This window comes from Candidatus Hydrogenedens sp. (genome assembly GCA_035361075.1).
GTDB lineage: Bacteria > Hydrogenedentota > Hydrogenedentia > Hydrogenedentales > Hydrogenedentaceae > Hydrogenedens.
Window position 1 is genome coordinate 1 of sequence record DAOSBX010000021.1, and the last position, 56,253, is coordinate 56,253.

The 56,253-nt window shown below is 37.5% G+C and carries 44 protein-coding genes; 17 read left to right on the plus strand and 27 right to left on the minus strand.

Going from position 1 to position 56,253, the window contains the following annotated elements; all coding sequences use genetic code 11:
• Positions 1–1,215 (minus strand): hypothetical protein (locus PLJ10_07875; protein HOK09566.1); only part of this gene is annotated, 1,215 nt, incomplete at its 3' end.
• Between the two features lie 244 nt (positions 1,216–1,459).
• Positions 1,460–1,738: a 50S ribosomal protein L28 gene (gene rpmB, locus PLJ10_07880; protein ID HOK09567.1), complete on the minus strand. Its 279-nt coding sequence runs from the start codon at positions 1,736–1,738 to the stop codon at positions 1,460–1,462.
• A 182-nt stretch (positions 1,739–1,920) separates the two neighbouring features.
• Between rpmB and PLJ10_07885 the strand changes: the two genes are divergently transcribed.
• Complete coding sequence (locus tag PLJ10_07885; protein ID HOK09568.1) at positions 1,921–2,790, plus strand: hypothetical protein; 870 nt, start codon at positions 1,921–1,923, stop codon at positions 2,788–2,790.
• Between the two features lie 34 nt (positions 2,791–2,824).
• Complete coding sequence (rlmN, locus tag PLJ10_07890) at positions 2,825–3,868, plus strand: 23S rRNA (adenine(2503)-C(2))-methyltransferase RlmN (GenBank protein ID HOK09569.1); 1,044 nt, start codon at positions 2,825–2,827, stop codon at positions 3,866–3,868.
• A 35-nt stretch (positions 3,869–3,903) separates the two neighbouring features.
• Here the strand turns inward: rlmN and PLJ10_07895 are convergent, their stop codons facing one another.
• From PLJ10_07895 to PLJ10_07945, 11 genes are all read right to left on the minus strand, one after another.
• The gene (locus tag PLJ10_07895; GenBank protein ID HOK09570.1) at positions 3,904–4,611 is read right to left on the minus strand and encodes a lysophospholipid acyltransferase family protein; all 708 of its coding nucleotides are present in this window, start codon (positions 4,609–4,611) and stop codon (positions 3,904–3,906) included.
• The gene (locus PLJ10_07900; GenBank protein HOK09571.1) at positions 4,598–5,494 is read right to left on the minus strand and encodes a 2-dehydropantoate 2-reductase; all 897 of its coding nucleotides are present in this window, start codon (positions 5,492–5,494) and stop codon (positions 4,598–4,600) included. The genes PLJ10_07895 and PLJ10_07900 overlap by 14 nt, the downstream gene beginning before the upstream one ends.
• 82 nt (positions 5,495–5,576) lie before the next feature.
• A complete protein-coding gene (locus PLJ10_07905; protein ID HOK09572.1) occupies positions 5,577–6,413 on the minus strand; it encodes an SPOR domain-containing protein in 837 nt (278 codons plus the stop codon).
• The gene (locus PLJ10_07910) at positions 6,406–6,954 is read right to left on the minus strand and encodes a hypothetical protein (GenBank protein HOK09573.1); all 549 of its coding nucleotides are present in this window, start codon (positions 6,952–6,954) and stop codon (positions 6,406–6,408) included. The genes PLJ10_07905 and PLJ10_07910 overlap by 8 nt, the downstream gene beginning before the upstream one ends.
• Positions 6,955–7,010: 56 nt before the next feature.
• Positions 7,011–9,956 (minus strand): AsmA-like C-terminal region-containing protein, encoded by a 2,946-nt coding sequence (locus PLJ10_07915; GenBank protein ID HOK09574.1) that lies wholly within the window; start codon positions 9,954–9,956, stop codon positions 7,011–7,013.
• Positions 9,957–10,125: 169 nt separating this feature from the next.
• Entirely contained in the window at positions 10,126–11,166 is a 1,041-nt protein-coding gene (recA, locus tag PLJ10_07920) for a recombinase RecA (GenBank protein ID HOK09575.1), read from the minus strand.
• A 211-nt stretch (positions 11,167–11,377) separates the two neighbouring features.
• Entirely contained in the window at positions 11,378–12,121 is a 744-nt protein-coding gene (gene aat, locus PLJ10_07925) for a leucyl/phenylalanyl-tRNA--protein transferase (GenBank protein HOK09576.1), read from the minus strand.
• A 2-nt stretch (positions 12,122–12,123) separates the two neighbouring features.
• Entirely contained in the window at positions 12,124–12,786 is a 663-nt protein-coding gene (locus PLJ10_07930) for a class I SAM-dependent methyltransferase (protein ID HOK09577.1), read from the minus strand.
• Between the two features lie 184 nt (positions 12,787–12,970).
• Positions 12,971–14,461, minus strand: coding sequence for a DUF2961 domain-containing protein (locus PLJ10_07935; GenBank protein ID HOK09578.1), 1,491 nt, complete (start codon positions 14,459–14,461; stop codon positions 12,971–12,973).
• Between the two features lie 152 nt (positions 14,462–14,613).
• The gene (locus tag PLJ10_07940) at positions 14,614–16,101 is read right to left on the minus strand and encodes a M20 family peptidase (protein HOK09579.1); all 1,488 of its coding nucleotides are present in this window, start codon (positions 16,099–16,101) and stop codon (positions 14,614–14,616) included.
• Positions 16,102–16,134: 33 nt separating this feature from the next.
• Positions 16,135–18,816, minus strand: coding sequence for a hypothetical protein (locus PLJ10_07945; GenBank protein HOK09580.1), 2,682 nt, complete (start codon positions 18,814–18,816; stop codon positions 16,135–16,137).
• Between the two features lie 162 nt (positions 18,817–18,978).
• Between PLJ10_07945 and PLJ10_07950 the strand changes: the two genes are divergently transcribed.
• Positions 18,979–19,725, plus strand: coding sequence for an adenylate kinase (locus PLJ10_07950; protein ID HOK09581.1), 747 nt, complete (start codon positions 18,979–18,981; stop codon positions 19,723–19,725).
• 71 nt (positions 19,726–19,796) lie between these two features.
• Here PLJ10_07950 and PLJ10_07955 read toward each other — a convergent pair whose 3' ends face one another.
• Entirely contained in the window at positions 19,797–20,741 is a 945-nt protein-coding gene (locus PLJ10_07955; GenBank protein HOK09582.1) for a DNA-processing protein DprA, read from the minus strand.
• 141 nt (positions 20,742–20,882) lie between these two features.
• On the opposite strand from PLJ10_07955, the gene PLJ10_07960 reads away from it, so the two are divergent.
• Positions 20,883–22,043 (plus strand): anhydro-N-acetylmuramic acid kinase, encoded by a 1,161-nt coding sequence (locus PLJ10_07960; protein HOK09583.1) that lies wholly within the window; start codon positions 20,883–20,885, stop codon positions 22,041–22,043.
• Positions 22,044–22,063: 20 nt separating this feature from the next.
• Here PLJ10_07960 and PLJ10_07965 read toward each other — a convergent pair whose 3' ends face one another.
• The 11 genes from PLJ10_07965 to lpxA all read right to left on the minus strand — a co-directional run bounded on the left by PLJ10_07965 (position 22,064) and on the right by lpxA (position 37,544).
• A complete protein-coding gene (locus PLJ10_07965) occupies positions 22,064–23,758 on the minus strand; it encodes a ribulokinase (protein HOK09584.1) in 1,695 nt (564 codons plus the stop codon).
• A gap of 86 nt (positions 23,759–23,844) precedes the next feature.
• Positions 23,845–24,849, minus strand: a complete 1,005-nt coding sequence (gene cydB, locus PLJ10_07970; GenBank protein ID HOK09585.1) for a cytochrome d ubiquinol oxidase subunit II — start codon at positions 24,847–24,849, stop codon at positions 23,845–23,847.
• 24 nt (positions 24,850–24,873) lie between these two features.
• Positions 24,874–26,211 (minus strand): cytochrome ubiquinol oxidase subunit I, encoded by a 1,338-nt coding sequence (locus tag PLJ10_07975; GenBank protein ID HOK09586.1) that lies wholly within the window; start codon positions 26,209–26,211, stop codon positions 24,874–24,876.
• Between the two features lie 132 nt (positions 26,212–26,343).
• On the minus strand, positions 26,344–27,489 hold the full coding sequence (locus PLJ10_07980) for a uroporphyrinogen decarboxylase family protein (GenBank protein ID HOK09587.1): 1,146 nt from the start codon (positions 27,487–27,489) through the stop codon (positions 26,344–26,346).
• 31 nt (positions 27,490–27,520) lie between these two features.
• A complete protein-coding gene (locus PLJ10_07985) occupies positions 27,521–28,807 on the minus strand; it encodes a 4Fe-4S binding protein (GenBank protein ID HOK09588.1) in 1,287 nt (428 codons plus the stop codon).
• Between the two features lie 524 nt (positions 28,808–29,331).
• Entirely contained in the window at positions 29,332–30,168 is an 837-nt protein-coding gene (locus tag PLJ10_07990) for a helix-hairpin-helix domain-containing protein (protein HOK09589.1), read from the minus strand.
• A 65-nt stretch (positions 30,169–30,233) separates the two neighbouring features.
• Complete coding sequence (gene rho / locus PLJ10_07995) at positions 30,234–31,655, minus strand: transcription termination factor Rho (GenBank protein ID HOK09590.1); 1,422 nt, start codon at positions 31,653–31,655, stop codon at positions 30,234–30,236.
• Positions 31,656–31,774: 119 nt separating this feature from the next.
• Entirely contained in the window at positions 31,775–34,495 is a 2,721-nt protein-coding gene (polA, locus tag PLJ10_08000) for a DNA polymerase I (GenBank protein HOK09591.1), read from the minus strand.
• A 20-nt stretch (positions 34,496–34,515) separates the two neighbouring features.
• A complete protein-coding gene (gene lpxB / locus PLJ10_08005) occupies positions 34,516–35,637 on the minus strand; it encodes a lipid-A-disaccharide synthase (GenBank protein ID HOK09592.1) in 1,122 nt (373 codons plus the stop codon).
• Entirely contained in the window at positions 35,634–36,596 is a 963-nt protein-coding gene (locus tag PLJ10_08010; GenBank protein HOK09593.1) for a Gfo/Idh/MocA family oxidoreductase, read from the minus strand. Before PLJ10_08010 ends, lpxB begins: the two co-directional genes overlap by 4 nt.
• An 84-nt stretch (positions 36,597–36,680) precedes the next feature.
• The gene (gene lpxA / locus PLJ10_08015) at positions 36,681–37,544 is read right to left on the minus strand and encodes an acyl-ACP--UDP-N-acetylglucosamine O-acyltransferase (GenBank protein HOK09594.1); all 864 of its coding nucleotides are present in this window, start codon (positions 37,542–37,544) and stop codon (positions 36,681–36,683) included.
• A 381-nt stretch (positions 37,545–37,925) separates the two neighbouring features.
• On the opposite strand from lpxA, the gene ispH reads away from it, so the two are divergent.
• From ispH to PLJ10_08040, 5 genes are all read left to right on the plus strand, one after another.
• Positions 37,926–38,846 carry a 4-hydroxy-3-methylbut-2-enyl diphosphate reductase gene (ispH, locus tag PLJ10_08020; GenBank protein ID HOK09595.1) on the plus strand — a complete coding sequence of 307 codons (921 nt, stop codon included), beginning with the start codon at positions 37,926–37,928 and terminating at the stop codon, positions 38,844–38,846.
• A gap of 30 nt (positions 38,847–38,876) precedes the next feature.
• On the plus strand, positions 38,877–41,717 hold the full coding sequence (locus PLJ10_08025) for an FAD-linked oxidase C-terminal domain-containing protein (GenBank protein HOK09596.1): 2,841 nt from the start codon (positions 38,877–38,879) through the stop codon (positions 41,715–41,717).
• Positions 41,718–41,721: 4 nt separating this feature from the next.
• Positions 41,722–42,657: an endonuclease/exonuclease/phosphatase family protein gene (locus PLJ10_08030; protein ID HOK09597.1), complete on the plus strand. Its 936-nt coding sequence runs from the start codon at positions 41,722–41,724 to the stop codon at positions 42,655–42,657.
• 22 nt (positions 42,658–42,679) lie between these two features.
• Complete coding sequence (locus PLJ10_08035) at positions 42,680–43,438, plus strand: hypothetical protein (GenBank protein ID HOK09598.1); 759 nt, start codon at positions 42,680–42,682, stop codon at positions 43,436–43,438.
• A gap of 220 nt (positions 43,439–43,658) precedes the next feature.
• Positions 43,659–45,191 carry a YifB family Mg chelatase-like AAA ATPase gene (locus tag PLJ10_08040; GenBank protein ID HOK09599.1) on the plus strand — a complete coding sequence of 511 codons (1,533 nt, stop codon included), beginning with the start codon at positions 43,659–43,661 and terminating at the stop codon, positions 45,189–45,191.
• A 28-nt stretch (positions 45,192–45,219) separates the two neighbouring features.
• Here the strand turns inward: PLJ10_08040 and mutY are convergent, their stop codons facing one another.
• Entirely contained in the window at positions 45,220–46,293 is a 1,074-nt protein-coding gene (gene mutY / locus PLJ10_08045) for an A/G-specific adenine glycosylase (GenBank protein ID HOK09600.1), read from the minus strand.
• A 122-nt stretch (positions 46,294–46,415) separates the two neighbouring features.
• Between mutY and PLJ10_08050 the strand changes: the two genes are divergently transcribed.
• Positions 46,416–47,540 carry an LptF/LptG family permease gene (locus tag PLJ10_08050; GenBank protein ID HOK09601.1) on the plus strand — a complete coding sequence of 375 codons (1,125 nt, stop codon included), beginning with the start codon at positions 46,416–46,418 and terminating at the stop codon, positions 47,538–47,540.
• Positions 47,537–48,625, plus strand: a complete 1,089-nt coding sequence (locus tag PLJ10_08055) for an LptF/LptG family permease (protein ID HOK09602.1) — start codon at positions 47,537–47,539, stop codon at positions 48,623–48,625. Before PLJ10_08050 ends, PLJ10_08055 begins: the two co-directional genes overlap by 4 nt.
• A 12-nt stretch (positions 48,626–48,637) precedes the next feature.
• Here PLJ10_08055 and PLJ10_08060 read toward each other — a convergent pair whose 3' ends face one another.
• Positions 48,638–49,708: an SGNH/GDSL hydrolase family protein gene (locus PLJ10_08060; protein HOK09603.1), complete on the minus strand. Its 1,071-nt coding sequence runs from the start codon at positions 49,706–49,708 to the stop codon at positions 48,638–48,640.
• Positions 49,709–49,800: 92 nt separating this feature from the next.
• Here PLJ10_08060 and PLJ10_08065 point away from each other — a divergent pair, with 92 nt between their 5' ends.
• The 6 genes from PLJ10_08065 to PLJ10_08090 form a co-directional block, all read left to right on the plus strand.
• Positions 49,801–50,958, plus strand: a complete 1,158-nt coding sequence (locus PLJ10_08065; GenBank protein HOK09604.1) for a DegT/DnrJ/EryC1/StrS family aminotransferase — start codon at positions 49,801–49,803, stop codon at positions 50,956–50,958.
• A gap of 2 nt (positions 50,959–50,960) precedes the next feature.
• Positions 50,961–52,304: an ATP-grasp domain-containing protein gene (locus PLJ10_08070; protein HOK09605.1), complete on the plus strand. Its 1,344-nt coding sequence runs from the start codon at positions 50,961–50,963 to the stop codon at positions 52,302–52,304.
• Complete coding sequence (locus PLJ10_08075) at positions 52,305–53,111, plus strand: class I SAM-dependent methyltransferase (protein ID HOK09606.1); 807 nt, start codon at positions 52,305–52,307, stop codon at positions 53,109–53,111. It abuts the gene before it with no gap.
• Complete coding sequence (locus PLJ10_08080) at positions 53,104–54,060, plus strand: glycosyltransferase family 2 protein (GenBank protein HOK09607.1); 957 nt, start codon at positions 53,104–53,106, stop codon at positions 54,058–54,060. Before PLJ10_08075 ends, PLJ10_08080 begins: the two co-directional genes overlap by 8 nt.
• Positions 54,061–54,084: 24 nt before the next feature.
• Positions 54,085–55,644, plus strand: coding sequence for a hypothetical protein (locus PLJ10_08085; protein ID HOK09608.1), 1,560 nt, complete (start codon positions 54,085–54,087; stop codon positions 55,642–55,644).
• A partial coding sequence (locus tag PLJ10_08090) for a hypothetical protein (GenBank protein ID HOK09609.1) occupies positions 55,631–56,253 on the plus strand: 623 nt, incomplete at its 3' end. The genes PLJ10_08085 and PLJ10_08090, both read left to right, overlap by 14 nt.

Here is a 56,253-nt window from a genome sequence, read left to right on the forward strand (position 1 = left end):
GACCCAATTTGACCATGGTCCAGTAATAAGTTGTGCAATGAAGTTTTGAATTAAAAGGACAGTCCAAATAATTATTGGGTAGTTTGGGAAAGGGTTTTTGCTAAATATTTGTTTTTTAGTTGATTTCCAAACATAGCAAATAATTAAAATGGTTCCAGATAAAAGGATTGGTAGAAATACTAACCATAAGACGCCATCCCAGTACTCTTCATTGCCGAGGTAGATATTTGCCCAGCCTTTTAGTCCGTTTCGCAGGGAAAGAGTAAGGGCTAAAAATACCATAAGAAATAGGGTAATTCGTTCCAAAATGGCTTTTTTGTTTATTTTCTCATGAATAATTGAATTATTCAATGGCTGGTTGGTTAGGAAATAGGCAATCCCATAGGCGAAGCCGATGCTTATCCCTCCTGACGTTTCCCAGCATCTCCACCAATTAAATTTATAATCTTGCCAAATAAGGTTTGCCCATTTCCAGTTTTGGAGTAATGCCCAGCCAAGTCCATTGAGAATTCCTACGGTCAGAATTAAGGTTATGTTTCTTCGGTCTTTTCGAATAATCTCTCCCGTTAGGATACCGAGATATAATCCCAAATGCATAATAGCGGAACGGTTATCATTTATAAGCCTTCGCAAATTAGGGTTATTTTGCAAGTCCATATATCGTTCTTTAATGGAGCTGTAAAGGGGTAAACATATTTCGGGAAGATATTCGAAAAAGAGTCTGGCTATGATAACACCTCCAATGGCAGAGGCAATTCGTAATAGCCATTCTTTTTTCGTTACTTCTTTTTCGTTATTACACCATGCCAAGAAGCACGCACCTAAAGCACCCCAAGGAACACCCGCAATAAACATCCATATAAAACCGTAATACCGTGGTATTGGGATAAACTCGCCAGCAGAGTAGTTCGTGAGCAGTTTCCCCTCGAAGAATGAGGGCCATTGCATCCAACCACGGGCTCCTGAAATAGCAATACCTAAGGTCATTGCCATTAATCCTACGGCGTTTACATAAGGGCGGATTGAAATTTGGTTTGGGTCGTAGGAAAGGAACCACCATGCAGTAGCTAATGTTATCCCTGCAAATAAACATCCATTAGACCCACCAAAACCTGAACAACCACGAACTGCCCAGGTCATACCTCCTAATCCCATAAATAGAAGTGTTGGAAGAATTAGTTCATGAACATAAAAATGTATTTTTTGTGTGTTCATTTTCTCTTTCCTTTGTATCTATTTATATAAGACCAATAAAAATACAAATTGTTTCGAGAGAAAGAAACACAAAAATGTGCAAATAAAAGACAATATTCCCATTTTCATTGTGTTTTAATTTTGTTTTTAATATGCCTACCTTTTTTTAAGTCTTGTTTGACGGTTTAATTATAAAAAGAAACGGGCAACTCAATCACTGAGTTGCCCTTAAAACTACGCCTAACAGAACAATATTATATGAAACCTAATTGTTGGCTTTACTTACGGCTGTTTTTATTTTTTGAATACCGCGTGGTACTTTTGTAAACTTTCCAGCACGGATATATCGGGCACAAACGCGGATACGACGTACTCTACCGTTTTCATCGATAACACGGATTTTTTGGAGGTTGGGTTTCCAACGACGTTTCGTTATCCCTGTTACATTTTGTCCGATACCGCCTTTTTTCTTTGCTTTACCACGGCGGATTATTGAATTTCCGACTATCGGTTTTTTTCCACTGTATTCACATACAAATGCCATTGGGGAATCCCTTTTTAGTTCAGGTTATATTACGTTCGAAAAAAAGGAAGATGTACTGCTATAATATCTCCATAACACAATATACAAATAAGGGATATAATTATATCAATTTTATAAACTAAAAGCAAGTTCAACCTACCTATCCTTAATTGGAAAACGGAAACAAACGGATTATCAGCCAAATGAATTTTAAGTATTGCCTTTCCTATTTACAAATAGTACTCAATATTAGCATTGTGCTCTTTTTATTAATAGCATGTTCCTGTTCACGATGGGGCACAACTTTGGAACATAGAATTGTTTCCACAATGGAACCACAGTTAGAAGAAATATTAAATGACCTTCACAAAAATGATGAATGTATCAAGTCTCTTAAAGGTCGTGGCACATTTACATTAAAGACACCCCAACTTGATACTATCTATCAACTGCATCAGAGCGATGTTTCTTTTCGTGCTCCTGATTTACTTCATATCATTGGACGAAAATATACTGCGACGGTTTTACGAATGACATGTTATAAAGATGAGTCGCTAATTGAGTTACCAACAGAACGTGAGTTTTATTACCATAAAGGGAGTGAGTATTTTGAGTCATCCGATGTTCATGTAACACCTTTGGATATATTCAAAGAAACATTTTTACCTGAGCGTTGGGGAGAACTTCCTTCAAATCGTGTCGTATTAACGTCTTTTGACAAAGACCATCAACAAGCCATTATAGAAATTTACTACGACAAACAACATCATAGATTACAACGTCGCATTACTGTTGAGGGAGTCCCTTGGGTTCTTGTGCGAAATGAAAGATATTCAAAACAGGGAACACTCATTTCAAAAAGTGAACGGGAGAGCTACCTTGTTACTTCAGAAGGGATTCATTTCCCCGAAATTATTCGCTGTGAATTTCCACAGGAAAATGCGTTTATGGTCATTAAATTAACCCGCTGTGTTTTTAACACGAATGTAGAACCACCGTATAGTTCTATTTCAAAACAGGTTAATATATTACGTCAGTCAGGGTATACGCCTGTAGAGATTGAGAAACGTTAATGGATTTAGAAAATGATACAGGAGCCAAAATTATATGAATAAAACAATTCTTACACGACTTTTTCCCGAGGAGATAGCAGAAGCATTTGGATTGGAATTGTATCGTGGAAGGCAGATATTTCGGTGGCTTCATGATAAGCATATTTTTGATATTCAGGAAATGACTGATTTATCTAAGGAGTTACGCCAGCGATTGACTGAGCAAAGCATCCCCTGTCAATCTGAAGTTGTACATATACAGGAAAGCCATTCGTCAGGGACTCAGAAAGCCCTTATCAAATATTTGGATGGTCAGTCTGTAGAATCGGTAATTATTCCACATCGCAGACGAATTACTTTTTGCCTTTCGACACAGGTAGGTTGTCCTCTACGATGTGCGTTCTGTGCTACGGGCAAAGTCGGATTTAAGAGGAATCTAAATGCAGGTGAGATAGTAGAACAAGTTTTGCATTTATTGTCACGAGTTGAATTAGGAGATAAGACACCTAATATTGTTTATATGGGGATGGGTGAACCTTTCTGGAATTATGATGAGGTTATACGAAGTATAAAACTGATTATGCACCCGTTAGGGATTAATATTGGGGCGAGGAAAATTACCGTGTCTACCGCAGGTGATGTTAAGGGCATTATGCGGTTTGCAGATGAAGACTGGCAGGTGCGACTGAGCATCTCTCTCCACGCTGGGAATGACACACTTCGCTCACGGTTAGTGCCCTTAAATCGCAAATATCCACTTGATAAATTAGCGGATGCCATCCATTATTATCAGAAAAAAACGGAACGCATGATTACTTTTGAATATGTTTTATTGGGCGGTGTTAATGATTCATTAGCCCACGCACAAGAACTTCTTGATTATGCCAAATCGTTCAAGTGTACAATAAATATTATTCCATGGAACCCTGTACCTGGACTTTCATTTGAACCACCCAAAAATGAGGTATGTGAAGTCTTTTTAGAATTTCTAACACAAAATGGACTTAACGCAACTTTACGAAGAGAGCGTGGTCAGGATATTCAAGCAGCGTGTGGTCAACTTCGTCGTACTATGATTGAAGTGGAAGGGCTTATGTAATAATCTGTCAACAAATAAATTTTCCCATTTGTTTGTTACCCTTCAATTTCGATATTTGTTTTGCCTTCAAGGCGACGGATAAGATTATTTAATGCTGTTTCTACTTCTTTCCGTTTTTGTTCTATTTTTTCATTGGATTCATTATCTGGTGGAGCAATAGGTTCTCCAAATTCAACATGGATTTGGGCAAACGGCTTGGGTACGGGAAATGAATCCCACGAATTCAAGTGCCATGCTTTGTTTATTACTGCACCCATAGGCACAATAGGTGTTCTTGTACGTGCTGATAGCACAGCGATTCCTGGTTTCGCAATACGTCGAGGTCCCTTCGGTCCGTCCATTGTCCAGCCAACACAACCAGTATATTCTAAAGCCTTCTGTAAACCATTTAGTGCATCACTTCCACCGCGAGAACTGGAACCGCGAACCGCTTCTATGCCGAAACGGCGTACAATTCTTGAAGCGAGTTCACCATCGTAACTGTAGCTTGTAAGAGTGTGGTAATTGGTGCCCTGGAAAAGATGTGCTCCAAAAGCCATGTGTTCATGCCAAATGGCAATAATGATTCGCTTTTCAGTATTAATAATTCTGTGAACACATTCAATATTTGTTACTTCCCATTTACATGTGCTAAAAAGGCTTTTCAAAGCAATGGCTATTATAGACGGGAGGAATGTTAATGCAATTTTTTGGGAAAAAGAGAAATTATAAGGGCTATCGTATGGGATGTCAGGAAATCTCACGTTGTTCCAAACTCCGAACAAGTTGATATACAGTTCTTGTTCGCGGCGTAGTTAAGAAGGCTGAGGTTCCACGACGCATAATTTCTCCGCTAATGGCTTCTATTTCTGTTTTTCGTCCATTACGGATGTCCTGTAACATTGATGAGATATTGTTTGCAGTGAGCTCACAGGTTTCTTCCGCATATTCTATCATACTCCGCGAGAAACGATACCCCTCTGTTCCTGCAACCTTTGAAGCTTCAGCAACAAGTTCCCGTAAAAGTTCACGGGCTTCACGAATCTTTAGGAGAGCCCCGTTAGGAACATTAAGAATGGCTGTTAGAGGATTGATACCAGCATTGATAACTGTTTTTTCCCATATTACCTGCCCAGGGCTATTTGTTATTTCAATTTTGAATCCAGCTTGTTCAAGTATGTCCAATGCTATTTTGACAGGGGCTGTTGTCCAACTACCTAAAACGGTGACGCCAGAAGCGGTATGTTTCGTTTTGCCTTCTTCTAAAAGTGTGGCAGATTCTGTTGTCGTACCAGCGAGTATCCGTTCTGCATTGGTCTTTTTACATAATATCTCTACATTCCCAAGTCCATTTTGTAATGTCAAGATGATTGTATCCTGAGGAAGAACCAGAGAGGCTGTCGAATATGATTTGACCAAAATAATAATAAGGTCCTGTCCTGCTGGAATATGGGATGTAATATGAACATGGTATGTTTCGATTTTGTCCCCTTCATGAATTTCTATTCCATTCTTTGTTAGACGTGTGATACGGTCTTGTTTATGGTCTATGAGATGAACACGAAAACCTGCTTTTGCTAATTTTCCTGCAAACAAGCAACCTAATGCTCCCGGCCCTACTACACTAACTGAATAAGATTTACTCATATTCTCCTCCTTAGGATTTTAACCACACAGATTTTATTTTCTTAAATTATATTATAGAAGAAATTCCTATGTAAACAATATTTTAAGGCTTTATAATAAATGCTTTTTTAAAATCGGGTTCTTGCGAGAGGATGTTAAGGGCTTCTCGTGCTTTCTTTTCATCAGCAAAGTTGATAGCGATTATTTTTATAAATGGACCCACCTTTTGAATTTTAAATTGGTATTGATTATTGTATTTCTTGCTTACTTTTTCAACTATCTCTTTGGCTCTTTTTTCTGCATCTTTTCCGCTCAATGCTGAAAGCTGTAAGGAATATGTTTTTTCTTTCTTCGTTTTATTTGTAGCATCAGTAGTAGCAGTAGATGGTTGAGTGTTTGAGTTGTCTTTGGTTTGATTTGTAATACCATTGTCGATGGGAGGGGTTATAGGAGATAAATCGAGCACGGGTGGTTTACTATCAGGTGATGTGTCATTTTGTGTACTACTTGTCATGGTAGTTTGTGTCGGTGGTAGCGTTGTATCTGTTGTAGTAGGTAAGTTAGATGGTGAATTATCTACAGGTGGAGTTGTTGACGATTGTTGAAGAGGTGTATCGGGTTGAGGTGCTGGTGATGCCATATCAGTAGATGGTGTAGTTACCGTTGATGCTAAGGAAGATGTGTCATTATTATTGGAAACAGTTGTTTGATTTGCAGAAGTATCTGGTGAAGACGCTATTGGTTCTGAAATCTCTGTCTTATCTTCTTTAGCAATATCGATATTGACCTGTTTTTTTCCTATATATACACCTACTAAAAAGACAACAATAAAGAAGAATATCAAGCCCACCAATATAAAAATTAGTTGCTTCGCAGTTATCTGAATCCCTAATGGGTCTTTTGGTTTATTTGGAAACGGAATTTGATTAAAATCAGGCATTGGTTATACTGTTAGTGTTTTGTAGGTTTGTTTTTTCTATCTCTGTGTTTCCTTCAAGTCGTCGTAAAATAATATTTTTGGCTTCTTCCATTTCTGAAAAGGTAAAGTTTGGGTCGCGTACTTCAATCACACGGTCATCAATACGGTCAATATACATTATTATATGTCCTTCCTTAGGTGAGATTGCCATTTCTTTTATCCGTTTAAAAACCTTTTCGCGTTTTAAGAGTTGAGAAGCAAGATATGCAATGGCAAGTTCCAAACGGGAATGGTCTTTTTCAATCATCTCATAGAATAAAGCTCGGAGAGGTGAATCTTTTGTTTCCTGTTCTTTATTCCGTTCTTTGGGGTCGACATATCGATGTCTCCATTGTGATAAAGCGGGTTGTTTTTCGGATTGTTGCCAGCAGGAGATACAAAAATCACGTCGTTGCCATTCTTTATTTAGTTCGACTATTTGAGACCATACCCACTCTTCGTGAGAGAAGGATTTGAGGCATAAAAGACATTTATTAGCATTTCGGCTGATTTTTATTTCCATTAACAACTACCTCTTTTTTTCTATAATATAATTATGACAAAATTCGCTTTTTTACTTCACTTTTGAGTTTGGGGTTGTGTTGTGCTTCCTATTACACTTCCACCAATTTTAAGTAGGTCCACTAAAATACGACGAGGGATATCGATAACACGGAAAGCTTCGGTGGTAATTTCTGCTGCACCACTTACAATAGTAACCCCTAATGGGGGTAATTCTTTCACCTGCCCCTTAGGACTAAAAGAAGGACCATGGACACGGAAACCTAATTGGATAGGATTCTGAATAAGATTCTGAATAATTTGGTGTCCGCGGATATTAAAGCTATCCCGAATTACTGTGATTTGCGATGCTAACTGCGGTGAAAATGTAAACGATAAATCGTAGTCCATATCACCATCGATAATAAACTGCCCTTTACCATCTATTTGTAAGCCTTCCGAACGGAATTGTAAATTAGGAGTTTTTATAAGGTCTTTCTCCATGGTAACATCACTCTTCAGTGAATAAAATGGTAACGTTGTAGGTATTCCAGTAGAAGATGTCTCTGGTGCAAATCTACTTAAGAACAAATCTGTTTCTACTTTCCCATTAACAACCTGAAACGAACCTTTGCCTGAGAGTGTATTTGCATCGTCCAAATCAAGTGAATATTCGACATTTCCAGTACATTCACCTTCAATCGCTTCGGGAAGATTTAGATGTCGCACAAGGTAAATCACAGGAATATTTTTCCATTGTGCTTTAAGAACGCTCACGTTCTCGGGGCTGGACACAGAGTAGCTCCCTTCAAGTGTTCCATTTCCTACATTTGCAGAAAAACGATCTAAACCGGAACTATCCGGCCTATCATATGCAATACCCTTAAAGTTTGTTCCTTCCCATGGAAGCATTGTAATCTTTTCTGAATTTAGAACAAAAGTCCAATATTCAGGAGGTCCAGGTGGTTCCTTCTTGCGTATCCGTTCTGCCTCTGCTTCTTCTTTGGAACGAAGTGGGATTAGCCATTTTACACCAATAGGCGGTATTGTTGCTTCTTTTGCGGTAATTGTAAACATACGTGTCCTGTTGTTCGGGTCACGTTCATCAATAAAAGCCTGCACAGATACATCCTTCGCTTCTAATGGAATCTCAGTTTCTTTTGCAAGAAAAGATGCCCAATCGATATCTACACTGATTTTCATAGTTTCGCCATACTTTTCATTCTTACCTTTCTTTTCCCATAAGAAGGAGCCATTTTTGCCAACTCCTCCTCTTCCCTGATAGGGGATGTTTAGGCACTTGCTTGCTGTATTAATATCAAGAGCACTGGAAGTGATATTCACTTTGCGTAAATTAAACTTTTTATTGAAATATGCATACTCAAATCGTGCATTCAGTGGAGTTGATTCTAATTGCCCAATACCATCAATAATTAAAGATTTCTTTGGGATGATATCGACCTTTAACTCAGGGATAGTTGCACCTACTCCAATTCGTTTATGGAACCACCATTCATAGCCAATATCCGCAGAGGTCAATTCCGCATTCAGTTGAGCAGAAATCTTTTCAGGTGTATAGTGTAATGTTGTTTGAAATGTAGCACTGCCCGAAAGTGAAACATCATCATCCTTTTTTATAAATGGCAGATTTTCCAACCCATTAAGAGTACCATTTATCGTAAATATTCCAGTTTTTTCCTGAATTTTATAGTTTCCTTTTAAGGTCATTAATGAATCATTATATATACCAGATAAAGAATCAATAGTCAGTTCATTTGTATCAAGAATGCAGGTTGCTGAGATATTATCTACTTTTATTTTTAATGGACGATATTCAACAATTCCATCCTTTAAGACTAATGTTCCCCTTGGAAGTTGCCCTTCTGGAACCCAACCAATTTTAACTAATTCAAGTCGGGCTTGGATTGTGGGTAATTCGTCGGTATTAGGATTAAACTGGATTGTTCCATTTGTTACATCGGCTAACGCTTCTAACATAGGTTTTTTTATTGTTCCTTTGACCCCAAAACGTAAATTATTCAGCTGGTCAAAAGTAAGAACAAAATTTCCATATTTTTCTACCTGCTGTTGAGTAAATGAGGTGATTAAATCCTCTAAGGGTATCTTCCGCACTTCTAAAGTTATGTCTAATTCAGGAGTAGGTTTGTCGAGGAAAATTAAACCTGATAAACTTCCATCAAATTCTTCAGAGGTAATATCTGCGGTTGTTATTCGTAATCGTTTTTCTGCCAATTTCAAATCTGCCAATGCTGTAATTTCACCCGTGATTGATTGAAATGGGACATTTTGAGATTTTACCTTTATATCTTCAAAGGGTGCTTCTAATGCAATAATGAGAGTTTGATTTGGATACCCAGCAACACGTAAGGACGGGGTAATAGCCCCCTCAGGATACAAAATATCAGAGAATGATACTACCTTTTCTATTTGGGATAAAAGGATTTTGTTGGACTCCGCTCGTAAATCAAAGTCTTCAAGGGAACGAAAACGCAAATCTAAATTTAGTGACGTTTCATCTGGAATTTCTGGGAGGTATGATACTGTAGTGTCTAACTTCATTCGAATTTCTGATGAATCAGAAAGTCTATAACAATCAAAACTAAACTTCTTGAGTTGAATTTCATGTTCAGGAATAAGTCCTTGAATAACAATATTATTTCGTTCCCCTACAACTCTGAAAGAAATATCTTTTAAGTCTATTGCGGAATTGGCATTTTTCTCAGAACGAATGTTCTCCCAAAATGATGGGTCTTTAATATTTACCTTTATATCAGACTGGGCAATCTGAATCATGTCAAAACTCCATTCCCGATAGAATAGATTAACCCAGTTTACATGGACAACGGTGCGGGGTATTTCCGCCTGAAGTTGAATGCCTTGATAATCCATCCGAAACTGGATGTCGTCAATGCGGAGTCCTCTCAATCCATTTGGGATTATTTTGCCAATTACAAGGTGCCCGTTAACCTTTTTGCTAATATCTCGCTCAAAATTTTCTTTCACCGATAAAATTTTATACCTGCCATATAAAAACCCAGTTGAGAGAAGAATTGCGAGAATAACAAAAAGGACTGAAATAAACCTTAACCTATAATTCGGATGTCTTACTACATCTGTTGGAATTTTGTCGGGTATCTGAACGATTCAGGGACTCCTTCTTTAATAATTTTAATTACGTTTCCTTCGTTTCAGCAGGATTTAATAAGCCAACTTTCTCTAAGATTTGATTACGAAGTTTTTCGGTTATTTCTGGATGTTCTTTTAAGTATCTTCTTGCAGATTCTTTTCCTTGTCCAATATTTTCTCCATTATAAGAGAACCATGCACCGCTTTTTTGAATAATCTTTTCATTAATGCCGAGGTCAATCAAATCTCCTTCATAAGAAATTCCTTCTTCAAAAAGGATGTCAAATTCAGCAGTACGAAATGGAGCACTTAATTTATTTTTGACTACTTTGGCACGGACACGGTTTCCTATTTCGATATCCTTTTCTTTTACAGAGGTAACTTTACGAATATCAATACGCATACTGGCATAGAATTTCAAGGCTTTACCACCTGTCGTAATTTCAGGATTGCCAAAAAAGACACCTATTTTATCGCGAACTTGATTAATAAAGATGACTAACGTTTTAGAACGGCTGATGGCTCCTGTAAGTCTACGCAGTGCCTGCGACATAAGGCGTGCTTGTAATGCCATATGTTGGTCACCAATTTCTCCTTCTATTTCCGCTTTTGGGACAAGTGCAGCAACGGAATCAATAACAATTACATCAAATGCATTACTTCTTACCAGATTTTCGCAAATATCTAACGCTTGTTCAGCATAATCAGGTTGAGATACCAACAAGTTATTAATGTCAACGCCAATTTTTTCAGCGAAAGCCGAATCTAAGGCATGTTCGGCATCAATATAACAGGCAACACCTCCATTTTTCTGGGCATTAGCCACCACATGCAGGGCAAGTGTGGTTTTCCCAGAGGCTTCCTGACCGAAAATTTCAACAACACGTCCCAATGGTAAACCACCGATACCCGTCGCAATATCTAACGATAAGCAACCTGTTGAGATAGTTTTTATCCCTTGGGTAAATCGCACGTCACCCAAACGCATAAGCGTACCACGCCCATATTGCCGTTCTAATTGACTTACCGCTATTTCTAATGCCTTACTCTTTGCTTTTGACTCTTCAGGATTTGGAACTGAGGACATATTTCTTCTCCATCTTAGTGTAAATTATAAATTTAATTTATCATGTGAAAATATTTTCACTCTATATATTATGCATATTTTATCTTTTATTGTCAATTATACTACGATTAATTACACTTGTTTCATTTTTTCAATCAAGACTGATTTTCGTTATGAGAAAATCTGACAGGAAATTATATTTTTTGAGCGGATATTTATTCTTATCAACGTTTCATCTACTCTTTTCTTTTTGTTTGTTCCATAGAGTAATTAGAGCATGATTAACATCATCATAATTAAATGTCCATTGATGGCGAGGTAATTCTTCGGGCAATTTTACTTTAAGCCAGCTCAAATATTTTTTTCGTGGTACTTCAAAAACTCCAAACCGTTCTAAATGCTCTGTAAACACCTGACAATCAATAAGTGAAATATTATGAATTAAGGCAAATCCGCATAGAGCAAGAAAAGCAATCTTTGATGCATTTGACTTTCGGTAGAACATGGATTCACCCACAAATAGTGGACCTAATTGAAGTCCATATAATCCACCGACTAATTGTGAGTCTTGCCAGCACTCAATTGAGTGAGCATAACCTAAATCATGCATTCGGTTGTATGCTTGTTCCATATCAGAAGTAATCCACGTCCCATCTTCCCATTTTCGTGGGGTTCTTGCACATGCGTGAATAACTTTGTGAAAAGACGTATCCGCTGTTATTTCAAACGGTTTTCTTTTCCATTCTCGCCATAACCGTTGAGGAATGTGTAATAAATGTGTTGGTAAGACTGCACGTGGGTCAGGGGAACACCAACGAATTGGCTCACCTTCACTATACCATGGGAAAATACCCTTTCGGTAGGCATCTAACAATCGTTGAGGGCTCAAATCTGCGCCATACGCAACTACCCAGCCATGCCATTTATGTTCTGGTGGGAATGGGTCTTCTGCTGTAAGCCAAATTGTTTTATGCATAACTACCTATTCGGTTCAGACATAACCCCATAAACATCAACATGGCGGTCTGTAACTCGTTCTACGGTTAAAAAATGAAGTCCACATTGAGATAGTTGTTCCTGAATTTCTTCAGGCGTAAATGCAGATAAAAGTGAACGGAAATATTCTTTTTTCAATAGACTTGATGCATCGCCAGCATAGGTATCGACAATTTCTTGGGCTTTCTCCGTCGATATAGGTCGGAATAAATCACGTAGGAACAGGAAACCATTAGGTTTAATAATCCGCTTGATTTCATTCCAAAAGGGCATGGGGTCTAACAAATGATGCAATAGGCTATTTGTAAAAACTACATCGATAGAATAGTCAGCAAATGGTAGGAACTTAGCATCACTAAGTATCCAAATCGGCTTCCTAATTCCAAATTGCTTCTGTGCAAATCTCAACATTGCTTCTGAACCATCTACACCTATAATATGCCAATCCTCATTTCTCATAAATGTTCGATACGTAATATCGCCAGGACCACATCCCAAATCGACTGCTATCAGTTCTCCAGACAGAGGAAGGATAGAACATAATTTCTCTACAAATTTTTCGTTTACATCAGAAAAATCAGTTATCGAATATGCCTCTGCTTCTAATGGGTCGTCCATAAGTTCGGGTTCAGGTTGTCTCTGCATAAAAATAGGTCTCCTTTCCCATTCTAAAAAATCTGCATATTATGCAAACCATTAATATAAATTACACTATCGTCTTAACAAATCTCAAATAAATTCAAATTATTTTTGATGGGGAAAAAAAATCATCTTTCCCTTCTCAAAATATAGGAAGAAGCTTATTTAGATGTGTCCTTTTTCTAAATAGTTATTCGACTTTTATGCAGTCTAATCCAGCCATATAACTTGTAGATTGTTCATTTTTACCAATAATTCTCAATTCAATTTTATTTTGTCCAGCCAAGACATTCGCTTTAAATTGAATAGAGTCTCGTACTACTTTATCTTTATTATAGCCATCCCATTCCGCTACTTTTTGGGAATTAAGCCATAATTCTACTTTTCCATAATCAGGTGCTTTGGTATACCACAGGGTTATTTTTTTATCTCCTGCCATATCTGATGGGACATCCACAGTGGTTACATAATTCCTCGGACCTTCAGGCTTAAACCATAACTGTTTTCCATTGCTCCATTCATTCCCAAACCCTGACAAATCCTGTTCAACTACAGTGTCATCTAAATTCTGGAATGCTAATAATCCACTTTCAATTTCAATTGCCCCAGGTTCATAATGGGTCGCTTGAGCTGGGGCAGATTGAGGAAGTCTATCTTCAGGAGCAGGTAATGGTTCAAACGGGATGTGTGGTTCTGTTTGGTACCAATAAGCAACAGAACTAAAATCATCAGAGCGGTCATTTGCATGCCCATGCTCTATAGTTACACGGATAGATTCTTTAAATGGGACTGGGTCAAGGATATGGAATCGATATACATTCCATTTTTCACCACGTTTATGTTCTCCTCGCAAAGGACAACCAAAGAAAAGATAGCTAAATGCAGGTCCGTAACACCATGCACCGCAGAAGTAATCCTCGGAACCTGTGCCGTGCAGAGACGGTTTTTCTTCGCCATCCACATAAAACCTGTCGTCACCTTCGCCCCACCAACCATCTGCCCGATTGTGAATGGATAAACTAACACCTACATAATGTCCTCTCCCCTTTGCTTCGAGGAAAGTATAGTCGGTTCCTTCAGTGCAAGGATATTCTTGACGGTAATGAGCATGGAAACGTAACGGTGTATCTACTTTTCCTATTTGGCGATAGTCTACATAATAATAAAAAGCACCACAAACATCTGTCCCTTCATTTGTGATAGTAACCAACGCACCATTGGCAAATGGCATATACCAAAAGCAATTGAGAGCATTTGATGTTCCTATCTGAATAGGGTAACTACTGTACGTGTAGTATTGGGCATGTCCTAATCCAAAGAAATCCCCGATAGGTGACTCTACGGACGGATTTGTTTCACCGTCCCAATACATTCGCAATACAAGGTTCTTTAAATGATTTGGGTCTTTACTGGATATTGTTACCCATATATGGGTAATAGCACCTGCACCTTCAATTTTTGCCAATGTCCTTGTTTCGCCAATGGCAATAGGTTGCTCTTGCATACCATCGGCATTACCTCCCGTCCTGTCATAACTTGATATCCGATGTGCTGTAAAATCTTTTTCATCTGCTAATGATTCTGCAAGAGTCTTAGCAACGACTGACGCTGAAAATGTGAAACCCAATGCAAAACATAATACAAACAGAAATAATGTGTTTAAAATAAAGTTTTTCTTCATAAACCTTCTCCTTATATTTGTATTTTAAGTTTATGACCATTTTACACAAATTTAGGTAACAAAAAAAATTGGTAAAATACACAAAAACTAATGGTCTGTTGCGTTCACTCATAAAAATATCATTTTAAGAACCCTAATTAAATCATTTTTCACTAATTACTACCTGTATTTTTTAATAAACGGATATAAAATTTGATAGCGGTGGTGTAATTGTCGATACTAAGTCTTTCATTAGTACTATGAATTAAATCGAGGTCTTCACGGGTGAACTTCATAGGCTGGAATCGATATGTGTTCTTAACAACGTCCATATAGTTAACTGAGTCTGTCCCACCTAAAGTTAATGCACTCGCTACAGGAATATTACCCCATATAGCATGAATAGAATTGACAATTGCTTTATACCCTTCGCTATTACGGTCAGATAAACGACTTGCTTCATCTGTTTTCTCAGGGGAGAACGGTTGTATTTCAACTCGCGGGTCGTTTATCACTTTTTTAATATAGTTTATTACCTTTTCGCTATTATCTCCAGGTAACATCCGCACATTAACTACAGCCCATGCGTTTGAAGGGAGCACATTTTCCTTCTCACCAGCGTGGAACAATGTAGGAGCGAAAGTCGTTCGAATAGCCGCATTAGCACTCGGAATATTTTCAAGTGCTTTTTTTAATATTCCACCCAATAGCCACAAATTAGAACAAACAACCCGCATCGAGAAATTCATATAAGGCGATAGGTCTTCTAACATCCAACGTAGTGGACCTTCAAGGGTTGCAGGCATAGGATTTCGTTCTATTTTAGATATGGCATTGGAAAGAATACCAATAGATGTCTCTTTCGGAGGTTCCGCAGAATGTCCGCCAGCGGTAGTAACCATGAGTTTTAAGGATAAATATCCTTTTTCACCAATTCCAATAAGGGCAGTAGGACCATTAATTCCTGGGAGCAGTCCCTCTGTAACTGCCATTCCTTCATCTAAACTAAATTCTGGTCTGATTCCTCGTTCTTTTAATAATTCGGCAACCTTTTTGGCTCCCTTTCTACCACCTACTTCTTCATCATGACCAAATGCAAACAGGAGCGTCCTTGTCGGTTGATAGTTTTCCTTTAGCAAATAATTTACTGATTCCAGTAAAGCCATTACATCACACTTCACATCAATAGCACCTCGCCCCCAAATATAACCTTCTGCTACTGCTCCCGAGAACGGAGGGTATTTCCATTGACTCTCAGTGCCTTCTTCTATAGGAACAACGTCATAATGTGCCAAGAATAATGCTGGTGGTAATGATGGATTTTTCCCTTCCCAGGTGTAAAGTAAGCTGTATTCATTGACAATATCTCTTTTTAACGTTGCATGCACCTCGGGAAATGTTTCCTCTAAATATCGTATAAATTTCTTATACTCTTCCCAATCATTTTGCATCTCTTCTTGATAAGAGATGGTTTTAAACTGTAATGCTCGACCCAAATTATTTGCTATCATTTCTTTTTCTAATGAAACAGAAACTTCTTCTACTCTGGGGACTTCTTTTTTATGCCACCTTACTTTTTCTGCTCGAGAAAGGACAATAGCAAGAATTACGATTAGAAGAGTTAATACCCCTACTAATAATAAACGGATAATTTTTCTCATAAGATTTTCCTATTTTAGGTTATAATAACTACTCTATTGAGCTAATGTAACATTCCAACCACGTGCTCCGAAAATTGGTTGTATATTTTCAGAAACCACATCCAGAGGTACCTTTGCTTGTATTACTACTTCTTCATCTGGACGCAGAACTATACCACCCTCTGACCAGTAGACACGGGGGAGTTCATACCCTGGTTTATCAGGCAAGTATAATTCAGGAATAATCATAAATGCGATAGTATCCCCTTCATTTTTGATTTGTACGTTAAATAATCGTTCATTATTCGTTTTTAGTGCTTCTTGTCCTTTGAGACGAATCTGTGTTGGTGTTAACTCGTTTAACTTCGTAAAGTCAGCTACAGATTTTGGGCGAGTGTAAAATATTCCTTTGAGGTTATGGCCAGTGTCTCCTGGAATATCTGGCTTATCGGATAACCAATAAGTATTTCTTGAAATCAGTTGGTTGTTTTCATCAAAAAGTTGTAATCGTAAAAAGAACATGGGACTTCTTTGCTCTTTTGAGATATCTACTTCCATTACCTTTGTTTTTCCATCTTCGGCAACCTCGACAGCAGATTTATCCCTTGACCAGAAAATTTCACCATTCAAATAAAATGCTTCTGCTAAGACCTTCAAATTAGAGAACTTCTTTCGGTAGCTATTGACCAACCACACACATTCATCATCATAAGCAAAAAGGACATGTAATGGCTCGCATGCTTTTTTCGCCCCGTAATATGCGGATGTAGGCCGTAGGTACCAATCAACATAATGCCATGTAAGTGTGGCAGGCCAGGCAACATCATACTTCCATGTTGTTATCCCTGTAGCTGAATATTTATTTCGTGCGTAAGCCTCAAACATCCCTCGAGCACTGTTATAATTCATTGTTTCCACTTTTTTGGAAAAGTCTTCTAAGTTATCTGCCTGTCCATAACAGCGGTTCATTGCCTCACGAATAGCATAGAAATATGTCCCTCCCTGAATTACAGTATGGAATGACCACGCCTCTGTGTCGAGAGCAGGCCAGAGCTGGTCAGGGGGTAACATTTCCTTAATGCTCGTAGGCGAAGCGATAATTCCACCAATACCTCCTGATTGTGCAAATCCCCATGCACCATCATGTGTCCTAAGATAATAATGTGATGGACTTGCATACGTCCAGAGTTCCCGAGTGCCTGTACGTGTTCCACCTGTAGAACGACGGGTAGTGGTAACAAATGTTCCAGAATGTGGTTGATAGGTTCTATGAAGTCTATGTTTTTCTATGAAGTCTTTATATGCAGTATCCAATTTATCTGATGGGAATGTTTCATCATGTCCAAGAAAGTGAACCAGACTGGGATGGCTCCGTATTCGTAACATCATGTCTTCAACACAACGAATAGCAAGGTCTTCATCTAAAATAGTCCGCCCGAAAATCTGTTGTGTAACCATAACGCCATACTCATCGCACAAATCATAGAACAAATCCGTTTCACGAATTGAGAATCCTTCGGAACGAAGCATATTCAGTCCTGCTTCTCGGGCAAATCGGATAAGGGCTTCATAACGTGTACGTGTTAAACGTAATAGCATGTCAGAGGTCATCCATGCTCCACCACGAATCAATATTTTTTCACCATTTACATAATAAGTTCGCCAATCCTCATTGTTTAGTTCTGTATATACATCACGAATTCCGAAACGGGTCTGGGCAATATCAGAACACTGGTCATTTATAATGGCTTGTAGTGAAAGCTGATACAGATTTTGTTCTCCTAATGGAGCAGGCCACCAAATGCGAGGGGAGGTTATATGGAGAATAGGATAATCGTGTGGGGTGAATATAATCTCACGTTTTTCTCCAGGTTTTAACTGAACCTTTTGTTCAAAAACACGGTCTTCAATTTGTCCTCTCACTGTTGTTTCAACTTCGTATGTCGTTAAATTAGTAGCCCAAACAGAAACCGTTAAATCAGCACTGTCCAGCGTTGGCAACGATAGTTTCGTTTCTACATAAGGATGTCTTAGGGCAACCGCCCCTTGATTTTTTATATAAACTGCCTGCCATATTCCCATGTTTAAGTCTGGTGGTTGCGGATTGTGGTCGTCCCAACCTGTTGTGGCTTCAATTTGTTTTGTATCGTAATCTTTTTCTGGCAATAATCCTGGGGGAGAGATTTTCAATGCTAAGGCATTTCGAGCACCATAGTTAAGGTCATTAGTCACAAGAAACTCAAATCTACGAAACATTCCCTTCACTTCGGAAGAGTCTGCTATTTTCTTTCCATTGAGCCAAACTTCTGCTTCGTAATTAATTCCATCCAGATGAAGTGTGCATTCTTTTCCTTTCCACTCTTCAGGAACATCAAACTCCGTGCGATACCACCACGGGTCTCGAAAAGGACTATCTTTGGGCATAATTAACCACAGTCCATCCTGATAACCAGGCACATTCTTAAGATTTGTGCCATAATACAAATTTGGGTATACACCTGCATCTTCAAGAATAGCAAGCACAGTATTCGGGACTTGCGTTTTATACCAGCCATCTGTTGATTTACCCACTGTTGACCAGTAATCTCCCTGCTGTTCTAATCCCTTTGAACTTTGAACCTGCCATCCTTGGTGCAACGTTATTACATCACCAAACACAGACGGGATAGCAAGAATAAAGCTGATAATAAGTATTTGTCGTAATGTTCTTTTTTTTAGATATTTACTTGTTCTCATAACACTCTCCTTTATCTTTATTTATGAGTATATTGAAAATCTACTTTTCTTTCAAATAGAGTTGACTAAGAAAATGAATTGTTAATGTTTTTTTAGTTATACTTAAAACACTTTTTGAGTAAAACAAATAAACAAACCTTACAACAACAGGAGGGTATCCTTATGGTAAATGAAGGTGTAATTAATGCATGGCTTTATGGCACAGAGTGTAAAAGTGATTTGCCAAAACCTGCACGTCCTTTACATATCGTCTTGCTTGGAGCCCCAGGAATAGGTAAAGGGACACAGGCAGAGTTTTTGAGCAAGAAATATGGGGCTGTCCAGCTTTCAACTGGCGATGTATTTCGTGCTGCAAAAAACACACCTGCTGATTCGTTAAGCCCGGCAATGAAAGAAGCGATGGAAGCCATGAAAGCAGGTAAACTTGTCTCGGATGATACAGTGATTAATCTTGTTCGTGAACGGAAAAATTGTTTAAGTAGCGGTTATGGCTTTTTACTTGATGGTTTCCCGAGAACTGTGCATCAAGCAGAAGCATTAAAACAATTATTGGCAGAGTTAAATATTAAATTAGATGCGGTTCTAAATTACACATTAGATACTGAAGAAGTAGTTAAACGATTGAGTGGTCGGAGAACTTGCAAACAATGTAAAGGAACAGCACATATCATTTTTAACCCACCCAAGGTTGATGGTATTTGCGACAAATGTGGTGGCGAATTGTTTCAACGCGAAGATGACCAACCAGAAGCTATTCGTGTGCGATTAAAGACATACGAAGAAAGCACGGCTCCATTAGCGGATTATTATGAAAAAGAGGGGTTACTAATTACTATTTCTGCGGAAGGAACTCCCGAAGAAGTATTCCAAAAGACAGAGACCATTTTGAAACAACGGCTCAACATATAACAATACCTATTTTATTATTGCCCAACATTTCTAAAATAAATGTTTCTATTTGCCAAACACGGAAGATGAATTTATAAGTTAAATAAATCTTTTGGCAAGTGAGTTGTTGTTTCTATTTCTATATTTAAACTTTTTTCTAATTCTGGATAATTCAATTCGTGATTATCTTTCAACAGGGGTGTTACCTTTGGCAAATAATCTAATATCTTGGCAAATCCCTGTGGATTATAAACGAATACTGGCAATCCCCTCATTAAAAGGTTTCGAGCCACACTAAGACTCCCTCCTGCATGGGAAGGTTGAAATACACAACCGACATGAGCAAGTGTTGCTATAAGTTGATTACGTCGGACAGCCTGTGATTTTAACCAATCGGCGTCAGGCAACCATGGGCTTATTAGTTGCATATTTCCATTCTGGATTCCTTCTTCCCACAACGGAGGTATGTTGAAACAAAAAATACCACAAGGAAGAATAACACGTGTAAAACCACTTAAACTTAGGACTGTCTCATGTCCAATACAATCAACCCCTACTGCACCTCCAGAGATATGTGAAAAACTATGTTGAACAAAAAATTGAACCGTATCTGAAACCAGTTTTGCCATATATTGGGATGGTTTTGTTGTACCAACTACCGCAACGGTTTTTACAGTATTATCTAATGGAAACTTCCCCTTAAAGAACATTATAGGAGGTGCATCATTTCCGAGAGGTAACCATTGTTTTGGATACTTATCGGAGCCAATGTATGCAATAGACCAACCTTCTTCTAATATTTTATTAAGATATATTTCTGTTTTTATGAATTCCTCTTTATCAAAAACAAGCCTCGTTTGTAAATAGTTATTACAATGTTGTCCTTCTCCATTCAAAAAACATAATACATTGTCTTCTCCCATTGATAACAAGGAATGAACTATTTTCCAGGATTGTCCTGTTTTTCTTAATAAAACCAGAAAAAAGCATGTTAGCCGTTTTGCTATGTCGGATGTCGAGAATGTGCTATAAATCATAATAGAAGAATATTTCCTAATTTTTTATCAATAAAAATTTGAACTTAATGTTAAAAAGGTATATTATTTATAATAATGTCAACAAATAATATATTATAAAATATTATTATAGAAATAACTTTACATAAGGTGATATTACGTATGTTTGACTTAAAAGCACTTCAAGATAAAATTCCACGATATGTTGTTGGACTTGTCTCTGGAGCCTCATGTGATGGTATTGATGCGGTATTAGTTCGCCTAAAGGGTACAGGACCGGAGATGGCAATACGACTTCTTGCTTCAAATACATTTCCATATACAGAAGACATACGACTGGCATTATTATCGGAACATAAAACGGAACGTGAAGTATGCCAATTAAACTTTCAGATAGGGGAATTGTTTGCCCAAGCAGGGTTAGAAATGATTAAGATTGCAAAGGAACAAAATTTTGATGTGGACTTAATTGCCTCTCATGGACATACCATTGCACATTTAACACCCCCTACCTTTTCTAAGATTGGAACTTTGCAGATTGGTGAACCTGCAATTATTGCAGAACGTACAGGTTTGCCTGTTGTTTCTGATTTTAGAGCACGTGATATGGCAGCAGGTGGTCAAGGAGCGCCATTAATGCCCTATGCAGATTGGATTCTCTTTCGCCGTTCTAAAAGAACTATTCTTTGTATTAATATTGGTGGGTTAGCAAATATGGCAGTAATCACACCTGAATTTGAAAATATCTTTGCTTTTGACACGGGTCCTGGAAACATGATTATTGATTCAACAGTTCGACTGTTAACTCGTGGTGAAGAAAACATGGACAGGGATGGTCGAGCTGCAAAACATGGACAAGTTATTGATGAGTTTCTTGAGTATTTGCTTGACCACCCCTTCTTCATTAAGGTTCCACCGAAAGCGGCGAGTCGAGAAGATTTTAGCGAAGAGGTTTATTTGCGTGATGCCCTTGCGAGTCGGAAGGAATACTCATTCGAAGACCTCGTTGCAACAGTAACAACAGTAGTAGTACGAACCATTGTCGATGCTTATGAAAGATTTGTAAAACCAAAATACGAAATTGACCATGTGATTATTGGTGGTGGTGGAGCAAAGAATAAAACCATATTTAAGTGGATTGCACGTAGTTTTGCACCGATACCTGTATTTACCAGTGACCAGTATGGGATACCTAATTCGTGTAGGGAAGCACTTGCGTTCGCTATTCTTGGAAATGAAACTATCTGCGGAACACCTGCTAATATTCCTCAGGTAACAGGTGCATCACATCCTGTTATTTTAGGTAAAATAACCCCACCTTAAGAATACATAATTGTTGATAATTAATCCTGAGTCACAGTTCGACGTAGAGTTAAAAGTTCCTTCATTACATTGGCGAGATTACCCTGATACTCTTTTGTTCCAAATGCATCATGCAATTGACGATACAGTTTATATAATTGATTATATATCTTTTGATTTTCTGGGTTTGGAATGTATTTTGTAGATTGTACACCCGTCATAGCATCTACTGCTGTGGCAAAATTATCATGTCCACCGTTTTGACTACCTGCGACTACCGAACCACAAATAGCAGAGCCTAAAGCACAGGTTTGTTGACTTCGAGATATTTCCATTGTTTTGCCCATGACATCCGCAAGGATTTGCATTACCAGCGGATTTTTCATAGCGATACCTCCGCAATTAATAACCCGATTCGCTTTTAGCCCATATTCTTCAAATCGTTCCATAATAACCCGTGCTCCGAAGGCAGTCGCCTCAATCCATGCTCGGTATATTTCTGCAGGCTTTGTAATTAAAGTCAAGCCAAGAATCGCTCCTGTCAATTGTGGGTCTACTAAAACAGTACGATTCCCGTTGTGCCAATCCAACGCTAAAAGTCCTGTTTCTCCAGGTTTTAACTTTTCTGCTTCTTTAGTTAGTTGTTCATGGGAACCTTGGGTTGGTCCTCCAGGTTGGATATATTGGACATACCAGTTATAAATATCTCCAAAGGCGGACTGTCCAGCTTCAAGACCGAACATACCTGGCAAGATAGATTCGGGGACAATCCCACATAAACCGGGGATATCCGGTAGTTGTTCCTCTAATGGAGCAACCATCATATCACAGGTAGATGTGCCTACAATTTTTGTTAGCACTCCTGGTGCAATACCACAACCGACTGCACCTAAATGTGCATCAAACGCACCTACAGCCACAGGTATCCCTGGACGTAGGTCTAATTTTTCCGCCCACTCCTGTGTTAATTCACCTGCTTTATCTTTAACGCAATACAAAATGTCAGGCAACGTCTGACGTACCCGTGCCAACTCTGGGTCAAGTGACCCTAAAAAGGTCTCGTCTGGATAACCATTCCAAGCGGGATTTGCCATCGCTTTATGTCCTGCGGGACAGATACCTCGTTTTATCTTACTGGGATGAGATGTTCCAGTCAGAACAGCGGGAATCCAGTCAGCACATTCAACCCATGTATAGGCTGAAGTAAATACATTCGGAGCAACTCTCCGACAGTGCAAGAGTTTTGACCAAAACCATTCTGAGGAATATGTTCCTCCACATTTGGCAAGGAAATGTGGGCGTTGTTGTTTTGCCTGCTGTGTAATTTCATCTGCCTCTGCATACGAGGTATGGTCTTTCCAGAGCCATGCCATAGCGTTTGGGTCGTTAGCAAATTCAGGATGAAAGGCTAAAGGTATTCCTTCTTTATCCACAGGTAGTGGTGTACTTCCTGTCGTATCAACACCGATACCTATAATAGTTCCTGGAGAAAAGCCTTTATGATTGTTTTTGGCATCCTCTATAGCCTTTTTAACTACAACTTCTAAACCTGTAAGATAATCTTCCGGGTGTTGACGTGCAAGATGGGGATCTTTGGCTGATAATATAATTCCTTGTTCGCCATGAGCATAGTTTACAACTGCAGTTCCTATCTCTTCGCCTGTCTGCACGTTTACTATTAATGCACGAACTGAATTTGTTCCAAAATCCAAACCAAGTGCATAATTTTCTTTCATGGTCCTCATGCTCCTATCTTACAAAAACCTATTCTTATGTTGTTTTAAGTATATTACATTTTTGGTGGGTTCAATTTAAACCTGCCTTAGTAGGAAGTCTCGTCTAATTTGACAGGACCACGAAATACCCAATACACATAACCTGTATATACAAGAACAATAGGCAAAACTGCTAATACAATTCCCAACATAATCGTCAATGTCTTCTGACTGGAAGCGGTATTGTAAATGTCCAGACTAAAAGCGGGATTTATAGAAGAACGGACTAAGTATGGAAACATATTTGAAGCAAAGATAAGAATTAGCATAAAAATGTAAGCCACATTAGAAAAAAAGCCTAATTTACCCTCTTCTCTCCAACAATATAATAAAGTGAGAGCCAATGACAAAACAGCAAATAAACCAGCTATAGAAGTTAACAAATTAGGTCTTGCCCATGGAACTGTGTAAAAACTAACTGACGTTAGTACAGCGAAAAGAATAAGGACTAAAAAACTTAATACTTTTGCTGTTTGTTTCATTTGGTAATTCAATTCACCTTCTGTTTTAAATTGAAGATAAAGTGAACCATGTAGGGCAAAAAGAACAATGACAAAAATACCAGTACACACTCCTATGGGATTTAGAAAAGAAAAGAAATTGCCAATATAAATTCCTTTTTCGTTAATAGCAATTCCTGTTATCGCATTTCCTCCTGCAACACCTAAGAGTAATGTTGCCACAAGACTTGAAATAGAAAATAAAAAATCCCAAATCCGTTTCCAGAATAGGGAATCAACTTTGCTACGGAATTCCAACGAAGCGGCACGGAAAATTAATGAACATAATAACAACATAAATGGTGTATAAAAGGCAGAAAATACAGTAGCATACGCTGTTGGAAATGCGGCAAATAAAGCCCCACCGAATGTAATTAGCCACACTTCATTGCCATCCCAAACGGGACCGATAGCGTTCATCATAATCCGTCTATGTTCATCTCTCTTTGTAAAAAGGTGAAGAATACCTACTCCTAAATCAAATCCTTCTAAAATTGCGTATGCAATAATTAGAACCGTTAACAATATAAACCAGATAACATTCAGTAGCATAATCTATCTCCTCTTCTGAAGAGTTTAGTGAGTTAGGACCTCAGGTCCCTTTTTGATTTTTTTCAATAAAAGAAATATATAAAGGATAAACAATACTGAGTATATTGTGGTAAACATTATCATCGAACCTAAAACTTGGCTTGCAGATACTCCAGGACTTATTCCATCCTTTGTACGTAGCAAATTTTGAACAATCCATGGCTGTCTACCCACTTCCGCTGCTATCCATCCGAGCATATTGGCAATATAAGGCAACGGAAATGAAAAAACAAAAATCCATAATAACCACCGATAATTAAACAGCGTGCCTCGCCACCATAAAAACATAGACAACGTTGTAAGAAGAATAAAAAACATACCTAACACTGCCATAATGTGAAAAGAAAAGAATGGCAGTGCTACTGGTGGTCGATCTTCAGGTGGAAATTGGTCTAAGGCTGTAACAGGCTTTGTAAAATCAAAATACACAAGGAAACTCAGGAATCCTGGGACGGCAACTCCATAATCGACACGTTGTGCCTGCTCATTTGGGATTCCGAATAAATAAAAGGGTGTACCTTCCCCAGTCGTCTTAAAATGCCCTTCAAATGCTGCCAATTTAGCGGGCTGATGTCTGGAAACTACAATGGCTTGATGATGCCCTGCTAATAAAACTAAATACGCACCTATGCATCCAAAAACCAATGCTACCTTTAAGGAATATTTAGCAAAGTTTTCATACTTGCCTTTCAATAAATAGTATGCAGATATACTCATTACTACAAATGCAGAATTGACAATTGCACTAAAAATCACATGTGAGAACCTTCCTATTGTGGAGTAATTAAAGAACATTTGCCAAAAATTTGTAATTTCTGCCCGTGGTCCTAAGGCTGTCTCTACAACATGATAACCTGCAGGCGTTTGTTGCCATGAGTTTGCCACGATAATCCAAAGAGCGGAGAGTGTTGCCCCTAATGCAACCATTAATGTAGCGAAAAAGTGCATCTTCTTCGAGACACGATTCCAACCAAATACTAAAATCCCTAAAAATGTAGATTCAAGGAAAAATGAAATTAACGCTTCTGCTGCGAGAGGCGAACCAAACACATCTCCTACAAAACGTGAGTATTCTGACCAATTTGTACCAAATTCGAACTCCATTACAATCCCTGTTGTAACTCCCATAGCAAAAGTAATAGCGAATATTCCTGTCCAGAAACGGGACATTTTGTCGTAAAGGTCTTCTTCTGTTTTAAATCTCTTATAGGACATAAAAGCCATAATCCAGCCCAAACCAATTGTTAACGGCGGGTAAAGATAATGGAATATTGCAGTTAGAGCAAATTGGATACGGGCAAGCATTAAAGCATCATTAAGCATAGTTAGTTCCTCATTGGTAAATTAATGATTTTTTATGCACAATTATAATAATATTTTATATAAATTTCTCCTATCCATAAACCGACAACAAAACTTTTTTGTTTTCTATTCCTAAAAACTTTTTTGTTTCCGCTAATAATATTTGCATTTCCTTGCTTCATCTGCATAAGCACAAATGAGGTCAAGTGAAGCATTAAAAAAGTGATCTGATGGTGATAAAATATATCCTCCTCCTTCGCCTGCTTGCTCAAAACATTGTCTAACGGCCTTTCGTGTTTCTTCTTCTGTAGAATTAATAAAATAATGGAATTGGTCAAAACCACCTATCAAACACACCTTGTCCCCTACTCTTCGTTTAGCTTCCGCAAGATTAACATCACCACCCATTCGTGGCGGTGTTAATGTTTCAATTGCATCAGGCTTCATACTGACAATTAACTCCAGTATCGGCATCATACCTCCGCAGGTATGATAAACCACTTTTTGTCCTTGTTTGTGAGCCTCCTCGATTAGTATAGAATCATACGGGGCAACAAATTCTTCAAAAATTTTAGGTGAAATTATGGTGGATGAAGCATCTCCGCCACCTAATTCTAAAATATCATACTTGGCTCCTTTTAGTGATTTTATGGTTGTTATTTTTCTATCCTGAAGAATTTTTAAGGATTCGTGAACCCACATAGGGTCATCATATACTTGTAAAATTAGGTTTTCTATACCAAACATGCACGCCAAATCTTGCCAACATCCTGGTTGTCCAAATATATCAAAACACGGCATAATTGTTCCCCGTACAAGTCCTCGTTCACCATAGGTTTCTGCTGATTGATTTATGTGCATGACATCATAGATAGGCTTTGTCATATATTGAAGCAGGTCAATATCTGATTTTTTTTTAATGGGTCGTTCTAAAAGCCAAATGGTATACTCATTGAACTGCCGAACAGCACTTAATTTACCTTTAGGAGTTTGTATTGTTACTTTTTCTGTTGGATATGTCCCATTCCATGATAGGACTTCAACGTCAATTCGCCACTGGTCTGATATGATAAATCGTTTTTTCTCATCCCAGTACTCATTGAGTTGTGGATTAGGCTTTAAAGGCTCAAGCCACAATATCGGGTCTAAACCAAAATAATCAAAAAATGGCTGGACATCCATCCCATTAAGGTATGTATTCAAGAAATAAGGCATAACATGATGAGTTGTGACAGGCAATCGGTCTGGTTTTTGGAGTGATAATGCCGTTAAAAACCTGTTTTTAGCTGTCATCGTCATAAATAGTACCTTTTGACTTCTAAGTTATAGATTATTCTGAACGAAGGATTTTTATGGCTTGATTAAAGAAAATAGAGTTTAATGGTTTTATAGAATATAACGCTTTACCAGCAGATGTCTTTTCGAGTACAGATAAAATATAAGCGAATGCACGGTATGACAATTTCTCGGGATTTTCTAAAATGAGGTCTGATAAAACACCTCTTTCAACTGCTCTTTGGACCATTCGTTCAAAAGCCGTTTCTGGAGGAAGAACGCGTTGTGGTCGGGGTTTCATATTTATTGCACCAGATTTACACACTGTTGAACACACTCCACATCCTAAACAAAGTGTATCATCTACATCAGCAGTGGATGGTTGATTATCTAACTCCTTTACCTTCTTTAGTTCAATAGCTTGAACTGGACATACCGCTGTACATTTGCCACAACCTTTACATTTCTCTTTGTCAACTGACATAACCCAGTTAGAGGTTTTAATTGCATGTTTAATATTACATGTGCGGATAGCATTAATCAAGGAACAACAACAAGAACAGCAATTGCATAAAAATGTAACTCCCTGCTGGACATTATCTCCAATCTGTACTAATTGATGTTTTTTACAGTTTTCAACAATGTTCATTGCATCCTTGGTGGTAATTTGTTTCGATATTTTCATTTGTATCATTGCATCCGCACCACCATTTATCGAGATGCAAGTTTCTAATGGGTTTGAACATGCCTTACCAAGATGCTGATTATTATGACGGCATGCACATAAGCCAACACTTACATTGGATGCGGTTTCAATTATCTTTGAAACTCGTTCCCAATCTAGAACTTCAGTAGATACCTCCTTTTCGTCAGGAAGTGACTCTTCTCTTACAAATGCACGAGCGAATGGATATTTTGTATCAAAGGAGGCGTAAATAAAATTCTGGTTTTTCTTTATATATTGGTCAAATAACTCGGCTAATTGGGGAACCGGAAGGTTGTCTCGAATACGCATCATAATAAATTCGAATATGCCACCTAAAACAGGAGCAAGAGCAAAGAAACGTTCCTGCCCTTTCTTTACATCAACTACAAGTCCTCTTAATGCTAATTCTGAAAGTTTATCTTCTAAAGCCTGCGGTTCCATTTTAAGTTTTTTCGATAGTTTAGATAGTGGAGTAGGACATGTCGGGAGTTGACGTGCAAGATTGGCTTCTTCTGGCGTAAATAACATTTTCAGAATTTCAAGTAAAATAGGTGATTCTGGTGCAGTTGTTATAAAATGATCCATCTGCTTCTGTAATAATTGATATTCTCTCTGAGGATTTACAATGTGACCCATAATAACATCTCCAATATTGTTAAATATTTAGAATACCATTTTTTCTTTTATTTTTACCAAATAACAAACATACTTTTTCTTTTGTTAAAAATAAATAAATTAAACTGGAACAACATATCCCGTTTTAAGATTTCCACATGTATTTTTACCTGAAATAATGAGTCTGAAATTAACTTTTCCACAACTTATACACAATAAATTTATCAATTAGGGTTATCGTGGCAAATAATTTGCAAATTATTTTGTATCAATTAGTTATGACATAACCTATATATTATGCCACTAAAAATGTAGGGGAAAATAGATGACAAATTTTAATTTTATACACATTCACATAAAATTAGTTTTTCTGTTTTTTGAGGTTGATTAAACAAAGTGATAAATACCCCCCAAATAATGATGATTCCATAAATTATGACTCTTGATTAGGGACACTATATCCCTCTTATTTACTTCCTAAATAGGACTACCCTTCTGTAATTTATATAAAGTTTTTATGCTCCCCGACATTGTATAAACGTCTATTATGGTGGAGTTACTGTAACAAAGGGACGGATTTTCTCAAAACGTTTAGGACCAATACCTGAAACAGATGTAAGTTCGTCAATAGAATCGAAAGGTTTTGTTTGGCGATAGGAAATAATTGCATTAGCAAGGGCAGGACCGATTCCAGGTAATGTTTCTAATTCCTTTTGTGTAGCATGGTTAATATCAATTAAATTCGTCGTAGAATCTTTGGAATTACTCCCCGAATTTGATATGCTTCCCCCTGTATCTGGGTCTGCTCCATTTATTTGTTCATTTTTAGTATTAGAAGGGAGTGATATATTAGTCGGTAAAGTATAAAAAGAAGGTTGAGAGGGGCCTTTTGCTTTAAGATTTTTTCCATCAAACTCGATTTTTCGTTTTTCAGGAATGATAACTGTTGTCCCATCTATTAATGGTGCGGCGAGGTTTAGATATCGAGTTTCTGCATTAGGATTTATACCCCCTGCCATATCAATTAAAGTTTGTAATCTTGAATTTACTTCTAACCAGTACAATCCAGGCTTTTGTACAGCACCTTGGATTGCAACAGCAATCAAGGTTTCTTGTGGATGAGATTTATCCTGCGACTCTTGTTCCTGTTTTGTTTCCTCTATTTTTATTCCCGTATCAATACGTTGTGTAGGAATAGGAGCTATAGGGATAACCTGAGTAGGTATTTCAATAGTCTGAGTTGCAGAGTTATTATTGCTTGTTTGTTTTTTATTTTCATTCCAATAGATAACCGCAGCGGAGGTAAGAGAAATTGCAATAATAACCGCTATGAGAGCGTATTTGCCGTAAAACCACTCTTTATCGCTGAGAACAACTCGCAAATTTACTTCCTGGCTTAGAAATCCTTCTTTTTATAGAACAGTTTAATATAACTGTGAAGTTATTTTCACATTTTTTGCATACTGTTCAGGAAATCGGCATTGTTCTTTGTCTTTTTGAGTTTTTCAATCAGGAGTTCTGTGGCTTCAACTGTATCTAATGGGCTCAGAACACGGAGTAATAACCAAATCTTTTCGAGGTCTTCTTTTGGAATTAACAACTCTTCTTTTCGTGTTCGAGAAAGCATAACATTAATTGCTGGGAATATTCGTTTCTCCATCAGACGTCGGTCAAGGTGAATTTCCATATTGCCAGTGCCTTTGAATTCTTCAAAGATTACATCATCCATACGACTTCCTGTGTCTATTAAGGCGGTAGAAAGAATGGTCAAGCTTCCACCTTCTTCAACTTTTCGTGCTGCACCGAAAAATCGCTTTGGTTTTTGCAAGGCATTGGCTTCAATACCTCCAGAAAGAACTTTTCCACTGGAAGGCACAAGCACATTATAAGCACGGGCAAGTCGTGTCATTGAGTCCAAGAGAATAACAACATCTTTTTTATGCTCAACCAACCGTTTCGCCTTGTTCAGTACCATTTCTGCCACTTGAACATGTCGGTCGGGTGGTTCATCAAAGGTAGAAGCTATCACCTCAGCAGCAACCGAACGACGCATATCAGTAACCTCTTCAGGTCGTTCATCAATAAGCAAAACAATAATAGTTACTTCAGGATGATTTTTTGTTATGCTATTTGCAATTTTTTGCAGTAGCACTGTTTTTCCTGTGAATGGGGCGGCAACAATAAGTCCTCGTTGGCCTTTTCCGATAGGTGAAATTAAATCCATAATTCGCATTGCAATTTCATCTTGAGTTGTTTCGAGCACAAAACGTTCATTAGGGTGTAAAGGTGTTAGACTATCAAAAAGTAATCGTTGATGAGCCATTTCTGGCGGGTCTCCATTTACAGACTCCACCTTTAATAAGGCAAAATATCGTTCTCCCTCCTTTGGAGGCCGTACATGCCCGCGAATTGTATCCCCTGTTCGCAAACCGAACTTACGTATTTGTGAAGGTGATACATAAATATCGTCAGGTCCTGGCAGATAAGATGCGTCTGGAGAACGAAGAAATCCGTAATTATCAGGAAGGATTTCAAGTGTCCCTTCACCAACTACAGACCCTGAATGTTCAAAACTCCTTTGCAAAATTTTAAAGATAAGGTCTTGTTTTTTAAGTGACCCAGGGTCCTCAATGGAAAGATTCGTTGCGATTTCACTCAATTGCTGGACAGACATTTTTTTAAGGTCCGCAATAGCAATTTCTGGACCGTCTGTCCGAATTTCATCAAACTCTTCCTCCGCAATATCGAGAACTGGTGGTTTTTTAGGTTGATTCTGGTGATTAGTGCGGTTGTTTCGATTGTTCCGATTACTACGATTTTGGCTTTGATGAGAACTTGAACGATGCGAATAAGTTTTCTTGTTTCCCATAGACCTATACTTCCATTGATTTTGTTGTTTGTTGTTTACAGTGGAATGATGTTCATTCATAAATAAACCCTTAATTTTAAGGCGGAACTATTCCGCTCATATTTACTACTTTGTAATGATTAATGAGCCTCAGCCCAATTATTACCTAAACCTATATCAACTTTTAGAGGCACCCGCAGTGTTACTACTTTCTCCATAATTGATTTTACCTGATATGCAACATCTTTTGCTTGTTTTCTTGGTACCTCAATCAATAATTCATCATGAACCTGTAATAATAATCGTGCACCTACATCCTGTAAAAAATGGTCAACTTCAATCATCGCCTTCTTAATTATATCAGCAGCACTACCTTGTACAGGAGTGTTTACTGCCATTCGTTCTGCAGATCTTCTTACGACCTGATTTGAACTATTCAAATCCGATATATACCTTCGCCGATTGAACAACGTTGTTATATATCCTTGTTTTCGTGCTTCTTCAATAGTCTGGTCTAACCATTGTTTCACCTTTGAAAACCGTTTAAAGTATGATTCGATAAATTGACTTGCTTCAGAAGTGCTAAATCCGACCGCTTTCGATAATCCGTATGGGGTCATACCATAGATAACACCAAAGTTTATGGCTTTAGCCTGACGTCGATGTTCATCTGTTACTTTATCAAATGGAATCTCAAATATCTGTGCAGCCGTTTCACGGTGAATGTCGCGGTCATTATAAAAAGCACTGCATAATGTTGGGTCTTCAGAAAGATGGGCTAATATTCTTAACTCAATCTGCGAATAATCAGCAGATATCAATGTCCAGTCTGGGCTGGACGCAATAAAACCTTCTCTTATTCTTTTACCATAATCAGTACGTATTGGTATGTTTTGCAAATTGGGGTCGCTACTGGAAAGTCTTCCAGTGGCAACTACTGCCTGATTAAATGTTGTATGAATCTTACCTGTATTGGGATTTACTAATTTTGGTAATGCTTCCACATACGTATTGAGCAATTTTTGCAATGTTCTGTATTCAATAATCAAAGCAGGCAGTGGATGTTGGCTTGCTAATTCCTCCAGAACTTCAATATCTGTAGAAGCCCCTGTTTTCGTTTTTCGCAAAGGTTTTAGCCCCAACTTATCAAAAAGGACAGATTGGAGTTGCTTTGGCGAGTTAATGTTAAATTGCATATCTGCCGTTTTATAAATTTCCTGTTCCAATAATTGTATGCGAGAACTTATCTCTTCCTTCAGTGCTTGGAATACGTTAAGGTCCATAGTGATTCCATTCTCTTCCATTCGGGCAAGCACCGAAATTAGAGGTACTTCTATTTCACGATATAATGTGTCTAATGATTGTTCTCTTAATTTTTCTTGAAGTATGGGATATAATAAATAGATAATCTCTGAGCGTTGAGCAGATTTGTTAATTTTTACATTTCGGTCATCATTTTCTTGCTGAGAAGAGTGCGAAGTATCTTCTTGTAACAGGCGATAATCACCTAAAAATCTACCTGCTAATGCCTCCAACGAATGGTTATTTACATTTGTATCGACAAGGTAGGAAGCTAACATAACATCCATTTCAATCCTTTGTAATTCAATATCATACTTATGAAGCAGTTGGATGGATTTCTTCAAATCAAACCCCAGTTTCTTTAAATTTTCATTTTGAAAAATAGACCTGATTGCCTTTTGATATTCGGCATAATGTAGGTCACTTTTTTCGTCTCTTAAATTTTTGAAGGGAATAAAATAATTACGTTTTTCTTTGAGGGAAATTGCAATACCCACTACATCTGAATTAAGTATACCACCATTATGGGTAGCAAGGTCAAATGAAAAACAGTCCTCAGATTCGATTTTATTTAAAAAATGTTCTAAATCATCTTTCTTATTTATAACAACAAATGGCTGTTTGTTTATTTCCATTTGTTTTTTGTGTTCTGATGAGGTTAGTTGTAGTTCACGAATTAAGGACAGAAAAGAAAGGTTGTGCAGTTCTTCACGTAGTATCTCTTCGTTGATAGGTTTACGTTTCAAATCCTTAATACTAAAACCTATTGGTGCATCTTTGCGAAGTGTTAATAATTTGCGGAAAGAAAACACATCCTCTTTATGGTCTTCTAATGATTTTTTAATTTTTCCTGAAATTTCGTCGAGATGTTTATAAAGATTTTCAAGTGAACAATATTTTTCCATTAGTTTTTTTGCAGTCTTATCACCGATGCCTGGGACACCTGGAACATTATCGGCAGAATCTCCAATAAGCGCAAGTGCATCTGGCACATGTTGCGGGTCTGTTCCAAAACGTTCCCACACATCTTTTTCAGAATACCACTTTCCGTTCTCCCCTTTGTACGGGTCATACATCTGAATGTCAGAACAAATCAACTGCATAATGTCTTTATCCCCAGAAACCAAAACGACCTCATAATTTTCGTTTTTAGCCTTTTCTGATAGCGTAGCTAAAATATCATCCGCTTCATAACCCTCTATAAAAATATGTGGTATTTGTAAACTCTCAACAAGGTGAATTGCCATAGGAATTTGGATTGTTAATTCTTTAGGTGGTTCAGGGCGGTTGGCTTTGTATTTTGCGTACATTTCCTCTCGAAACGTTTTTCCAGGAGCATCAAATACTGCGGAGACGTATTCAGGTTCATATTCACGCAATACTTTAAGTAGAGCACGTGCAAAGCCGTATACCGCATTAGTGGGTCTACCCTCTTTATCCTTTAATGGAGCTTGAATAGCATAAAATGAACGGAATATAAAACCCATACTATCAAAAAGGAATAGCCTTTTTCGCTCTGTATTTTCTTGTTGATAGGAAAATAAATCTCCCTGACTCATGAAACATAACCTTTATATAATCACTTTACAGGGTATAAGCCCAAAGTTTTTAAAATTTCTATTGCGGTTCGTTTCCCTGCTCCGGAGGGACCTAATATTTCCCTTACCTCATCAAAAGCATATAACATATTATCCCTAAAAGTCGAATTTTTTATCAAATCTATTATTAAAGACAAAATATGTTCTGGGGTGGCTTGGTTTTGGATTAATTCAGGGACGACCTGTTTTCCAATAAGTATATTAACAATTCCGACATATGGTATGCTTACTAATTGACGTGCAATGTAATATGTTAACGGATGAGTCCGATAAACAAGCACAAAAGGCATTTTAAAGAGGGCTGATTCTAATGTGGCAGTGCCAGAGGCTACAATACCTGTGTGAGCATTTCGTAATACTGTTTCCATCCCCTTCTCACAAATATTTAAGGGAAAATCTCCTGCAATTGCCTGTACCACGTTCATATTCTCTTTACTTAGAACAGGAACCATAAACTCGGTATCGGGATATAGGCTTAAAAACTTTTGAGCTGTTTCTAACATTACAGGGAAAATCCGCTGTATCTCCTGATAACGACTACCAGGCAATAACGCAATGCGATAAGGAGGTTCGGAAAAATCTAATAGTTTTCGGGGTTCAGGGATTCGATCCAATAATGGATGTCCTACATATACACAATCAACACCTGCTTGTTGGTAAATAGGCACTTCAAAAGGAAAAATCACAAGTACTTTTTGAACTAATGAAGCAATTTTCCTTGTCCGTGATTTTTTCCATGCCCAAACCTGTGGGCTAATATAGTAAATCATCGGTATCCCCAATCTTTTTATAAGGGGAGCAATATGGAGGTTAAAGCCAGGATAATCTACAAGAATAACTAATTCTGGCTTATATTCTTTAATCCATTCTAAGGTTTTTTGCATTAATATTTTTATTTGTCCTAAATGCTTTAATACCTCGAAAAAACCCATAATTGCATTTGAGCAAAGGTCATGGAGTAATACAAACCCCTTTTCCTTCATGTTTTCACCGCCTAAACCGACATTAACAAGTTCAGGGCGTAAATGTTTTAACTCTTGAATTACTTCTGCACAATGTAAATCTGCGGATGGGTCGCCTACTATCCAAAAAATCGTGTTCACTTTATACTCCGAATTTGTTCAACAATCTGAGTAGCTAATTCCAATGCTTTTAAGCCATCTTCACCTGTCACCTCTGGAGGTGTTCCATTTCGGACAGAATTTATAAATGACGTTAATTCTACCCGTAACGGTTCTTCATCTGACACATTAATCGGGGTAATTTCGATAAATTCCATTGGATTACAATTTTGTGGAATAACTCCTGGTTTTTTCCGATAAATCAAGAGACTTTGAGAACTATAATCTGTGGAAACATACTCTTTATCGGAAAATATCCGAATTTTTCTTAATCGGTCCATTGAAACTCTGCTCGCTGTTAGATTGGCTACACAGCCCGATTGGAAACGAATGCGAACATTGGCAATATCTTCTGATTGTGAGAAAACCGCAACTCCGACTGCGTCCAATGAGACAATAGGACTGTTCGTTAAGCATCGAACAATATCAATATCATGTATCATCAAGTCATGAATAACACTTACATCTGTTCCTCTGTTGGGGAAAGGGCTAAGCCGATGACATTCAATAAATCGTGGCGTCTCAATTAAATTAAATAGGGCTCGAACCGCTCCATTGAAACGTTCAATATGCCCAATCTGTAAAACACATCCTTTTTCTTGGGCTTTTTCAATCAATCTTTTTGCTTCCTGAATATTTGATGCTATAGGTTTCTCAACCAAAACATGGATACCTGTCTCTAGCAAAGGAATTGCTATCTCCGCATGAGTTGAGGTAGGAGTACACACAGAAACGATATCAACCCCTTTATTTAAAAGGTCACTTAGATTTGTATATGCAGGAACATGAAAATCTGTTTCTGCTTTAATACGTCGTTCCTCAGATATATCTACCACACCTACTAATTGAACCTCATCAATATCTGAGTAAATTCTTGTATGATGGTATCCTAAATACCCAAAGCCAACCACTCCAGCTCTTAATGTGCCATTATTCCTCATATTGAATATTCCTGACTAAAGGTTTATAGAGATACCCCTTTGTTATCCTATCATAAAATATTTTATGTAAACCATTTTTATATATTAGACCAATTCATCACTAATAGGGTTAACCTGTGCTTCTTGAGGAGACAAAGGTCCTTTTGATAATCCACGTTTAGACTTTTCAATAAATTCAAGAATGACTCTCCGTTCATGGCTATCAGGAATTTCTTTCTTTATGGCTTCAACTGCTTGTTGGGTATTCATATTCGACCGATAAAGAAGGCGATACATGTGACGAATCTGGCTAATTGCTTCTGAACTGAAACCCTGACGTTGCAACCCAATAACATTCGGTCCAAAACATTGGGCAGGATACCCTTCAGTAATCATATATGGTAGCACATCTTTACTTACACGGGACATAGCACCTACAAAAGAATATTGACCAACAGTACAGAACTGATGAATGCCACTTAAACCTCCAATAGATGCATAATCTTCCACTATAACATGTCCCGCTAATGCAGAATTATTCGCCATAATGACCCGATTACCAACGATACAATCATGAGCAATATGTGTGCAAGCCATAAAAAGGCAATTATTCCCAATTATCGTGGCTTTTTCGATATCGGTATCATCTGGATACACTGTACTCGAACTCACGGTTACAAATTCACGGAAGGTATTATTATCACCTATACAAGTTCTTCCAAATTTACTTTTGATATGCTTCAGGTCTTGTGGCATCACCCCAATTTGTGCTCCACTGAAACAATGATTATTTTTCCCCATTACTGTGCCAGCCCCAATGACACAATAGGGTCCAATAATACTATTATCACCGATAACCACATGTTTTTCAATTATCGCATAGGATTGAATTTCAACATCGTTACCTAATTCAGCAGACGGATGGATGATTGCGGTAGGATGAATTTTCACTGCTGTCCCTTTCTTCATATATGATTCCAATATTATTTACTCAATTCATTTACTAAATCAAACTATGAATCTGTTTAACGCTGTCCCTAAATATAAGAGGAATCCATTACTTTAAAGTCATAATAAAAGACTATATTATATTTACTTTCATTTCACAAAACACAATATATCTGTTTACCTGATAAATAAAATGTAAATCCGAAAAATATTTAAAAAGTTAACAGCCCATCAATAGGATGGAATAGATAAAGAGATAAGATAGAAGGGACAAATGCGAAGACACCTTAGCAAGGATGCGAAACGATGTTTTAATAAGATAAACTATATTTCTTTAGGGACGCTCACAACTAAGTTCAAATATATAGAACAAATTTAGTAGAAGTAAAAAAGGTTAGAATATTGCATATTATACTTGCAAAACCGCGTGGCTTTTGTGCTGGAGTTGAGCGGGCAATCCTTTGTGTTGAACGTGCACTCGACCTTTTCGGTAAGCCAGTGTATGTATTAAATCATATTGTTCACAACACTCATGTTGTGAATTCTCTTCGTGACAAAGGTGCCATTTTTGTTCGGGATATTAACCAGGTTCCCGAAGGGTCAATCCTTCTTTTTAGTGCTCATGGGGTTAGTCCAAAACAATGGGAACAAGCAAAAGAACGGGGACTAAAAATCATTGATGCAACATGTCCGCTTGTGGAACGAGTACACCGTTCCGCAAAAAAATATGCAGAGCAAGGATATAATATTATTTTGATAGGTGACTCTGGACATGATGAAACCATTGGAACTATGGGCTGGGCACAAGGTCGAGTTGTATTAGTACAAAATGTAGAGGATGCTAAAACAGTATCTATTCCAGATACGAAACATATCGCTTATATAACACAAACAACTTTGAGCATCGAGGACTGCAAACGAATAGTCGATGTTTTACGGGAACGATTTCCCGATTTAAAATCTCCACCCAAAGGGAATATTTGTTACGCCACAACCAATAGGCAAAAGGCAGTGCATGCACTTGCAGAGAGAGCAGATATGGTTATTGTTGTCGGCGACCATGAAAGTGCCAATAGCCGTCGACTTGCTGAAATTGCAAAGGGTATGGGCAAACCTTCCTATTTAGTACTGGACGAGACAGAAATTCAAAAAGAATGGTTAACACAAGCAAAAACGATTTTAATCACATCAGGGGCTTCCGTCCCAGAAGAGCATGTTCAATCTGTTGTTAAACATTTATGCTCTATTGAACCTTGCGAGATTGAAGAGGTATGTATTGCTTCCGAAAATATTCATTTCCGACTTCCTACTAAGATCCGCTAAAATAGTGCTTTTATATTGGAGAAATAATTGATGGACTGGAATAAAATTCTCGAAAAGGTAGCCAAGGAAAATCCAAATCTCGACCTTCGAACAGACCGACTGTCTCGCTGGCTTTACGCAACAGACGCTTCATTTTATGAACTCATGCCTGCAGGTGTGGCTTTCCCAAAAAACACAGAAGAAGCACAAACTTTTGTCGTAAAGGCAACATCAGAAGGGATACCGATAATTCCAAGAGGTGCAGGTTCAGGATTGAGTGGAGGTGCTCTTGGAGAAGGTTTGATTATCGATATGTCGCGTTATATGTGTGCAATAACAAATATAAACTCGGAAGCAAGAACGGTATGGGCAGAAGCAGGTGTCGTTTTGGATAATTTAAATGGAGCATTAAAACCATACGGACTTATGTTCGGTCCTGATGTGGCAACAAGTTCCCGTGCTACCATTGGTGGAATGATAGCCAATAATTCTTCTGGCGCTTTTGTACACCATTATGGTATCACAATAGACCATGTTGTTGCGGTAGAAGTTATTACTTCAAAAGGTGAGATTCTTGTTTTAGACAAAAATAATTCTGACACATGGAACGCATTTAAAAAAATCTCTGCCGCAGTAGAAGCAAATATATCCGAAATTAAAAGTAGATTCCATGATGAGATAAAAAAGCGTTGGCCTGGATACGCATTAGACCGCTATTGCAATATAATTCCATGCCCAGTTCCACTTCTTGGTGGTAGCGAAGGAACATTGGCTTTAATCACAAAGGCAAAGTTGAACTTGGTTCCTATACCCCGAAACCGTTCTTTATTCGTTTTTGTGTTCCATACAATAAAAGATGCTATGGAGTCTATCGACACATTAATGCAGTTTCAACCAGCGAGTATCGAACATATTGACGATGTCCTTTTCAATCAAACGAAAGGACAACGAGTTTTTGAACCTATCCGCCAATTTTTAGAATTAGACAAATCAACTCCAAAATCTCTCCTATTTGTTGAATTTTTTGATCCTCCGGATGACCTTATCCAAAAAATAATTAAATTGAAAATAGGGGTAAAAACATTCTTTTGTAAAACTGCTGAAGAGCGAAACATGCTCTGGGAATTCCGTAAAGCAGGTTTGTCTCTCCTTACAGGAATGGTCGGTCCTGCTAAACCTGCCACAGGAGTTGAAGATACAGCGGTTCGTCCAAAAGATTTACCTACATATGTAGAAGAATTAATAGAAATTATGAATCATTACGGTGTTGTAGCATCTTTTTATGGGCACGCCTCGGCTGGATTATTACATGTCCGACCTGTAATTGATATTCACGAACCAAAAGAGCAAATCAAATTTCGCAACCTCGCAACAGAGGTATTTGCCCTTGTTCGCAAATATCGCGGAACTTTTACAGGTGAACACGGCGTTGGAATGGCACATTCAGAGTTTATTAAAGACCAGATAGGCGAAGTCCTCTTCAAGATTATGAGGCAAATTAAGCAAGAATTTGACCCCTTAAACTTGATGAATCCTGGGAAAATCGTGGATACAGACCGATTTCGTTTTCACGAAAACCTACGATGGGAGAAACTTAATCTACCATTTGAACCTTATCTGGCTTTTGCATTTAAAGACAACTCTTTTCTTGGTAACTTAGAGCAATGCAATGGTTGCGGTGCGTGCCGAAAAGAAACACCAAATATGTGTCCTACATTTATCGCAAGACATGAAGAAATTCTATCAACGCGGGGCAGAGCCAATATTATTCGTCAAACAATTAAACACGCTGGTTCTGAAAAATATAAACTGAACATTCCCGAATTAAAAGAAGCCCTTAAATACTGCCTTGCCTGCCGTGCTTGCACTGTTGAGTGCCCTTCAAATGTAAACATGGCTCTACTAAAAGCAGAATTGCTCCACGCTCTTGATAAGGAATACTTGCCAAAATTAACAAAATTACTTCTAAGTCATATCGACACGCTTGGTAAACTTGCCACATTGACACCAACCATTGTTAATTATAGTCTTAAAACAAAATGGATAAGAAAAATTTTGGAACAACTTACAGGAATTGTTTCTGAACGACCACTACCTAAATATGCCACCGAACCATTTCATAAATGGTTTTATAAAAAATATCAAGGTTGGACAACAGAGAAGGGTAAACGTGGAACAATTATCCTTTGGGATGATTGCTTTACAAAATATCATGAACCGGAAATAGGTAAAAGTGCTGTGAATGTATTAACATCAGTAGGTTATCAAGTTGAAATACTACCAAACCACAGTTGTTGTGGAAGACCTGCTTTCAGCGTAGGAAATCTTGAGTACGCACATAAAAAAGGAGAGCATAACTTAAATTTGCTTTCAGAACGGACAGAAACCATCGTCTTCTTAGAACCATCATGCTTCTCTATGTTCTATGAGGACTATAAAGAACTAAATTTGGAAAAGGCAAAGTCTGTCGGGAAACGTTCCATATTAATAGAAGAGTTTCTAAACAATCTATTAGAGGATGAACCTCATTGTTTACCCATAGTAAACGGGAAAAGTGTTCAGGTTGCATTACATGTCCATTGTCACGCCAAATCTACCCGTGGTGTTGACCCTATGACACGGGCATTTTCACTCATACCTAACATACAGGTTCAACAGTTAACGTCTGCGTGTTGCGGTATGGCAGGTGCTTACGGCATCATGAAAGATACATACTCATTGTCATTAGAAGTCGGAGAACAACTAAAACACCAAATTGAAATATTGCCTGATAAGACACAAATCGTTGCTTCTGGAACAAGCTGTCGTCAGCAAATTTCATACCTGACAAATCGAGAAGTAAAACATTTTATTCAACTAATAGATGACATTATCAAAAAAGAAAGTAATTAGCGTCATGGGAAGAAAAAAGAGTCTTTTCTTTTGGAGTATTTTTATTTTATCTCCCGTTTTATTTCCAATCATCACTTTTTTGTTATTAGCAGTATACAGTGCAAATCATAATCCCAATCCACACGATTTTAGAAACAGTATATATAAAAATGTGGAACGAAAACCGCTAAGCGAACCTATAACTTTGAAAATTGTTACTTATAACATACAAGATACGTGGGTTGTGGGTAGGAACCGCCAAGAACGAATGTATGCTCTGGCAAGAAAGCTGATTGAATTAGACCCAGACATCGTTGGATTTCAGGAATCCTTTATCCAGAAAGACCGAGATATCTTAATCAAAGAACTAACAACAAAAAGCCGATTAAAGTATTATCAATATTTTCCCAGTGGTTTGGTAGGTAGTGGAAAATTTACAATGAGTGCGTTTCCTATTCGTGAAATATTCTTCTATAGATATAAAGTTACGGGGGATTGGTATCGGTTTTGGGAAGGCGATTGGTGGGCAGGGAAAGGGTGCGGACTTTCTCGTATCGAAATACCTGAAATAGGCTTCTTAGACTTTTTTAATACACACGCTCAGGCAGGCTATGGCAATCCAAAATACAAATATGTAAAAGAGGCTCAGATGAAGGAACTTGCTAATTACATTAATACAGCCTGCTGGACGGAATACCCTGTTATTTTAGTCGGAGACTTCAACACTCGCCGTGGAGATGTGGCTCATGATAGCCTCGTTATGATTGCTAACCTGACCCGAGTTATGAATATTGAGTCGAGCATTGACCACATTTATGCACGAAACAGCCCTTACTACCAGTTTGAGGTTTTGGATACTATTGAAATTCAGAAAGGACTTGATAATAGTGGAAAACCTATACAGCTTAGTGACCATAATGGATTTATGAGCACTATCCGTATTACACCGAAACAACATTAAACTTAATTAGAAGGAATAAACCATGAACAAACAATCACTAAACCTATTCACACTCTTTATCATTTTTACTCTTTTCTCAACAACTCTATTTGCACAGCCATCTGTGGACGAAACTAAGGCAAAACTTATTACCGCATGGGAAAAACAAAAAACTATTAGTGCAGATATTTCTGCAGACGCTACCCTACCCGTCAACAATGTAAACCTTAAACTAAAAGGTATCGGTGAATTATGGGTTCAAAGAGAAGGAGATAAAGAGAAGTATATGCAAAAAATCTCTGCATTTCCAGCAACATTGGTTGAATCAGGAGATACTTCCTTGCTAAACAATCCATTTGCTCAAGCACACGTCTTTTTTGATGGTACAGATTATTATGTTACTTACAAATTATTAACCAACCAAGAAACATTTAAAACACCCCCGGATATAACTAAAGGGAGCATTCCTCCTGGCGGAAAAAATCTTTTTGATGTAATTAAAGACAAGGTAGATATTACAGTAAAGCCCGAAACTGAGTATGACGGCAAGAAAATGATAACGTTACAACTTACACCGAAACAAGGCCAAACAGGGGATTTCCAAGGTGCCTATGTTCTGATGGATCCTGATATTGGTATTATGCGGAAATTAGAAATTCTTGGGAAAGACCTAACCCCAATGTTTACATGCGAATTTAAAAATGTAAAGACAGATGTCAAAATTCCAGACGGAACTTTTGTTGTTCCCTCTCCACCCACAGAAAATACATCTACCCCAAACCAGACAGAACCGAAAAAGTAATCACCAGACATAAAATCCTAATTTGACAAAATTTATATAAATTCCTCAAGCAATTCAAAACGACTAATCGTGGAGAAATCCTTTTACTTTGTGAACATATCTCATATTTATGTCAAGAGCCAGAGCCACTATTTACAAATTTGAGTAAATATCTGAATTTGAGTGATATAATAGAAAGTCAAAATGGATTTTATAAAGAAACAGATAAGAAGGAATAAACATGCTGGCACGGGTTCAATCAGCACATATTTTAGGGATAGAAGCATTTCCATTAACTGTGGAGGTAGATATAACGTACGGCGATAATAAAACGGATGTTGTCGGCTTGGCAGATACAGCAGTGAAAGAAAGTCGTGAGCGAGTGGCATCTGCTTTACGGAATTCAGGATTCCGTTTTCCACGGGGTCGAGTAATTGTAAATTTAGCACCAGCAGATATTCGTAAAGAGGGAAGTTACTTAGACTTACCCATCGCTTTAGGACTTATTCTCGCAGGTGAACAAGCCAAACCAGAATTAGATATAAGTAAGGTATTGATAGCAGGAGAATTGGCTCTTGATGGTTCCGTACGACAAGTGCCTGGCACTTTAGCGATGGCAATTCTTGCCCGAAAACTTGGATTTTATTCTATCCTTGTGCCCAGAGATAATGCGGAAGAGGCAGGTTTAGTCCATGATATTAATGTGATACCTATCAACAATTTAAATGATGCGATTAATTATCTCCATACACCCGAGATATTCTCACCATGGAAAACAAATTATCAAGAATTGTTCCAGAAAAAAGGGGTTCACACATTAGATTTTGAAGATGTAAAGGGTCAGGCTCATGTTAAGCGTGCCTTAACAATTGCTTCTGCAGGTGGGCATAATATACTAATGATTGGCCCACCAGGTACAGGGAAAACGATGTTAGCATCACGTATTCCTGGGATTCTACCTGAGATGAGCTTTGAAGAGTCCCTTGAAACTACACAAATTTACAGCGTTGCCTCATGGAAAGGTCAAAATTCCTCTTTTATTGCAACAAGACCATTTCGTTCACCACATCACACCACATCAACAGTTGCAATGGTTGGCGGTGGAGCCAATTTCCAGCCTGGTGAGATAAGTCTTGCACATAATGGCGTTTTGTTCCTCGACGAATTACCTGAATTTAACCGCTCTACTTTAGAAGTGTTACGTCAACCATTGGAAGAAGGCTTCATCCACATCCGCCGTGCTCATTATGCCATAACTTTGCCAAGTCGGTTTATGCTCGTGGCGGCAATGAATCCTTGTCCTTGTGGTTGTCGTACTGACCCAAAACGCACTTGCCGTTGTTCGCCAGGTGATATTCAACGGTACATAAACAGACTTTCTGGACCGTTGTTAGACCGCATTGACATGCACATCGAAGTACCCGCTCTATCTTTTGATGAATTGACCAAAAATCAATCTTCGGGACAAAGTAGTACTGATATTCGTAGTCAGGTTCAAGAAGCACGAAATCGCCAAACATATCGTCATGGGACATCTACCCTTCTTAATGCACATCTCGATACCAAACAATTACGGAAATACTGCAAACTTCCAGATACAGCACAACAATTGCTCGTTCAGGCTGTTGAATATCTCGGGTTAAGTGCACGTGCATACGATAAGATTCTACGGATGGCAAGAACTATTGCTGACCTTGAAGGAAAAGACACTATTACGGACAATCACATTGCTGAAGCGGTTCAATACCGCTCTATCGACCTAAAAGCCATGTAAAATGGAAATTATATTTTAATTAAGTGGCTTATAGGATAGCTTTCTCGATAATTTCCAAAAATGCCCTTGAAAAGGGGATTTGATTCAAATCTCTCAATGGTATCCACAAATAAGATAATGCAATCTCATTATGTTGTCCCTCTCTATTAAGAACCCCCTTAAATACATAAAAATGGATAATTCTGTGAGAATATTTTCGTTCATGTTGAAACAAATAAGTCCATTTGCAATTGCATTTAATCCCCAACGATTTAACCCATCGTGTTAATCTCTTTTGGACTAACATCATACCCCTGTTATTTTTAATATCTAACCATGGTAAAGCATACAAACCTTTCAAAAAATTTTGTTCCTTTTCTTGTTTTAATAATATATTTTCTTTATTAATTAGAATTGCTACCGCCCAGTTCAAAACAGGCATTGCACTCTTCTTCTTTTTCTCGGGTAATAATTGCTCTTTCCCATGTTTATGTGCAAGGCAATACTTTTTTACAGGACATATATAACACGAGGGATTTGTCGGTTTGCAGATGGTAGAACCCAAGTCCATTAATGCCTGATTAAAATCTCCTGGAAACCTATGTGAAACTAATCTATTGGCACAATCTTGCACAGCGTCTTCAAACTCTATACTTCCCTGTAACCCTTTTATTTCAAACAAACGAGACAATACCCGTCGAACATTTCCATCAATTGTTGGTATCGGCTGATTAAAACAAATGCTACTGATTGCAGAAGCGGTATAAGGACCGATACCAGGAAGTTTTAACAATTCGGAATATGATGTAGGAAATTGTCCATTATATTGAGAGACAACAATTTTTGCTGTTTTTAACAAATTTCGTGCCCGCGTATAATAACCTAACCCTTCCCAGAGTTTAAGAACTTCTGTTTCTGTTGCATTGGCAAGGTTTTGAACCGTTGGAAACGTGTTTATAAACTGTAAGTAGTATTTTGTTCCTTGTTCAATTTGTGTCTGTTGTAAAATAATCTCAGATAACCAAATAAAATAGGGTTCTTTTGTTTTTCGCCAAGGAAGCGGTCTTGCATTCTTCCGATACCATTGTAATATTTTATTTCGTAGTAAAATTATCTCGTGCATGTATTACCTATATATTGTTCGCTTTGTTATATAGCAATGTACAAATTCCTTTTATATCCTCACATGCATTAGAATATTAGTTCCAATACTTAAACACTTTTTAGGGAAATACATTTCAGAGAATGATTATAACAAGAGTAGACCGATATATTTTACGGCAAGTTATTCCGCCAATGATTATTTCGTTTCTGGCGGTATCTGTACTTATGATTAGTGGCATTCTTCAACAGCAGGTTAAAGAATTATTAGATGAATTTCCTCTTGCACCTTTGCGAGTTTCCGATTTTTTATGGATGTCCCTATATGCACTCCCGATGATGGTTGGAATGATTATCCCTGTAACATTTTTATTTGGATTGATGTTAACGTATGAACGGATGAGTCGATTTCGTGAAATTATCGCAATGACTGCAGGTGGTATTTCTATGTTTAGAATTGCTTTGCCCACAGTAATATTATCGTTCATGCTAAGTATTGTGTGTTTTGCCGTACAAGACATCGCTCAACCCTGGGCTTTTCGTCAATTAATGAAATTGGCAAGAATGGATTTACCACTACGAATTACTCTTGACTTAATCCCTACAGGCAAAATGTATGAATATGGAAAATTGCGAGTATATATCCGCCAACGAAATGAGAAAGGAGAATTATTAGATATCGTGGTTCTACAACCAGAAGAAGATGGAAAAGTTATTGCTTTTTATGCAGATAAAGCACGTTGGCGAAAAGGTGAAAAAGAAAATGTTTTAGAGATGTTAAATGGTTTTTGGATTGAATCTCAGGAAAGAGATAATCAGGTTATTCGTGGTAGTTTCGAACGACTCGAAAAAGTGATTCCACCGTTACAACCTTTAGAAACAATTAAACTTAGAACAGGAATGTCACTGCGAGAATTGTTAAAAGAACATGCACACTTGTCAAATGAATATGAAAGAACAAAAGGATTACCCCTCTTATCTGATTTAAAAAAGTACCGTAGTGAGATTGCAGACAGGCTTTCTTTTCCCTTTATGTGTTTGGCATTAGGATTAATAGCATCCCCTATCGGTGTGCGGATGCGTGGAGCAGGCACTACTTATGCTTTCTCCTCCGGTTTTTTAATTGTAGGACTTTACTTCCTCCTTTATAAACTCGCTGGTGGCGGTGGACTTATGCCTTTATATATGAAATGCCTACTCCATCAGTTACCTAATTTGATTATAGGTGGTATTGGATTTATCCTATTGATTAAGGCAGACCGTTTATGAAAACTATAGATAGGTATTTTCTGTCCTCATGGATAAAAACGTTCCTACGTGTCATTATTGCCCTTGCCTTCTTGTATATTTTAGTTGATTTTTTCGCTACACGACAGGAATCTGTCCGAAAATACAATATCCCATTTTTCATCATTACTCAATATTATCTTCTTTCCATGCCTAAAATATTCTTCCAATATCACTTTCTATCTGCATCGGTAATGTTAACAACTTTTTTAGTCTGGGGACGCAGTGCCCAAGAAGGAGAAATAACCGCCTTACTTTCTGGTGGTATCCGTTTTGCACGAATTACCATTAGTGCTTTAATCGTAGCTTCATTACTAAGTATTAGTAGTTTTTTTCTTGAAGATACTTTGGGGGTTTGGTGTGCATCACAATTTAGAACTCTTGAAAAACAATATTTTTCGTATCATCTGGGAGATACAAAATCTGGTGTAAGCTGGACAAATTTAAGTGGTGGTTGGACTTGCCATATCTTGCGATTCAATCGGGAAGCCCTTACGGGTAGAGATGTGGTAATCCATCGTATTCAGAATGAACGTATTGATGAGATTCGGGCTCGCTATATTTGGTGGAATACAACACAAAAGAAATGGCTATTAGAAGATGGTAGGCACTTTATTCTCTTTCCCAAAAAAGATATGGAACAACAAGTGATACGAATAACCCAAATCCCTGCACCATTTTCAGAGCCACCAGAAACATTGTTCGCTCTGGAATTGCCTCAAGAACTTAAAACATGGTGGCAATTTTATCAGGAACTAAAACGTGCACAGTTATTTGGGATACCAACCTATAAATACGAGGTAGATTGGTATTCCAGATTATCTCGACCAGTAAGCGTCCTTATCATGTTATTACTTGCATTACCTTTATCTACACTATGGAGAAAAGGAGGGCTGATATTAAGTTTCGGGGTAACCACCATTACCGCTATTACATATACATTATTCTTCGTATTATTTACAGGTTTAGGATACCTTGAAGTGTTACCACCTTTGTTAAGTGCATGGTTCGCAAACTTCATATTTTTTACTATTGCAATCTATATTTGGAAAAGAACACCTACTTAATAAAGATAAGGCTCAATTGTTAGCAATCTCACTGGTAGATAATGGCACTATTTTATTTCTAACGAGGTATTCATAAATGTTTTGGGCAGTAAACTCATGTCCAGCCACTGTAAAATGAACCGTATCAAGCATCAACTGTTTATAATCGTTCTCAGCAAATAGAGGAACTAAACTAAAGTAGGGAAGGTTTAATTGCTCCAATAATTGTATAAACCCTGGCGTAACATATAATTCATCCCCTTGAATCATGGGGAAAATACAAATATGAACGGGTATGTTCGTTTCCTGACTAATGTTCAGAATATCTCTATATGCACGTCGTAAAAGAAAGAGAGGGTCTGCTTTGTATTCTCGGTAAATAGACATAAGCCGAATAAAAGAAATAGTTCTTGAGGGTCCGTGAAAAAAATGCCACCATAGTCCACCATCAAAACCAATTTGCCCATCATTTGGACAAAAACCGATAAGAATAAGGTCAGGATGATAATCCAAAACTTTTACACGTAACAGTTCTGCTTCTTGTTCCGCATTATACCCACCAATACCAAAATTCAACACTTCAAACTGGGTATTTGGAGTATTGTGGTTTTGAAGTAATGCCTCTAATTTTTTGGGGTATGTATCTTCAAGCCTCTGTCTCCAGCCAAATGTAACAGAATCGCCAACAACGGCTATACGAAATACATTAGAAGGCTTTTCCTTTGGATACTCTCTGTCTCTAAAACCACCTGAATTTATCTTTATTATTTCAGATATTTCCGCATTTGGTCGCAATTCATACATTAACTTTTTATTTTTGGAACGAATGTGCACTATGCTATTTCCATCAGCCTGCCATACAAAACGTCCTGCTTGCATAGGGTCAACTTCCCACGCTGCACCATCATATTTAGGGTCAACAGGCACAAAAACTCCCATCGTTTTCAAGAGATATGATTCCCATGTAGCAAAAAATATCTCTGCAATTCCAAATGATACACAAAGACCAGCAATAAATAAACCTATATTAATAACAACATTACCTATTCGTCTACTTTTTTGGGTCGATTTATTTTCTGACGTTAAGTCATTTGTCGTATTCATTAAAGGGGTCACCTATGTTAAACTTAATACATTATTAAAGAAATGTTCTTATTGTATAATTTATCACATCATCAATAAAACAAGGTTCTTTTATGGATTTAAATAGATACATAGAACAGCACCGCTTCAAAGAAAGTATATATGTCACACGTCCAATTATGCCATCTTTTGACCAATATCAACAGTATCTTTCTTCAATTTGGAATTCATTATGGTTAACAAATGAAGCGTATTGGCATCAAAAATTTACAGAAGCATTAAAACAATACCTTAATGTTAAAGAATTAGTGCTTTTTTGTAATGGGACAATTGCTCTCCTTATTGCATTAAAAATTTTAAACATCGAGGAGGGTGAAGTTATCACTACTCCCTTTACCTTTCCTGCGACACCGCATGTTATATGCTGGAATGGCTTAAAGCCTGTATTTTGTGATATTCAAAAAGACACCTACGGATTAGACCCAAAACAGGTCGAGGAAGCAATAACACCACGTACCAAAGCCATCTTGCCTGTCCATGTTTATGGGATTCCATGTGATGTTGATGCTTATGAAACCATTTCCAGAAAGTATTCCATCCCTATCATTTATGATTCTGCACATACATTCGGATGCCGTTTTCGTGGAAGGGCACTATGTGATTACGGAGATATTTCTGTATTAAGCTTCCATGCAACTAAATTATTTTCTACCGCCGAAGGAGGTGCCTTAATTTGTCATAATCCAGAGCAAGCCAGATTAGCATATTTTATGAAAAACTTCGGTATTGCTGATGAGGAAACAATAATCGGTGTCGGCATAAATGGCAAAATGTCAGAACTATCCGCTTCCTTTGGTTTAGCATTATTACCAATGGTAGATAACGAAATAAAGAGGAGGAACGAGTTATATAATTTATACTGCGAAAGATTAAAGAATTGTTCAGGAATTAAACTTGTGTCCATACCAAAAGGATGCGAATGGAACTATGCCTATTTCCCAATAGAGATAGATAAAGAACAGTATGGATTAACAAGGGACGAATTGTATCAACGGCTACGGAGTTGCAACATTATTGTTCGTAAGTATTTCTATCCCTTATGCAATAAAATTCCATATTACATAACACATAGCCAAATACCAACACATCCGACACCCATAGCTGAAGAAATATCTCAACGAATATTATGTCTTCCCATGTATGGCAGTCTAAATCCTGAAATTGTTTTACAAATATGCGAGCTAATTCAAACATTCCCAACATGGAAATGAATATGAGCAAAAAATGTTTTCGGGATTTAAATATCCCTATCCGTGTTTTGGTTTTTCCAGGAGGTACAGAAATCGGTTTAGAAATATTCCGCTCTTTAGCCTATTCACGCCATATCAAATTATATGGAGCAACAAGCCTTGACTGCGACGCTGGCTACATTATGTTCCAAAATTACACCACAAACGTACCATTTGTTCACCATCCTGATTTTATCAATGCTTTCAATTCCCTATTGAAAAAGAATGATATCGAATTTATTTTTCCAGCACATGACACAGTAGGTTTGTATCTTTCAGAAAACAGAGACAAATTGCCCTCTAAAGTCCTTATATCTCCTTATGATACTTGTGTTATTTGCCGAGACAAATTAAAAACATACCAATATTTTAAAGATTACATACCTACTCCACACGTTTATGAAAATCCTCATGATGTAAGCCATTTCCCTGTATTTCTCAAACCACGAGTCGGAGAAGGTTCAAGAGGAGTATATAAAGTAAATACAATGAAAGAATTAGAAGGGCTTCTTGAAACCAGAAACGACTTACTTATATTAGAATATTTGTCTGGTATAGAGTATACAGTTGATTGCTTTACCAACTCTGAAGGAACCTTGATTTTTGTCGGGGCAAGAGAACGAAAACGTGTAGCAAATGGCATCAGCGTAGATACGCAGATTATCGATAAAACAGAATTTATACCCTTTGCAGAATGTATTCATTCACACCTAAAATTTCGAGGAGCATGGTTCTTCCAGATGAAACGGAATAACGACGGACAATTAGTGCTTCTCGAAATTGCCCCACGTGTAAGTGGAGGTATGGGACTTTTCCGAAACCGTGGAGTAAACCTTCCCTTATTAACTGTCTACGATGCTCTCGGTTTGCCCCTGAATATTTCCGAACAATCGTTCCCAAATAGAATGTTACGTTGTCTGTCTAATCATTTTGTCAATTCACTTCATGAAAACAATATTCAATCAGATTATAAAATAAAATATGAACATGTTTACATCGATTTTGATGACACACTTCTCATAAAAGGGAAACTAAACTCTTTTATTTTTATGTTTTTAATACAATGTAAGGGGAACCACATTCCAGTCACTTTACTAACCAGACATAAAGAAAATATTTTACCTTTGTTAAAACAATATGGAATTGAAAACATATTCACACGTATCATTATATTATCTGAGAAAGATAAAAAATCAGATTATATTACAGAAGATAATTCCATATTTATCGACGATTCATATAGCGAACGACAGGAAGTCTCCAAGGTTAAAACCATACCTGTATTTGGTGTAGATATGATAGAAACATTGATTGATTGGAGCATGTAAATGGATGAATATAAATTTATTGAACACGTAGGAAAAACCTATACAAAAGGTTCTCATCAGGATAAAGTCATACGTGAACTTATTGTGCGGACATTCAAACCATACTTAAATCCGGAAATGACGTGCCTTCAATTAGGCTACGCCGAAGGTGTAGATACACAGATATTAGCACCATTATTATTTCAATTAGATGTTGCTGAGGCAAATAAAGAATTTATAAACAACGGTTTACAACACAATTTGAAAAATGTTCGTTTTATACACACCCTTTTTGAGGATTTAAGCCCTGAAAAAACAGGGAAACAATATAATGCAATATTTGCAATTTATGTGTTGGAACATATCCTCGATGTAAATAAATTATTAAAAATAACTCACTCCCTCCTCTTACCTCATGGACTACTTTTCGTAGTTGTCCCAAATGCTCGTGCCCTTTCCCGTCAATTAGCACGGCATATGGGGCTAATAAAAGAACTTACTGATTTAACCGAACATGATATTCAACATGGACATCGGCGTGTATATGACCGTATACAACTCAATAGGGATATAAAAGGAGCTGGGTTTGAGATTATCCATCAAGGCGGTATCTTCTTAAAAATTCTTGCCGATTTCCAATTGGACCAATTATACAAAATAGGAATTTTAGGACCTGACCAAATTGAAGGGTTATATCAATTAGGTCTGGAATACCCTGATTTATGTGGGTCAATTTTTGCCATAGCAAGGAAGGCTACACCCGACTCATCCGATGTGTCCGACATGTCCAACCCGTCCGATTCCTCAAAAGGAAAAAACAATGACTAACGAAAACAAAACACAAGACATTGAATTTTCCATCGTGATTAGCTGTTATTATGAGGAAAAAAGTATAGAAGAATTCCATCAACGCTTAAAGAGCACATTAGATAATACTGGACGTTCTTATGAAATTATCCTCGTTAACGATGGTAGCACCGATGGCACATGGGAAAAACTTAAAAAATTATATAATGAAGATGAAAATATATATGCCATATTAAACCTCTATCGCAATTCGGGACAACAAGCTGGCGTTACGGCGGGTATTATGGAGGCAAGAGGGAAAGCCATTGTTCTTATTGATAGCGATTTACAATTGGCACCCGAAGACTTACCAAAATTAATAGAAAAATATGATGAAGGTTATGATGTCGTTAGTGGTTATCGACAACATCGACAGGACAGTTTTTTACGTCGCTTCCCATCACGAATTGCAAACTGGATTATGCGAAAATCATCAGGAGCACCTCTAACTGATTTCGGTTGCACATATAAAATCTACCGTGCTGACCTTGTCCGTGCATTTGAGTATGGGCCTTTTTACATTTTCCGAACCGCTGATGTTATATCCCGTGCTGGGAGTTGTATTGAAGTTCCAGTCCAACATTTCCCCCGCCCTTATGGAAAGTCAGGGTATACCTTTTTACGGCTGTGGCAATACAACATGGACAATTTAGTTCGCACCTCACCACGATTATTTCAATGGTTTGCCGTTATCTGTTTGTTTTTCGGGTTCCTGTTTTTCCTTCGTATCATATCTGCATTCTTCTTTGATTACCGTATCATGAAAGAAATTACACCAGGACTAATTCTTAACGTTATCACCTTCTCTCTTCTGATTATTATTGGTATCTTATCCATTATTGGCGAATTTGCAATTCGCTCCTTTTTAGCATTGTATAGAATACCTGCGTTTATCGTTAAAGAAAAATGGAAGAGAGTGAGGGAAAACTAACATTGATTGCTATTATAAACACACATGAACACAAAAGTTAGCACGAAAAAAACATTTAAACTAATTATCATACTATGCCTATGGTTTTTACCTATTTTTATAATAGTATGTATTGAATTTTCCTTACGCATCTTGAATGTCGGTGAAAATCGAAACCCATTTCTTGAAAAAGAATGTAATCAGACCCACTTTTTTGTCCCCAATCGCAGTTTTTACCAGCAGTATTTTCGCATTCCTCTTTATGATTTTGTCAATTGGGACCATCTCGATTTTTCCATATCGAAACAGAAAGATAAAAATGCTTTTCGTATCTTCGTCTTCGGCGAATCCGCAATGTATGGGTTAGAAAGTTCCGTAAGGCAATTAGAAGTGATGTTGAAAATGGCTATACCTGAAATAAAATGGGAAATCTATAATGTGTCCTGTCCAGGTATTAATTCACATATTCTCTATTTTTTAGCAAAGGCATGCGTTTACTTTTCGCCCGATGCTTTCCTTATTTATATGGGGAACAATGAAACTATTGGTCCTTATGGCGAGCATTCTTTTCTATATAAATTTCCTGCATTGAGAACAACCTCTGTAATTCGGCTCGATACTTGGCTGAAAAAATTAAGGATTGTTCAGTTATTCGAAAAACAACCAGATATACATTGGCGTGAACAAACACCTGACAATTTAATGCCTTTTGTCCCACATCAAGGGCAAGAAACAAAAACATTGGAACTTTTTGAAAAAAATCTAAAAGACATGATAAATATTGGAATTAAGACCAATGCATATGTAGTTTTAGGAACCTTATCGTTTAACAGAAAGTTTGGTGTAGACCCATCAGAATACAAATCCTTATCATTTCAACAAACGGAGATGAATAAACGTATCCTTGCCGTAGGTAATACCTTTAAAACGCAAACCCATCTAATTCGCCTTGTCGATTTAGATAAAACAATCGCTCAAAAAAGTCCTGACGGAATTCCTGGGTATGAATATTTCTGTGATAATATCCATTTTACTTTTGAAGGCAACTATATTGTGGCTCAGGAATGGTTTAATGCTGTTCTATCGATACTGAAAGAGAAAAAACAAGTTTCACTGGAAAACAATACTCTATCAATTCCAATAGAAAAATGTGCTGAATACTTAGGATGGAATAAGGCAAATACGTTATTACAGATTCAAATGCAAAAGAACGTTATTACAGATGCAGTATCGCTTAAGTTTCTTCAAAAAAAAGAAGAAGAGGTGTCAAAAGAAATTGGAGATTTTATCGAACAATTAATTGTTGATGGATATAAGCAAGCTTACGAAATAAATCCTGAGGATGAAAAAATAAATATGCAGTTGATAGAGTGGTTACTAAAAATAAAAGACCTAAACAAAGCCATGGAAATATCTCAACTATTCTATTCAAGATATCCCTGTTCAAGAATAGCAATGCGATTACTTGGAAATGTTTATGCAAATACATCAGATATTGATAATGCCATTAAAATATATCAAGAATGTTTAACATATTATCCAGATGACGGTTTAGCCAAAGACAGTCTAAATAGAATGCTTAAACTCAAACATGAAACAAAATAAAGTTATATTAAAAAAAATAAATATTAGAGGTATAAATTGTTGGATTATCCTCTTCCTTATTGTAATTTCTTCTATTGTTGCATACTTCCACTTAACCCTACGAGTAAAAACAATCGGCAAAGATTACCGATTTGAACATGAATGGTTGGTAAATGCTATCTCTGTAGCGTGTGGACAAGGCTTTACAACCCCAGTAGCACCTTACCCAGAAAATATGCGGTTGTTTCTCGAGCAAAAGACAGACGCCATGAATAAAACAGATCTGCCCAAAGACTGGAAGCGATGGGATAATAGCCCCTTCGTCAAAACCCATCGCTACCTCATAACAAGCATTGGATTCTTTTGGCGTCTCTTTGGAATACGATGGAGTGTCCTAAAAATTTATGCGGGTGTCTTATTTGTTATTACAGTACTTGCCTCATATTGGACAATCTACAAACTTGCGGGAAAATTATATGCATTCTTCGTTTCTGTAATGGTTGTAAATGCACCTGCTTTATTATTTCTACTTCCATCCTTACGTGATTACTCAAAAGCCACCTTCTTTATGCTTTTTCTGGCAGTGTTAGCCGAGTTATTGTATGGCACACAAAAAAACACATTTAAATT

Coding starts and splice junctions, on each gene's coding strand:
- PLJ10_08070 (HOK09605.1), top strand. CDS start 50,961: ATGAGCAAAAAATGTTTTCGGGATTTAAATATCCCTATCCGTGTTTTG.
- PLJ10_07950 (HOK09581.1), top strand. CDS start 18,979: ATGGTAAATGAAGGTGTAATTAATGCATGGCTTTATGGCACAGAGTGT.
- rho (HOK09590.1), bottom strand. CDS start 31,655: ATGGGAAACAAGAAAACTTATTCGCATCGTTCAAGTTCTCATCAAAGC.
- PLJ10_07900 (HOK09571.1), bottom strand. CDS start 5,494: ATGAGTAAATCTTATTCAGTTAGTGTAGTAGGGCCGGGAGCATTAGGT.
- PLJ10_07935 (HOK09578.1), bottom strand. CDS start 14,461: ATGAAGAAAAACTTTATTTTAAACACATTATTTCTGTTTGTATTATGT.
- PLJ10_08075 (HOK09606.1), top strand. CDS start 52,305: ATGGATGAATATAAATTTATTGAACACGTAGGAAAAACCTATACAAAA.
- PLJ10_07975 (HOK09586.1), bottom strand. CDS start 26,211: ATGCTTAATGATGCTTTAATGCTTGCCCGTATCCAATTTGCTCTAACT.
- PLJ10_08055 (HOK09602.1), top strand. CDS start 47,537: ATGAAAACTATAGATAGGTATTTTCTGTCCTCATGGATAAAAACGTTC.
- lpxA (HOK09594.1), bottom strand. CDS start 37,544: ATGAAGAAAGGGACAGCAGTGAAAATTCATCCTACCGCAATCATCCAT.
- rlmN (HOK09569.1), top strand. CDS start 2,825: ATGAATAAAACAATTCTTACACGACTTTTTCCCGAGGAGATAGCAGAA.
- PLJ10_08080 (HOK09607.1), top strand. CDS start 53,104: ATGACTAACGAAAACAAAACACAAGACATTGAATTTTCCATCGTGATT.
- PLJ10_07885 (HOK09568.1), top strand. CDS start 1,921: ATGAATTTTAAGTATTGCCTTTCCTATTTACAAATAGTACTCAATATT.
- PLJ10_07940 (HOK09579.1), bottom strand. CDS start 16,101: ATGAGAAAAATTATCCGTTTATTATTAGTAGGGGTATTAACTCTTCTA.
- mutY (HOK09600.1), bottom strand. CDS start 46,293: ATGCACGAGATAATTTTACTACGAAATAAAATATTACAATGGTATCGG.
- cydB (HOK09585.1), bottom strand. CDS start 24,849: ATGCTACTGAATGTTATCTGGTTTATATTGTTAACGGTTCTAATTATT.
- PLJ10_08010 (HOK09593.1), bottom strand. CDS start 36,596: ATGAGGAATAATGGCACATTAAGAGCTGGAGTGGTTGGCTTTGGGTAT.
- aat (HOK09576.1), bottom strand. CDS start 12,121: ATGCATAAAACAATTTGGCTTACAGCAGAAGACCCATTCCCACCAGAA.
- PLJ10_08060 (HOK09603.1), bottom strand. CDS start 49,708: ATGAATACGACAAATGACTTAACGTCAGAAAATAAATCGACCCAAAAA.
- polA (HOK09591.1), bottom strand. CDS start 34,495: ATGAGTCAGGGAGATTTATTTTCCTATCAACAAGAAAATACAGAGCGA.
- PLJ10_07945 (HOK09580.1), bottom strand. CDS start 18,816: ATGAGAACAAGTAAATATCTAAAAAAAAGAACATTACGACAAATACTT.
- PLJ10_07955 (HOK09582.1), bottom strand. CDS start 20,741: ATGATTTATAGCACATTCTCGACATCCGACATAGCAAAACGGCTAACA.
- PLJ10_08025 (HOK09596.1), top strand. CDS start 38,877: ATGGACTGGAATAAAATTCTCGAAAAGGTAGCCAAGGAAAATCCAAAT.
- PLJ10_07980 (HOK09587.1), bottom strand. CDS start 27,489: ATGACGATGACAGCTAAAAACAGGTTTTTAACGGCATTATCACTCCAA.
- recA (HOK09575.1), bottom strand. CDS start 11,166: ATGTCCTCAGTTCCAAATCCTGAAGAGTCAAAAGCAAAGAGTAAGGCA.
- PLJ10_07960 (HOK09583.1), top strand. CDS start 20,883: ATGTTTGACTTAAAAGCACTTCAAGATAAAATTCCACGATATGTTGTT.
- PLJ10_07985 (HOK09588.1), bottom strand. CDS start 28,807: ATGGGTCACATTGTAAATCCTCAGAGAGAATATCAATTATTACAGAAG.
- rpmB (HOK09567.1), bottom strand. CDS start 1,738: ATGGCATTTGTATGTGAATACAGTGGAAAAAAACCGATAGTCGGAAAT.
- PLJ10_07965 (HOK09584.1), bottom strand. CDS start 23,758: ATGAAAGAAAATTATGCACTTGGTTTGGATTTTGGAACAAATTCAGTT.
- PLJ10_08065 (HOK09604.1), top strand. CDS start 49,801: ATGGATTTAAATAGATACATAGAACAGCACCGCTTCAAAGAAAGTATA.
- PLJ10_07910 (HOK09573.1), bottom strand. CDS start 6,954: ATGGAAATAAAAATCAGCCGAAATGCTAATAAATGTCTTTTATGCCTC.
- PLJ10_08035 (HOK09598.1), top strand. CDS start 42,680: ATGAACAAACAATCACTAAACCTATTCACACTCTTTATCATTTTTACT.
- PLJ10_08040 (HOK09599.1), top strand. CDS start 43,659: ATGCTGGCACGGGTTCAATCAGCACATATTTTAGGGATAGAAGCATTT.
- PLJ10_08050 (HOK09601.1), top strand. CDS start 46,416: ATGATTATAACAAGAGTAGACCGATATATTTTACGGCAAGTTATTCCG.
- PLJ10_07930 (HOK09577.1), bottom strand. CDS start 12,786: ATGCAGAGACAACCTGAACCCGAACTTATGGACGACCCATTAGAAGCA.
- PLJ10_07905 (HOK09572.1), bottom strand. CDS start 6,413: ATGCCTGATTTTAATCAAATTCCGTTTCCAAATAAACCAAAAGACCCA.
- PLJ10_08030 (HOK09597.1), top strand. CDS start 41,722: ATGGGAAGAAAAAAGAGTCTTTTCTTTTGGAGTATTTTTATTTTATCT.
- PLJ10_08085 (HOK09608.1), top strand. CDS start 54,085: ATGAACACAAAAGTTAGCACGAAAAAAACATTTAAACTAATTATCATA.